This is a genomic window from Streptomyces sp. NPDC004609, assembly GCF_042873655.1.
Classification (GTDB): domain Bacteria; phylum Actinomycetota; class Actinomycetes; order Streptomycetales; family Streptomycetaceae; genus Streptomyces.
This window is the reverse complement of the sequence record NZ_JBIALS010000028.1, coordinates 1-57,017: the sequence shown is the minus strand read 5'-3', so window position 1 is coordinate 57,017 and position 57,017 is coordinate 1. Positions and strand designations below refer to the sequence as shown.

The window sequence follows — 57,017 nt, the reverse complement described above, 5'->3', positions numbered from 1 at the left end:
ACGAGGAGCGGGCCCGGGACGATCTGGCGCGGGCGGCGGTGATGGCGCTGTCGTACGTGGCACAGAGTGCCCGTGGCCAGGGCCTGCCGATGGTGCCGCAGCGGGAGATCGACAAGGCGCACTCCGTGGTCGAACGGTTCATGATCCGCTGGCGAGGTGAGCCGGACCCCCGGCATGTGAAGGCCGTCGACGCGTACTGGACCTCCGCCGCCGAGCACGGGATGAACGCGTCCACGTTCACCGCCCGGGTCATCGCCTCCACCGGCGCGGACGTCGCCGCGGCGCTGTCGGGCGCGGTCGGCGCGATGTCGGGTCCGCTGCACGGCGGCGCCCCCTCCCGCGTCCTCGGCATGATCGAGGAGATCGAGCGCACCGGCGACGCGACCGCCTATGTCAAGCAGGCTCTCGACAAGGGCGAGCGCCTGATGGGCTTCGGCCACCGTGTCTACCGCGCCGAGGACCCGCGGGCACGGGTGCTGCGCCGTACGGCCAGGGAGCTGGACGCGCCGCGCTACGAGGTCGCCGAGGCGCTGGAGAAGGCCGCCCTGGAGGAGCTCCACAACCGCCGCCCGGACCGGGTGCTGGCGACGAACGTGGAGTTCTGGGCGGCCATCGTCCTGGACTTCGCGGAGGTCCCGGCCCATATGTTCACCTCGATGTTCACCTGTGCCCGCACGGCCGGCTGGTCGGCCCACATCCTGGAGCAGAAGCGCACGGGCCGCCTGGTGCGCCCCTCGGCGCGCTATGTGGGACCGGGGACCCGGGACCCCCGCGAGGTCCCGGGGTACGACGACATCGCGCCCTGAGCGTCCGGCGGGCCCGGGGTGTCCGGCGGGCCCGGTGTGCCCGGTGTGCCCGGTGTGCCGACCCTGGCCGCCGGTTCAGGGGCCGGGGCCGCCGGTGGCGTGGCGCCGGGGCGGGTCGCCGGGGCCCGGTGGGACCGCGGCGCCGGGTCCCGGACCCGGGGCGCGCCCCTTGCCGACCTGGGTCCGTACCGCGCCGATGCTCGCCGCGATGACCAGCGCGATCGCCAGCGCGTCGGTCGCGGAGAGCGCCTGGCTCAGGAGGAGGAACCCGGCCATCGCGGCGACCGCGGGCTCCAGGCTCATCAGCACCGCGAACGTCGGCGCGGCCAGCCGCCGCAGGGCCAGCAGTTCCAGGGTGTACGGGAGGACGGACGACATCACCGCGACGGCGAGCCCGAGCCCGACGACCGACGGCTCGACGAGCGTGGCCCCGGACTCGGCAAGCCCCAACGGCAGGGTCAGTACCGCGCCGACCGCGAGGGCCAGGGCCAGTCCGTCGGCCTTGGGGAAGCGCCGCCCGGTGCGGGCGCTGAAGACGATGTACGCGGCCCACATCACCCCCGCCGCCACGGCGAACAGCGCGCCCACCGGATCGAGCCCGCCGGCTCCGCCGCCGCTGAGCAGTCCGCTCAGCAGGACCACACCGCCGAGCGCGAGGGCGGCCCAGACGAGATTCACCAGCCGCCGGGACACGATCACGGAGAGGGTGAGCGGGCCCAGGACTTCCAGGGTCACGGCCGCGCCGAGGGGAATCCGCTCGGCGGCCTGGTAGAAGAGCATGTTCATCGCGGCCATGACCGTGCCGAAGACGAGGACGGTGCCCCAGTCGGCCCGTGAGTAGCCGCGGATCCTCGGACGGCAGACGACGAGCATCACGGCCGCCGCCAGGACGAGCCGCAGGGTGACGACGCCCATCGCCCCGGCGCGCGGCATGAGCAGGACGGCGACGGCCGCCCCGAACTGCACGGACAGCACCCCGCCGACGACAAGCCCCACCGGCCCGAGGGCGGCCCGCGCGGCCTTCCCGCCCCGCCCGGTGCCGCCGCCCGCGCCGACGGCCGCAGCACCGGCCGGGTCACCCGCGCCGCCTCCGGCCGCGGGGGCACCCGCGCCGAGCGCGGCGGCGGCCTCGGGCTCCGCCGTGACGAACGGGTGGCCGGCCTCGCCCACGACCGGGTTACGGACCTCGTCCACCCTGTTCCTCCCGTTCCGATCGAGCGCCCGGCCGCACACGGATCCGGGCATACGCGGCACACTGCCGGCCCCGCCCACGCTAGTGCGCGGGCGCAGTGGCGTGAAATGCCTATTGCGCTGTCGTTATGCTCCACACGCATGAGCATCGACCTGCGCCATCTGCGGGCCTTCCTCGCCATCGCGGAGGAATCCAGCGTGACCAGGGCGGCGGCGCGGCTGCATCTGACCCAGCCCGCGCTCTCCCGCTCCCTCGCGGCGCTGGAGAAGCACCTGGGTGTCCGCTTGATGGACCGCTCCACTCACCATCTCACCCTCACCGCCGAGGGCCGGATCTTCCGGGAGAAGGCGGCGGCGGCCGTGGCCGCGTTCGACGACGCGGTGGACACGGTGGGGCCGCGGGGCCGGCCGCTGCGGCTCGGGCACGCCTGGGCCGCCCTCGGGCCGTACACGACACCGCTGCTGCGCCGCTGGGAGCGCGAGCACCCGGACACCCCGCTGGAACTGCTCCGTATCGACGACCGCACGGCCGGTCTCGTACGGGGCAGGGTGGACGCCGCGGTGCTGCGCGGGTCCGTCGACGAGCCCGGGCTGGTGACCGTACCGCTGTTCACGGAGCCCCGGGTCGCGGCGGTGACGTCGGACGGACCGCTCGCCGCGCTGCCCCGGCTGACGCTGGCGGATCTGGCGTCGGGGCCGGTCCTGGTGAACCCCGTCTCCGGGATCACCACCCTCGATCTGTGGCCCCCGGACGCCCGCCCGGCCGCCACGGTCACCGTCACCAACACGGACGACTGGCTGGCGGCGATCGCCGCGGGCCGGGGCGCGGGGGTCTCGGCGGCCTCGACGGCGAAGCTGCACCCGCACCCGGGGGTGACCTTCCGCCCGCTGCCGGACGCGCCCCCGGTCCCGGTCCTGCTGGCCCACCGGGCGGGCCCGGCCCACCCGGCGCTGCCGTACCTGGTCGCCCTGGCCCGCGAACTGACCCGCCCCCCGGACTAGGAACTGCCCACCGGACCAGGACTGCCCGCAGCCCCCGCCCCCGGCCTCACCCGGCTACCCCGCAGCCCCCGCTTCCCGCGCTCCCCCAGCTACCCCGCCCCCGGCCTCACCCGGCTACCCCGCAGCCCCCGCATCCCCCTCTCCCCCAGCTACCCCGCCGCCCCGACACCCGGCTACCCCGCAGCCCCCGCCTCAGGTTCCGTCCCCAGCGCCTCCGCCAGGACCTCCGCCAGATGACGGGCCCGCCGACCCGCCAGCTGGGCCGTCTGCGTACGGCAGGAGAAGCCGTCGGCCAGGATCTCCACCGACGGTCCCGCGTTCCGCAGCGCCGGCAGCAACCGGTCCTCGGCGCAGGCCACCGAGACGCCGTAGTGGCCCGCCTCGAAGCCGAAGTTGCCCGCCAGCCCGCAGCAGCCATCGCTCAGATCGCCGCGCAGGCCCGCCCGTTCACGCAGCCTGCGGTCCGCCGCGTCGCCGAGGACCGCGTGCTGGTGACAGTGCGTCTGTCCCGCCACCTCGCGGTCGGCGCGCGGCGGGGTCCAGTCGGGGGCGTACTCCTCCAGTGTCTCGGCGAAGGTACGGACGGACGAGGCGAGCCGGGCCGCGCGGGGATCGCCGGTCAGCAGCTCCGGCAGGTCCGTCCGCAGGGCCGCCGCGCAGCTCGGCTCCAGCACCACCACCGGAACGCCCGGCTCCAGCAGCGGTTCCACGGTGTCGAGGGTGCGGCGCATCACCGCGCGCGCCCGGTCGAGCTGCCCGGTGGTGACATAGGTGAGCCCGCAGCAGACACGGCCCTCGGGCAGCACGGCCCCGAGGCCCGCCGCCTCCATCACCCGGACCGCCGCCCGCCCCACCTGCGGGGACAGATACTCGGTGAAGGTGTCCGGCCACAGCACCACCCTGCGCCCGCCGCCTCCCGGCCGTCCCCGCGCCCAGCGCCGGAAGGTGACCGGCGCGAGCACGGGCAGGGCGCGCTCCGGCGCGATCCCGGCCGCCCGTTTGGCGAGGGCGGCCAGCGGGCGCACCCGGGCGAGCGCGTTCAGCAGGGGCGCGAAGGGTGCCGCCGCCCGCAGCCACCCGGGCAGCCGGCCCATGGTGTAGTGGGACGCCGGGCGCCGCCGCCCCGCGTAGTGGTGGTGCAGGAACTCCGCCTTGTACGTGGCCATGTCGACGCCCACCGGGCAGTCGCTGCGGCACCCCTTGCAGGACAGGCACAGATCGAGCGCGTCCCGCACCTCGGGCGAGCGCCAGCCGTCCCGTACGACCTCCCCGGCGAGCATCTCGTGCAGCAGGCGCGCCCGGCCGCGGGTGGAGTGGGCCTCCTCGCCCGTCGCGCGGAACGACGGGCACATCACGCCGGGACCGGGCGCCGTGTCACGGCACTTGGCGACCCCGACGCAGCGGCGGACCGCGCCCGCGAAGTCGCCGCCGTCCTTCGGATAGCCGAAGACGACGTCGACGGGTTCGCGCGGCAGCACGGCGAACCGCAGCCCCTCGTCCAGCCGCGCGGGCCGTACCAGCATCCCCGGGTTCAGTCCGCCCGCCGGGTCCCACAGGTCCTTGAACCGGCCGAAGAGGTCGACGAGTGGGGCGCCGTACATCCTCGGCAGCAGTTCGGCGCGCGCCTGTCCGTCGCCGTGCTCGCCCGACAGCGAGCCGCCGTGGGCGACCACCAGGTCGGCCACCTCGGCGGAGAACCTCCGGTAGGCCCGTACGCCCGGTTCGCTCAGCAGGTCGAAGTCGATACGGACGTGGATGCAGCCGTCGCCGAAGTGCCCGTACGGCGTCCCGCGCAGCCCGTGGCCGGTGAGCAGGGCGCGGAAGTCGCGCAGATACGCGCCGAGCCGGGCGGGCGGCACCGCGCAGTCCTCCCAGCCGGGCCACGCCTCGGCGCCGTCGGGGGTACGGGTGGCGGTGCCCGCCGCGTCCTCGCGTACGCGCCACAGCGCCCGCATCCCGGCGGCGTCGGACACCACCGTGCCGTCCAGGGCGCCGGCCGCCCGCACGATCGCGCTCGCGCGGGAGCGGGCCTCGGCGGGGGCGCCGCCGCCCGTCTCGACGAAGAGCCAGGCCCGGCCGCGCGGCAGGCCCCGGGCGTCGGGCACCAGGTCGTCGGCCATGCCCTCGACGGTCAGCGGCCGGTGGGCGAGCAGCCCGGCCGCCGCGTCGGCGGCGGCGGTCTCGTCGGGGTAGCCGAGGACGGCGAGCGCCCTCGCCCGGGGCGCCTCGACCAGCCGTACGGCCGCCTCGGTGAGCACGGCGAGGGTGCCCTCGCTGCCGCAGAAGGCGCGGGCGAGGTCGGTGCCGTTTTCGGGGAGCAGCGCGTCCAGGGCGTATCCGGAGATACGGCGGGGCAGTCCGCCGGGGTATCCGGTCCGCAGGAGGGCGAGGTTGCCTCCGACGAGTTCGCGCAGCCCGGCGGGAGCGCGGCCGGGGGCGAGGGACCGGCCGAGGCGGAGCGGGGTGCCCCCGTAGGTGAGGACCGATAGTTCTCGGACATTGTCGGCGGTGGTGCCCCAGGCGACGGAGTGCGCTCCGCAGGAGTTGTTGCCGATCATCCCGCCGAGGGTGCAGCGGGCGTGGGTGGAGGGATCGGGGCCGAAGGTGAGGCCGTGGGGCCGGACGGTGTCCCTGAGGGTGTCCAGGACGACCCCGGGCTGTACGACGGCCGTACGGGTCCCGGCGTCCACGTCCACCACGGCGTTCATATGGCGGGTGAAATCCAGCACGACGCCGGTGCCGGTGGCCTGCCCGGCGATCGACGTACCGCCGCCGCGCGCGACCACGGGCACCCCGTGGACCCGGCAGACCTCCAGTGCGGCGGCCACGTCGTCCGCGTCGCGCGGTGCGACGACGCCGACGGGGACCCGGCGGTAGTTGGAGGCGTCCATGGTCGTCAGGGCGCGGGCGGTGGCCGAGAAGTCGACCTCGCCCCGGACGTGGGCGGCGAGTTCCCGCTCCAGCGGGCCGGCGCCACCCCGTACCGGCGGATCACTCGGGTCACGGGGCACACTCCCACCTTGTGAGTCGCGTGTGCCACTTCCGTCCCACCGAGGGGAGCGTGGTTCAGCCATGTGTTCCAGGATGCCCGCGTCGCCCTCGTCACACCGGGAGGAAACCTTCCCCCTGGGACCATTAGGGCCCTTGGGCCCTTGGCAAAGCCCGGGGTAACAGCCCAAAGTGATCGCCAACTCTCCTATAGTGACGACCACTTGATCAGGAACACGCGGCTCCAGTTCTGCCCCCGCCACCCCTCGGAAGGCAACACTCGATGACCGGCACCGCCCAGGCCCGATGACTCGCGGAACGCGGGCGGACAGCCCCGCCGAGCGCCGTCGTACGCTCCCCGGGACGGCACTGCCCCAGAAGGCCGAGAACGCTCTGAAGATCGTCGTCGTCGGCGGCTTCGGAGTGGGCAAGACGACCATGGTCCGCTCCGTGAGCGAGATCCGTCCGCTGCACACGGAGGAGGTGATGAGCCGCGCCGGGCGCACCCTCGACGACACCAGCCGGGTCACCGCCAAGACCGCCACCACCGTCGCGTTCGACTTCGGCCGGATCACCATCGACACCCGGAGCATCCTGTATCTGTTCGGCGCGCCCGGCCAGGAGCGCTTCTGGTTCCTGTGGGACCGCCTGCTGGCGGGCACCATCGGCGCGGTCGTCCTCGTCGACACCCGCCGGCTCACGGACGCCTGGTACGCGCTGGACCGCCTGGAGCACCACGGAATGCCGTACATCGTCGCCGTCAACGACTTCGGCGGTCCCCTCCACAGCGACGAGCACATCCGTGAGGCACTCGCGCTCGACCCCGATGTGCCGCTGGTGGAGTTCGACGCGCGGGACCACTCGTCGAGCAAGTTCGTGCTGATCGCGCTGGTCGAGCATCTGCACGCCCTGTCGCTGCACCAGAAAGGCTGAACCTCGCCGGTCACCGTCTCAGCCGACGGACCGCGTGTCCGGGGCCGCGGCCGACCGGATACGCTCCGAGGCGTGGCTGAGATCCGGATTCCCGCTGACATCAAGCCCGCCGACGGCCGTTTCGGCGCGGGCCCCTCCAAGGTGCGTACGGAGGCGCTCGACGCGCTGGCCGCCACCGGCACCTCCCTCCTCGGCACCTCCCACCGCCAGGCCCCGGTCAAGAACCTGGTCGGCGCGGTGCGCGAGGGCGTGCGCGACCTCTTCGGGCTCCCCGACGGCTACGAGGTGATCCTCGGCAACGGCGGTTCCACCGCCTTCTGGGACATCGCGACCCACGGTCTGATCGAGAACAAGTCGCAGCACCTGACCTTCGGCGAGTTCTCCTCCAAGTTCGCGAAGGCCGCCAAGCTCGCGCCCTGGCTGGCCGAGCCGACCGTCATCTCCGCCGACCCGGGCTCGCACCCGGACCCCGTGGCGGAGGCGGGCGCCGACGTCTACGCCTTCACCCACAACGAGACCTCCACCGGTGTCGCCGCCCCCATCGCCCGGGTCTCCGGTGCCGACGAGGGCGCGCTGGTCCTGGTGGACGCGACCTCCGGCGCGGGCGGCCTGCCCGTCGACATCGCCGAGACGGACGTCTACTACTTCGCCCCGCAGAAGTGCTTCGCCTCCGACGGCGGCCTGTGGGTGGGTGTCTTCTCCCCCGCCGCGCTGGAGCGCGCCGCCCGGGTGCACGGCTCGGGCCGTCACGTCCCGGAGTTCTTCAGCCTGCCAACCGCGATCGACAACTCGCTGAAGAACCAGACGTACAACACGCCCTCGCTCACCACCCTCTTCCTGCTGAACGAGCAGCTGACCTGGCTGAACGGCCAGGGCGGCCTCGACTGGGCGGTCCGCCGCACGGCGACCTCCGCGCGGGGCCTGTACGGCTGGGCCGAGGCGTCCAAGTACGCGACCCCGTTCGTCGTCGACCCGGCCAAGCGGTCGCAGGTCATCGGCACGATCGACTTCGCCGACGAGATCGACGCCGCCGCGGTGGCGAAGGTGCTGCGCGCCAACGGCATCGTCGACACCGAGCCGTACCGCAAGCTGGGCCGCAACCAGCTGCGGGTGGCGATGTTCCCGGCGATCGACCCGTCGGACGTCGAGGCGCTGACGAAGTGCGTCGACTATGTGATCGAGAACCTGTGACCGCGTAAGCGGCATTTCGAGGGCCCTGGCGGGATCAAACCGCCGGGGCCCTCACTCGTCTGTGTGAACGCTGCGGTACGGGACGCGGAGGGGCCAGTGTGCTTCCGATGATGCGCTCGACACCAGCAGCCTTCAGGAGGCCACTATGCCTGCCGCAGTCGAGCACCCGCGTGAAGGCGAGCCGCAGTCGCTGATCGACGAGGCGAACATCCTCAGGGAGCGGCTTCCCCGCAACCGCATCGAGATCATCGGCGGCGTCATCACGGCGGCACAGCCCGCAGACGGTGCCCACGCCAGGGCACTCACCAAGCTCATGCGCCCGTTCATGACGGCGGGCCTCGACGGCGCGGAGGCCGACGTCCTCCAAGGAATCGGACTGTGGTTGCCCAGCGGCCCCCAGGACTACGCGATCCCCGACCTCGCCGTCGTCGATGCCGACTGCGAAGAACACCTCATCGAGAACAATTGCTACGACCCGGCCGTCTTCCGTCTGGTCCTGGAGGTCACCTCCAGCAACTACCAGGCGGACCTCCGCCACAAGGTCGCCGCCTACGCGCAGGCCCGGATCCCGGTGTACGTCATCATCGACCGCAAGCACCAGCGGCTCCATGTGCTCACCGACCCGGCTGAAGGCGACTACGCGAACCACCGAGTCCACGCCCCTGGTGAACACGTCACGCTCCCCGAATCGATCGGAGCCGAGGTCAAACTCGGCGTGGAGGCGATTCTTCAGGCGGCCGGCCAAAAGAGCTGATCCCGGTGGTCCGGCCGGGACCGCCGCCAAGGGCCTGAGGTTCAGGAACCTCAGGCCCTTCCGCTGTGAGGCGGCGCTGACGCGTCGGCTGAGCTTCTGGAACCGACTCGTTTTCCGGCCCATGGATCGGGTTGTTGCCGGTGTGAGGTGGGCTCCCGGCCTGTACGGCACTACCCAGGTTGACTCGTTCCCCCCGCCTTCCGGCGCTGAGCTTGCGGTGCCTGGGGAAGATCGTTACCCGACAACGCGAATATCGGTGCTGCCGCATGGACGACCAAGGCTTGCCCCCGTAGCTTCGACTCCAGCGGCCCAACCAGGGCCGGGCGCAAGGGGGTTTCAGCATGGCGCGCGAGGAACTGACCCGACTTACCGGCAACGGCAACGGCAACGGGGAGTGCGGAAAGGACGACTGCCCGAATGTCTACCGCACCCCCAACGGCTCGTTCATCGTCCAGGGCAACGTTTCCGAGGCGTTCATGCCACCCGGAGGCGAAGGGCTCGTGGAAATCCCTGAAAGCGTACTGAGGGAGGCCGTACGTGCTCTTGGCTGGTGAGGACTGGGCAGCACGATTCGAGGGATTCCAGCGCGAAGCATGGCGCCTTGAGTCCCTACCGCAGTACCTCATGCCACAGGAGGAAGAGGAATTCGCGGCGTTCAACGCAGGGGCGCGTATCGACCCCTACGCCGTCTCGAACGAGTACACCGACCGGCTGCGCCGACAGGCCGCGGAAGGGCGCTCGCAGGGGCGCGTACACATCGTGACTCGACCGCTGTCGGCCTACCTGCGATTCGAGTTCTCCCAGTATTACGCACCTCATGCGCTGGCGGGTGAGAAGATCCGGATTCTGGACGTGACCAACCGAATGAACCCTCTGGAAGGAGTTCAGGACTTCTGGATCTTCGACCACGCGGAAGTAGTACTGATGAACTATCACCCTGATGGACGACAGATCAATCGCGAGGTCCATGGTGGGGACGTGGCCCGGTTCATCGCGTACCAGCGAATCGCGGTAGCCGAGTCGGTGCCCTTCGAGGAGTACGTGAAGGGCCTTGACGTTTGAGCCCGAGAAGCTGGGTCAGTCCAGATCTGACCTAGCAGAAGTACTGAGAGGTCAGCGCAAGCGAGCTGGGAAAACGCAGACCTGGCTCGCTCGCCGCTGCACCATGTCGCAAACCAAGGTCAGCAACATCGAGAGCGGCAAACTCACGCCATCACTGGTCGATGTCGAATTGATTCTGGAAGCCCTCGGGGCAGACGAAGCCATATCGACCGAAATTCTATCACTGGCAAGAACGGCCAATACGGAATGGCAGGATCACTGGTCCTCTCGCCGCAGAGGATTGGACAAAAAACAGAATGAGCTGGCTAGACTGGAAGCCGCCTCGAAAGAGTTCCGATTTTTCCTCCTGTCGATGATCACGGGACTACTCGCCACGCCTGAGTACGTGCGTGCCAGCATCGCCGACGTGCCCGGTGATCAGTCGAAGACCATTGCGAAGAAATTGGAACGGCAGCAGGTCCTTCACGAACCTTCGAAGTCGTTCACGTTCATCCTTACTGAGCAAGCGGTCAGGTGGCCACTGCTGCCCCCTGTAGAAATGTCCATGCAGTTGGATCGGCTCACATCAGTCTCCCGCATTCCGAATGTGCGCCTTGGCATTGTCCCCTTGGGCGGATACATTCCGGAGAGGCCGCTGAACACATTTACGGTGTACGACCGGAGACTGGCCACCGTGGAAACGGCTACAGGGGCATTGATCTTGCGGGACCATAGAGACGTAACGGCTTATCTCAATGACTTTGAAACCTACGAGCGATATACCATCTTCGGGAACGACTGTCGGGAACTCTTGGAAGGCTGGTCTCTGTTCTTTTCCCGACAACGCTAACATTCCTGACACAGAGCGGAGCCCGTCTCTACTGTGAATCCCAGCCCAAGGCGAAGGGATACAGATGAGTGGAATAGGCAACCAGTAGCCACGATTCGCAGCCCCTGCGGTTCCGAAAAGGAGAGCAATGCATCAGGTAGTCGCTACTCCACAGGATGAAAAGTTCGCAATCGTTCGGCAGGGGGAACGAAAGGCTCTACACATTCCACGCGCCTACTACAACGAGGTGGCGAGCGCGGTAACAGAGAGAAGCCCAGTACCGGGGTGGCTCATTGACGCCGCCGAAGCCGCCTGGGGCCTCCGATTGTCCGGGCAGCCCAGCGACACCGCAATTTTGGTGCGACCACTCACCACACTCAACTTCAGCCGGGCAACCTACGAGATCAACCAGGGTTGCAACTTCGGTTGTGAGCACTGCTTCCTACCGGACCGAAAATTCATGGGGCTATCTGGCGAAGAGAAAGGGCACCTTCTCACCCTGCTCCGTGATGCCGGGGTTCTCTGGCTTCAGTTCACTGGTGGAGAACCGACAATTGATCCTGACTTCCACGCCGCGTACCGCACGGCCTACGACATGGGGATGTTGCTGGAAATACTTACCAACGGGTCAAGGCTCCACCATCCGGCTGTGATCAATCTCCTCACCTCCTTGCCGCCTCATAAAATCACAGTTTCCCTGTACGGTGCTACAGCCGAGAGTTTTGACGCACTCACCCAGCGCGCCGGCTCATTCAAAGCCGTGATGAAGGGAATCACAGCAGCCAAGGAAGCCGGTATTCCCTTGGAGATCACGCTCATCATCACGAAGTACAGCGCCCATGAAGTGGAGGCTATGCGCGAACTAGCCGACCGGTACGGAGTGTCCCGTAAGGAATACGGAACCATCTCCCCCACCTACAAAGGGGGGAACGAGCCACTCGCCACCCAGGCGGAAGACTGGGTTAACCGTTCATCTGTCTTTGCCGGGTGCCCTGCCGGTCACCGCTTCTTTCACGTTGACCCGCACGGGTGGGCGACCATGTGCAAGATCGGCCGTGAAAATCCCGTCAATCTCATGTCCGAAGGACTGAGCGGCCTTGCACGTCTGCCCGGAATCGCAGACTCCCAGATGCTTCGCTCCGGTGGATGCGCCGGCTGCAGGCTGTCGAAGACCTGTCGTGTCTGCCGACCGCTTGCGAAGGTGTACCAGGAGGCGAAGGCACCACTCCGCACCTACTGTCAGCACGGGATGAAGGAGGCAACGAAGTGACTGCTGTTGCGGTAGAGATCATTCCCCGGAGCGCCGTGGGGAACTGGCAGCCAGCCACGGGGCAGGAACAACCCCATGCGTGCGCCGCTGAGCCGGTAGGCGTCCAGATCGTGGACGTGGAAGTACTGGCGTCCGCGTCGGACCGCGGCTGTGGTGACGACAACCCCTACCAGTAGTCGGCCCACCAACTGGTAGTACCCCGCGCGGGTCTCATGGTGCTCACGCGCCACGGGGCCCGCGCTGCTCGTGGTGTGGAAGTGTGTGGAGTCGTGGCAACCAACCGAATCGCCTTCGAAGAACTCCCCTCGACGGTGCTCGCTCAAGTCGAAGCGCGCACCGGACCACTCCGGAAGATCGAACCGGCGAAGGCGGGGTTCAACAGTGAGGTCGCTGCCCGCGTCTTCACAGAAACCGGGAGCATCTATGTGAAGGGGCTCCGCACCGATCACCCCCGGGTCTGGACCCAACGGCGAGAGGCTGAGGTGAACCCGTTCCTTCGCGGAGTCGCCCCGGCTCTCCGATGGCGGATCGAAGTCGAGGAGTGGGATCTTCTGGGCTTCCAAGCCATCGACGGGCACCACGCGGACTACTCGCCCGATTCGTCTGACCTGCCGAAGGTCGCCGACCTTCTCGTCCGCCTGGGCGAAGTCGCGTGCCCGGCCATCGAGCTTCGACGGGCGGACCAGCGCCTTGAACGCTACGCGGCGAAACCGGCAGACCTGTCCCACTTCGCCGGGGACTCCTTGCTTCACACGGACCTGAACAACGCCAACGTCCTCGTGGAGGAGACAGCACTCCTTGTGGACTGGGCGTGGGCGACACGCGGCGCCGCCTGGCTGGACCCCGGCTACTGGGTGATCTGGCTCATGGCGGCCGGAGGTCACACCGCCGAATCGGCAGAGCGCTGGGCGGGAGAGGTGCCGTCATGGCGGAGCGCGCCCTCCGAAGGTGTGAACGCATTCGCCGTGGCCAACGCCAACCTGTGGAAAGAAATCGGCGGTGCCGACCCGGACCCGTGGACCGCTCGCATGGTCACTGCCTCAGCCCGCTGGGCCGCCCACCGAACGGGACCCTGAACACCATTGCGCCCCGCCCCGGACACCTGCGCCGCGGGTCCGATGACGAGCTGCGGAACAGCAGCCCTTGCCACTGGTAGCGGCCGACTGTCGAGAGACTGCCATCGGGACACTTCCAGTCTGTGGATCGGGTGGTTGCCGACGTGAGGTGGCCCCCGCGCCCTGCCCGAACACGCCTGAACGTAGCCTCCTGGACCGCGCATGGCGATGCCCTGGGTGAGGCAGAGGCCCCGCCCGCTCCGAAGGATTGGGGTCGGCGGAGCTGTCTGTTGTTGTGTCTGTTCGCTGAGCGAGGCCGAGACACTCCCTCGCATCTCGGTACCGTCAGCGCACCCACGACACCCGACAACCTCCTGGGAACCATGAACCCGCATCCCGCACAGCCCGTCATCGACACCCACGTCATCCTCCGCGACGGCGACAGGCTCCTCCTCTCCCGGCGCGGCGGACCCTACGGCTACGGACGCTGGCACATGCCCTCCGGCAAGCTCGACCAGGGCGAGCCACTGAGCGTCGGCGCTGCGCGCGAACTGCTCGAAGAGACCGGCGTCTCCGTCGAGCCGGACCATCTGCGCATGGTGCACGTCGTACATCACCGCCAGAGCGCCACCGTCGAACGGATCGGCTTCTTCTTCGAGGCCACCGAATGGAGCGGGGAACCCGTCAACCGCGAGCCGTCGAAGTGCCTCGGACTGGAATGGTTCAGCGTCCATGAGCTGCCCGAGGACATCATCGAGTACCCGAAACTCGGGCTCCTCGGCTATCTGAAGGACTCCCGTGCCCTGACCGAACACGCCTGGATTTAGCTCGCGGACCACGCATGGCGATGCCTGGGTGACGTAAGAAGCCCCGCCGCTCCGAAGAAGCTGGAGTCGGCGGGGCGCTCTGTCGTTGTGCCGGATTGCCGAGCGAACTGGTCCCGGAGGATCAGACAGCGCCGAACTCACCCGCCTTGACCCCTGCCACGAAGGACACGAAGGCGGGGGTGGGCACGGCAAGGGAGGGGCCGCTCGGGTTCTTGGAGTCACGCACCGGGACTACGCCGTGGGCAGCGGCGTATCGGGGTGCCCATTCGACACACGTGCCGCCGTTGTTGCTATAGGAGGACTTGACCCAGTGGAGAGCGGGGGTTGCGGTGGTCACGGGGTGCCCTTTCCGATCTGTTCGCTCGTCGAGCGAGCGGGCCGGGGACAGCGTTCCTACCTGTAGCTGATGGTAGGCGGTATGCATGGCCCCGCCGAGTCGCTTTCCAGCCTGTGGCTCAGGCAGCTGCCGTTGCGGGGCGGGCTCTCGGGCCGGTAGCGCAATTGGCCTGGGTGGCAAGGAGAAGCCCCGCCACTCCGAAGAAGCTGGAGTCGACGGGGCTCTCTATAGGTGTGCCGGTTTCCCGAGCGAACTGATCCTGAAGGATCAGACAGCGCCCAACTCACCGGACTTGACCCCCGCTATGAACGACTCGAACGCGGGGGTCGGTACGGCGAGGACGGGACCGTCCGAGGTCTTGGAGTCACGAACGGGGACCATGCCGAGGGTGGCGGCGAAGTTGGCGGCAACCTCCACGCAAGCGCCGCCGTTGTCGCTGTAGGAGGACTTGAACCAACGCGGGGACGGAGAATCGGTCGTCACGGGGTGCCCTTTCGTAACTGGTTGATCAAGTCGACAGACGCGGCTTGGGAGAGTGCGTGCGCCTGTAGTTGATGGTAGGCCCCCAGTATGGGCAGCACGAAGGTGCTGTCCCGTTCCAGATGGCCCCGATGGGCCGACTCGGCGTAGGACATGAGTGATCGGTCGGACATGGTCAGGATGTAGAGCGGCAGGTTGAACGGGCGGCGCTCCCCCATGCCGAAGTCCGCGACCTGAAGCACGGTGTTCGGCAGCTCGGCGAACTCGACCAACCGCTGCAACTGTGCGTCCATGACGGCAGGTTCACCAATGGGTCTGCGGATGCAGCTCTCATCCAGTACGGCCAGGATCATGGGCGGGTGCGTGCGCCGGAGTGCGGCTTGTCTCTCGGCGACGACCGCGACCCTCTCGTGCGCCTGGTCTCCGGTGATCGTCCCCCATTTGACGGCGCTGTCTGCCAGCACGGAGGCGTACTCCGGCGTCTGGAGCAGACCGGGCACAATGCCCACTTCGTACAACCGGACTTCGGCTGCCCGGCCTTCGTTCACCACGTACTCGGGGAATCCCTCCAGCAACGAACCGCGCCGGATCTCGCGCCACGCCTGTTCGAAGGTGTCGGCTGTCCCTGTGAGGTCGAAGGCGGCGTCTGCACTACGCGAGAACCGCACAGTTGGGGGTTTGCGACCAGTTTCAACGGCTGAAATGTGCGTGCTGGAATACCCGATCCGCTCGGCAAGCTGATCTTGCGTCCAACCGAGCGCTTCCCGTGAGCTGCGTAGACGCGCCCCAAAAGCTGCTTCCGGGCTCTCCTCGGGGTTTAACTCCTTGCGGTTAACCAACGGATGCCCAACCTTTCCTTCGGCTCTGACATGTTGAAGGACTCTCGACTCTAGGCCACTCTGAGCCACCTTGGTAGCGAAACGGCTACGGAGAGGGGTCGCCGTGCCTGATGACGAACTGGCTGTCGGGTCTGTTGTGTACGACACCGTGACCGGGGTCCTGGGAGTGGTCATGGAGGTCTACGGGACGCGTTGCGCGCTGCGTCCGCCGCGGGGAGGGCGGGAGTGGGACGCGTTTCGGGAGGAGGTCCGGCCCGCCACGGTCGCCGACACTCTCTCGCCGGCCGTCGCCGAGCGGAACGCCAACAGCGGCCGGTGGGGAGCTGTCACATGAGGACGACCCGCCTGTTCCGGCATCTGGTGTGGACGCTGACGCATGTGGAGTCCGAGGGCGTCCGCGCGCACATCGAGTGCGTCTCCGGAACCCCGCCGTGCGGAGCGGAGCCCGAGCCCGACGACACCGGGCAGGGGCTCACCGTGGGCGACGGCGAGGCGTGGGCCGAGTACCACTTCCGCCGTACCGGCCACCGCCGTTACGCACGGACCGTCTGCGACACCGTGCAGTGGGACCCGCCCGCCGAGACCGACCCGCGCACCCTTCCCGGTGTGACCACATGACCCGGCCACCCGTCCCGGCCGGGTCCCCGCCGTGCAGCACCTACCGGGCCGAGGTCACCGCCGAAGGCATCGTCGGCGGCACCGGACAGCGCGCCCGGATGATCCTCGGCTCCTTCGCCAGCCCCTATCCGGGCCGGGTCCTCCGCTGGATGCGGGACCAGGCGTTACGGCTCGCGGACGGTCTCGACCCGGACCCCGCCACCAGCCCCATCCACCCCCGCGCGCTCACCCCGGTCCCGTACCCCCTCACCGGCCTGTTCGGCGACGCACCCGCGCACCTCCGCGCCTGGGCCCTGAAAGACGGACTCCGTAACCAGGCACGCCGGCAACTCGCCGCAGGCACACCCCTCTTGATCGTCACCACCGATCACACCGGCTGGTACGCGCTCACCGCCTGGCCGGTCCCCAACCCCGCCCCCTGCCCTTGTCGGATCACGCTTCCCCAAGCGATCACCGGCAGGGGGCGGACCCAACACACGTCCTGCTGCTAGCCGAGGGACTGCGGCCGGACGGGCGGCGGCGGAGTCGGGACTCGAACCTCCGCCCTCGGTGCGGACCCGGTCCACCGGACTCCCGGAAAACCGCCTGAGATTGGACCACCCCTGTGTGACGGCAGGGGGCAACCCCCGATCCCGCCCCATCCGGGCCGGATCAATCGAGAGAACAGGGAAAGGTCATGACCGCTTTAGCCGAACGGCCGATCGTCGGCATCCAGACGTTGGAACTGGAGATCACGGGAAAGTGCCAACTCACCTGTACACACTGCCTGTCGGAGTCCAGCCCGCAGGCATCGCACGGCACGATGACTCCAGCCGACTGGCGACGTGTCATCACGGATGCCGCCGCGCTGGGCATTCCCCGTGTGCAGCTCATCGGCGGGGAGCCGACCGTTCACCCCCAATGGCGCGACCTCACCGACCACGCGCTTTCGACGGGACTGGAAGTACAGGTCTACTCCAACCTGTTCCATGTGGCGAGCGCCTGGTGGGCGACGTTCGAGCGGGACGGCGTGACGTTGGCGACCAGCTACTACAGCGATGACCCGGCCGAGCACGACAAGATCACAGGCAGGGACGGGTCGTACCTCCGCACCCGCGCCAACATCGAAGAAGCCTTGCGTCGCGGCATCGCGCTGTACGTCGGAATCGTGGACATCCTGCCGGACCAACGCGTCGCCGAAGCCGGCGCCGAACTGGCCTTCCTGGGCGTGACGCATATCAACACGGACCGGGTGCGCGCCGTGGGCCGGGCGATGCCGCCGGGGCATTCACCGACGCTGGACGAGATGTGCGGCAGATGCACCCGTGGACGTGCCGCCGTCCTCCCGAACGGGGATCTCGCCGGGTGCGTACTCTCGCGCGATTTCCCAGCGGGGAACGTCCTGAAGGACCGACTCCGCGATCTGCTCGGCGGGAAAGCCTGGGCCGACCTGTCCGCGAGCATCCCGCCATCCCGTAGCGCGTGCACTCCGCACGACTCTTCGGACTGCGACCCCGCCAACACGGAAGCCTGCCTGCCGAAGTTCCCCAAGATCGGAGCGTGACCATGGAATGGGAACGACACGCGGAACGGCTCGCCGACCAGGTGACGGACCCCGACTCCCGGTGGCTCGCGCCGGTGGCGGGTGTGCCCCGTCATCACATGGTGCCTCGGTGGTGGGAACGGAGCGCCGGGAACGGATGGACCCTGAGGGACGGTGCCTCCGACCCCGAAGCGTGGCTGAACGCCGCCTACTCCGACCGGTCGCTGATCACCCGAGTCGGCGCCCTGCATGCCGACCACGCCGAGCCCGATGACCGGCCCGAGGGAAACCCCACATCGTCGGCGACCCTGCCCAGCCTGGTCGTCTCGATGCTGCGACACGGCCGGCTCGGGGCGGGGCTGGACGTGCTCGACCTCGGGACCGGGGCCGGGGGGCTCACCGCGTACGCCAGTGCGCGGCTCGGGGCGCAGCACGTCACGAGCTTGGACGTGGACCCGTATCTGACCGGCGCGGCAGCCGAACGGCTCGCGCGGCTCGGACTGACTCCGCGCTTTCTCGTACGGGACGCCACCCAGGAGGTCCCGGGGTCGTACGACCGGATCGTCGCCACGGTCGGGATGCCGCCGGGGCCGGGGCTCCGGCCGCTGCTCGGCGCGCTCCGCGAGGGCGGACGGCTCGTCACCACACTGGCCCGGACCTCCATGATTCTCACCGGGTGGATGCAGGCGAGTGGTGATGTGGTCGGGAGGATCGAAAAAGACCGGGCCGGGTTCATGCTCACCCGGTCCGGCGACGACTACCCGCCCGCGCTCGCCGAACTGTTCGCGCTCGCACGGGAGTCGGACGGGGACGAGCCCGGCACCGGCCGCTATCCGGTGGTGGACGTGTCGGCCGCGTGGGAAGTCCGTTCCATGCTGGAAGTCACGACACCGGGCGTCGAACTCGACTACGGGACCAGTGGGCGCACACGCACGGCGTATCTGGTCCATCCGGACGGGTCTTGGGCACGCGCGACCGGAGAGTGGGCCGACCCGCCCACCGTCCACCAGGGCGGCCCGCAGCGCCTGTGGGACACGGTGGACCGCATCCGGACCTGGATGCTCGCCGAGGGCGGACTGCCGCTGTACGGCGCACAGGCACGCGTCTCACCGGACGGGGTCGTTCATCTGGCCCGTGGCCGGTGGGAAGCCGCCATGGGCGGCATGTGAGAGCCCCGAAGAGACAACGAGAACGCCCCGAGGGACCGGGCCTAATCGGTTCCTCGGGGCTCGCCGAACCAGCTTCGAAGGAGCTGACCGACGTATGCGTGATCGTATCGCCCGCGCCCTCATATGGGTGCTCGCACAACTGCCCCTGACCCGCCGGGCCCGGCCCGGACGGCACTCCGCCGAGCACTTCGCCGAGCACCTGGCCCGGCAGACCGCACCCGCACCCGCGCCCTTGTCCCTGGTCATCTGCGCGCCCCGTACTCCGGTACCCGTACACGTCCTCACCCGGACCGTGCCCGTCCCCAAGCCGCCCCGTGTTCCGCCCTACCTCCGGGGGTGGATCACCGCACAGGAAGCCGAGTGGGAGCAGCAGCGGCACCAACAGCGCCGGGTGTCCGCCGTGGCGGCGACCATGGGGTACGACGTGCCCTTCCCCTTCGACGGGTCCGACGTGGCCAGGGTGGGGATGTCCGCATGACACCCGACGCACTCACCGCAGAACCGTCCCCGGGGTTCCGTGCACCGTGCTGCGTCTGTGGAGAGTGGAGCCGGGCGGCGCTCCCCGTCCGCTACGCCCCGCGCACCAGCGGCGCCCCCGTAACCCTCCACGCCTGTCCCCCGCATGCCGAAGGGTTGACGCCCGCCATCGAGCCCGGAGAGCTGGGGCAGGACGCGTACGCCGCAGGGAGCGGGAAGGGGAGCTGGTCATCGGCAGACCCCCGGGGCGCTCCGGGCAGAGCCCGGTGACCCGGGGTTCTCAGGGGTCCCCGGGAATCACCGAGGGCCCGAGGTTCGGAGAACCTCGGGCCCCTCGCCGTGGGGCAGCTCACCGGCTCAGCTTCTGGAAGCGGCGGACCGCCAGAGGGAGGAAGATCGCCGTCACGATCAGGGGCCAGACCACCGCCATCAGGATCGCGTTCTCCTGGATCCAGCTGCCGTCGCTCGCGACCGGGTTCCCGAAGAGTTCACGGGTCGCGGAAGCCGTCGACGAGATCGGGTTCCAGGACGCGACCGCACCCAGCCAGTCCGGCATCGTGGACGGCGGCACGAAGATGCTGGAGATCATCGTGAGCGGGAAGACCACCGCGTACAGCCCGCCCGCCGCCTCCGGGTTCGGGACCATGAGGCCCACCCAGACGCCGACCCAGATCAGGCTGAACCGGAGCAGGAGCAGCAGGGCGAAGGCACTGACCGTGGCCAGGAAACCGCCGTCCACGCGCCAGCCGGTGACGAACGCGGTCGCCGCGAGGATCGTGAGTTCCGCCACCGCGACGATCAGATCGGTCACGCCCCGGCCCGAGACCACCGCGGAGGGCGCCATCGGCATCGAGCGGAAGCGGTCGATCACGCCCTTCGTGGAGTCGTAGACCACGGTGATCGCCGTGTTCATGAAGCCGAAGGCCATCGTCATCACGAACATGCCCGGCATCAGGAAGTCGCGGTAGTTGCCGCCACCCGGCGGCTTCATCGCGCCGCCGAACACATACGCGTACAGCAGCACCGAGATGATCGGGAAGCCCAGCTGCCAGACGATGTTGACCGGCTGGCGCTGGTAGTGGGTCAGGCCCCGGCGGACGACGTTCCACGAGTCCATGACCGCCCAGTAGGCGCGGCGCTCCCCGCCCGTGCCCTCCGGGGACAGATCGACCCGGTCCGGGGCCGGGCCGCCGGCCTTCCGGGCGTCCACAGCGATATCGCTCATGCCGCGCTCTCCTCCTCGGTGTCCGTACGATGTCCGGTCAGGCGGAGGAAGACGTCGTCCAGGCTCGGCCTGCGCAGCCCGATGTCCTCCACCGCGACCCCCTGGTCCCGCAGGGCGCGGGCCACATCCGTGAGCGCGGCCACGCGATCCGTCACGGCCGCGTGGACCCGCCGCTCGGCCCGGTCCAGCTCGGGCACGGTCTCGGCGACACGGGCGACCGCGTTCCACGCCGCGTCCAGTCCGTCGTCGCCGGAGACCTGGACCTCGATACGGTCGCCGCCGACGGTGTTCTTCAGCCCGTCGGGCGTGTCGTCGGCGATCGCCCGGCCGTTGTCGATGACGGTGATGCGGGAGGCGAGCTTGTCGGCCTCCTCCAGGTACTGCGTGGTCAGCAGGACGGTGGTACCGCCCGCCACCAGCTCCCGCACCGCGTCCCACACCTCGCCGCGCCCGCGTGGGTCGAGACCGGTCGTCGGCTCGTCGAGGAAGAGCACATCGGGCGCGAGGATCATCGACGAGGCCAGGTCCAGGCGCCGGCGCATCCCGCCGCTGTAGCCGTCGACGCCCTTGTCGGCCGCTTCCACCAGGTCGAACTGCTCCAGCAGCTCGGTGGCGCGCCGTGCTGCCCGCCGTCCGCCGAGGTGGAAGAGACGGCCGAACATCTCCAGGTTCTGCCGTCCGGTCATGACCTCGTCGACAGCCGCGTACTGCCCGGTGAGTCCGATACGGCCGCGGACCCGGCGGGGGTCGCGGGCCACGTCGAACCCGGCGACCAGAGCATGCCCCGAGTCGTACCTGAGCAGGGTGGAGAGGACCCGCACGGCGGTGGTCTTGCCCGCGCCGTTGGGTCCGAGCAGACCGTGCACGGTGCCCCGGCGCACCGTGAGGTCGAAACCGTCGAGGGCGCGCTTCTCGCCGTACCGCTTCTCCAGCGCCTCGGCCCGCACGGCGTATTCGTTCACGATTCCTCCTGGGTGGGGTGTTCCCGCGCCGCTTTTAACTGAGTACGGTGTACCCATAGGAGAGTACACCGTACTCAGTTCTTGTCCAGTGAGTTCGGCACACGGAGATCACGAGGAATCCACGAGGAAATAAAGTGAGATACATGACGACCGAAACCAGCGGCAGCGGCGATGTCTCCCGCAGCCTGGAGCTCCTGTGGGGCACCGGCGAGCGCCCGAGCCGCGGGCCCAAGCCCGGCCTGACCCTCGACCGGATCGTGGCGGCGGCCGTCGAGGTCGCCGACGCGGAGGGCCTGGGCGCGGTCTCGATGCGGCGCCTGTCCACGGAGCTGGGTACCGGCACGATGAGCCTGTACCGCTACGTCCCCGGGAAGGCCGAGCTGCTCGATCTGATGCTGGACCGGGTCAGCGACCCCGGCCCCTGGGACCCGCCGTCACCCGGCGAGACGGTCGACTGGCGCGAGGCGGTGGACTCCCTCGCGCGCGGCTATCTGGAGCTGTACCGCGCCCACTCCTGGCTGCTGAAGGTCAACCAGACGAGAACCGTGCTGGGCCCCAGCACCCTGCGGAGCCTGGAGGCCGCGCTCACCGGCCTCCAGGACATGGGGCTGCGCGACGCCGAACTGCTCTCGGTGATCATCGCGACGCAGAGCTTCGTCTCGGGCATCGCCCGGATGGAGGCGGACTCGGCCGAGGCCATCGAGGAGACCGGGCTGGGTCACGAGGAGTTCTGGAAGGTCCAGGAGCCGTTCCTGGTCAAGGCCATGGACAGCGGGGAGTACCCGGTGATGGCGCAGTTGGACGACGACACCTTCAGCGAGGACTTCGACCACTTCGAGTTCGGCCTGCAACGGCTGAAGGACGGCCTGGAGGTCCTGGTCACGGCCCGCCGGACCGCCGCTCCGGGTGACCGGGGTGGTCCGGGTGACCGGGACGGCGGTACGGGTGACGGGCCGCGCTCCGGATGAGGTCGGACCGCGCTCAGGGTGAGGCCGGGCCGCGCCCCGGGTGACGCTGTCAGTCGCCCGGAACGGAGCCCGCGGCGGGCGGGGTGAGGCCGCGTCTCGGCGCTCGTGCCGGCGCCCTCCCGGATCTCCGGCCGGGTCCCGTCCCCGGTCTCGGTCACGGTGACACTGTCCGCCCGTGGCACCCTGGCGACGGGCAGCCTGGCGTGCGGATAGCGCCACTCGTCCCGCGCGGTGAACCCGGCGGCCACCGGACGTGGTGCCGATGCCGGTGCGGTGGCGGGCCCCGCCCGGTGCGGTGCCACTTGCCGCCGGTGCGGTCCCGGCAGCCCGGTGCGGTGGCGGGTCCCCGTACGGCGCCGTCACCCCCGCCGCAGCAGCCGCTTCACCCCGAGGACCAGCGCGATCGCGCCCACCAGCACGATGACCCCATAGGTGAAGCTGCTCCTCTCGCCGGTCTCCCCCGACGCCCCCGATGACGGGTTCCCGCCCTGGGAGGGCGATGTGCCGCCCCCGCCGCCGTTCTCGACGGAAACCCGCCGGACCTCGGAGCCCTCGCCCTCCGACCCGAACATCAGGGCCTTGCCGTCGGCGGTGTAGGTGACCGCCTCCGACTGCCCCTGCACGGGGGCCTTCACCCGGTAGTCGCCACCGAGACGGCCGTTCACCCATTGGTAGCCGCGCGCCGAGAAGTAGGAGCGCAGCACCAGCCGGGTCCCGTCGGGCGAGAACGCCCCGTCCGTCACCCACGGCACGTCACCGATCCGGCGGAACGTGTTCGTCGCGGTGGAGCTGAGCCGCGCCGGGCCCTCGTACAGCCCGCCGTTCTCCTCGTTCTTCGACGCGATGTAGACCCGGCCGGTTTTCGGGTGCACCATCAGCGCCTCGGCGTTGCGCGGCCCGTCCGCGTACTTCACCGTGTACTGGGTCGCCTGGACGCTCATGTCCCTGAGCACCTTCGGCTCGGGGAAGGTGTAGATCCAGACGTGGTTCCAGGTGCCGTCCTTGTTGTCGCCGATGTCACCGACGTAGACCTTGCCGTCGGGCCCGATCGAGATCGCCTCCATGTCCCTCGGCGTTCCCACCCCTTGCAGGGTCACGGTCGCGACGGTCTCCCCCGTCTTCGAGTCGACCGCGAACACCCGTGGTTCGTCCTGGTCGTTGTGCGTCCAGTAGATCCCCGGGTGCGTCCGGCTGGCCGCGAGCCCGCTGGACTCCGTGATCCTCGGGTCCTCGATGGTGAAGTCGGAGTCGGGCCCGGACGCGGCGGCGGGCCCCGCGGCGAGCAGCAGGAGGAGGGCGGCGGCACCGGTGACATACGGAAGCGAACGCATGGCCCAAGCCTGCCACTCCGGCCGGGGCCCGGCCGAACCCCACGACCGGCCGGGGCCCGACGCGCGGCCTTGTTTTTGTGGTTCGTTCTCCCCCGGAGTCCGTCCGGGGGGGACCCCCACCGGGCGCCTTTGGTGGGTGGTGGCGGTCGATCGTGCTCGACCGGGTAGGCCGTGGGACCGCACTCCGGACAGTGACCGACGCGCGCCTTTGTTTTGTGGCTCCCTCGCCTCCGGGGGCCTTTAGTGTGTGTCGACGGTCGATCGTGCTCGACCGGGTAGGCCGTGGGACCGTGGGCCGGACGGTGACCGACGCGCGCCTTTGTTTTGTGGCTCGTTCGCCTCCGGGGGCCTTTAGTGTGTGTCGACGGTCGATCGTGCTCGACCGCTCGTTCCTCGCGGCCTCCGCGCGTTCTCCCTTTCGACACCCACGGCCCCCTTCGGCTCACTCACCAGGCACAAGGCGTGAGGGGGACGGCGGAGGCAGCCACAACCCGGGTGGGAAGGGCGGAGGCGGCCGGAACCGGTGGGGACAGGCAGGCTCGACAGGTACGGCGCCCTTCGGCTCACTCACCAAGCACAAGGGGTGAACGAAAAGGGGCGGAGGTGGCCGGAAGCGGGGTGGGGCGGGCGGGCTCGCTCGCCAAGCACACGGCGTGAGGGGGCGGCGGAGGCGGCCGGAACCGGGGTGGCAAGGGCGGGGCGACAGTCACGGCGGCCGTCGGCTCACCCACCAGGCACAAGGGGCACAGAAGGTCAGGGGGAACACCGTTCGCAGGGTTCCGGGCCCCTCACCTCCCCCGCCCCGCCCGGCCCGGCCCCGCCCGGCCCGGCCCCGCTCGCCCGGCCCGGCGGACCGGGCGAGCGGTATCCGCGGGCCGGGCTCGGGCCACCAGGGCCGAACCGGCGGCGGCGCCTTGCGGGCCCGCGGCGAAGGCGCTCCGGGAGGTCCGCCATGATGGCCTCCATGCGTTTCCTGTTCGTCGGCGACAGCCAGACAGTCGGCCGCGCCGGCGACTACACCTGGCGCTACCGCATGTGGCAGCACCTGTGCTCGTCCTTCCCCGTCCCCTGCGAGATCGTCGGGCCCCGCAGCGGGCTGTACGACGCCGGGGCGGACGCCGCCGTCTCCACCGACTACGCGGATCCCGGATTCCCCGCCGCCGCGCGCCGGCATCTCGCGGGGTGGGGCGAGGGATGGCTGCACATGGCGCCGGTGATCCGGGAGACGGTCGCGGTCCACCGGCCCGATGTGCTGCTGGTGGCGCTGGGACTGATAGATCTCGGGTTCTACACGGACAGCGCCCGGACCGCCGGGAACGCGCGCCGGTTCATCGCCGGGGCGCGGGCCGGTGCGCCGGGGGTGCGGATGGTGCTGCTGCCGGTCGTGCCGAACGTCCGGGCGCGCACGGACGCGGCGTTCGCCGCGGAGTGCGACCGCTTCAACGAACTCCTCGCGAAGGCCGTCGCCGATCTCGACGAGCCGTCGTCGCCGATCCTGCTGGCGTCGCCCCCGGAGTCGTACGACCTCGACACGGACACCTACGACGGCACCCACCCCGGGCCGTCGGGTGAGCACAAGCTGGCGGCGGCGTTCGCGACGGCGATGCGTCAGGCGTGGGGGCTGGGCGGGCCGTACGAGGTGGTCCGCAGCTGAATATCCGCGGGCACGGATGCGGTGGGGGGGCGGGCACGGATGCGGTGGGGGGAGCGGGCGTACGGCGGCCCGAGCCCCCGGCGTCCTGAGTACCGCAGCTCATGCGGCCCGGCACCCACCGCGGTTCAGTGGTGTACATGACCGAGGACACCGCACCGGACACCCGTGACACAGGCGCCTGGTTCCCGCCGCTCGTGTCGACGCTGATCACCCTGCCGCTGGCCTATGTCGCCCTGATCGGCGTCGCGTTCTCGCCCATGTCCTGCAACACGTGCACCGGTGCCGAGCACGACCGGCTCTGGACCGCCATGCGGCTCTTCCTCGGCGGGCTGCTGGTCCCGCTGGGCCTGCTGATCGCGAGCTGGGTCCTGCCCTGGCGGGAGAGGAACATCGTCCGGCGGCGGACCATGTCGCTACTGGCGCCCACGGCCGTGGGGGTCCTCTATGTGCTGTTCGCGATGGCCGCGGCGCCTGTGACCGGCTGAACCAACTGGCCGGCCGCGCCGCCGCCTTCGGGGTCTCGACGGGCGGGAGGCCGGGTGCCCGGTTCGCGCCGGAGCGCCCCGGGCGGCGGATCCGGCGGCTGGTGTCGGCCCGGGGGCCGGAGGCTGCCGGGAGCCGTGCTCGCGCCGAGCGCGGGGCGCCCGCTCGCGGACGGGCCGACCCCGTACCGGCCTCGCCGTTGTCGGCGGCTTCTCCCGCTCGTACATGGTGCGCGCCGACGGCGGGCGTAGGAGCGGAACGTCGAACTGCGCTACCGCGCCACCCCGGCGGTGAGTACCCGTGCCGGGCCGCGGCGTCCGCGCCGAGGCGTCACATGGCGTACCACCGGCCGGTCGTGGCTCGATCCGCCGCCGCCGCGGCTTCCGGTGCCGCCGGTGACCGGGCAGGAGGGCCGGGCACCGGTCGGCATGTCGTACGCGACACCCGAAAGCCGCTCCGAGCTCGGTGTTCTCCCCGCTCCTGGCAGGCGCGCCGCCCCGGCGGTCCCCGGCTCGCGGCCGGTGGAGCCGGTGGGGGCGGGCCGCCGTCCGCGGCCGGCGGTGCGGTGGCGGTTCGGGCGGGAGGCGCTCTCCTTCCAGGTGGCCGATCCACCTATGCCCCGGAACTCTGGCGATCATGACATCGTCGCCCCCACACTCGTCGCGACCGTACGAACGGCACGGACCAGGCCGTACAGATCGTCGTACGGGTTGTGTACGGGGTGTCGTACGGGGGTCCCGGCCGAGGCCGGGCGGGAAACGGGGACGGGGGCGACAGCGGCATGTCCAACGGGCGCGATCCGTGGGTCCGGCAGCGCTGGGGCGGCCCCGATCCGCCCGAGATGGGTCCCTTCGGCGCCGCGATCGCGATCATCTGCGTCGTCGTCCTGATCTTCAAGATCGCGAGCCACTTCGCCGGGCGCTGACGCCCGTGAGGCCCGGACAACGGGTGGGCGGGACACCCGGGCCGTGCTGCGGGTGGGCCGGGGCTCCCGTAAACCGGACACCGACGGCCGGGCTCCCGGTGGTCGAACACCGACCGCCGGGCCACGGCCCGCCCGGCTCCGGGCTCCCGGCCCCCGACCGCCGGCACCGGTCGCCACCCGTCCCGGGGGTTCCTCGCCGTTCCCACTGCGCGCGGGCGCGTCTGCCGCAAGACTGGGCTTCTGCGCCCGCGGGGAGCGGGCCGGGAGGGGGAACGGTGAAACTGGGACTGGCGGAGAGCATCGCGGCACTGCGCGGTGAGCTGACCGAGGCCGTCGCGGCGGCCGACGACGCCGGCATCCGGTTCGAGGTCGGTGAGATCGAGCTGGAGTTCCACGTCGGTGTGACCCGGCAGACGGGCGGCCGGGCCGGACTGCGGTTCTGGGTGGTGGAGATGGGCGGCGAGGGCTCGTACGCGCGGGAGCAGGTGCAGCGGATCACGCTCACGCTCCTGCCGCCCCGCGACGGGCGCGGAGACACCGTCAAGGTCCGCCAGGAGAGCGCCCGCAAGCCCTGACCGGCGGCGGAGGAGGCTGGGGGGGCGTCGAGTGAACTACGCGGGGCGCGCCGTCGAGGTGCTGCGCAGACGCGGGCGGGCGAGCGGGTCGCGGTGCGGCACGTGGACGGTCGGCTCGGGATATCTGGTGGGCGGGCGGTACGTCCTGACGGCCGCGCACAATGTGACCACGGGTTCCGCCGTGGACGAGGTGGTGCTCGTCCGCTGTCTCGACCGTCGCGAGTACCCGGCCGGGGTGCTGGCCGCGGGCCCGCCGGAAGGTCCCGATCTCGCCGTGCTCGCCGTCGTGGACGGACAGTTCCCGGAGGCCGTGCCGACGGTGGCCTTCGCGCGCGTGGACCGCGAGGGCGCCGTACCGCTGACGGACTGCTGGGCGATCGGCTACCCGGGCTTCAACGCGCATCCCGCCGAGTCCCCGGACCTGCCCCCGCTGCGGGACAGCGTCCAGGTGGACGGGGTGGTGCCGCCGGGCTCCCATCTGCGCCGCGGACTCCTCCAGCTGCTGACCGCGGCGGCCCCGTCCGCGCTGTCCGGGACAGCCTCCCAGTGGCAGGGCATGTCGGGGGCGGTCGTCTTCGCACGGGACCCGGCGCGCGGCCCGCTGGCCGTGGGCGTGGTCTCCGAGCACCACCGCCCGGAGGGGGACTCGTCGCTGACCGTCGTCCCGGTGACCGCTCTCGGCGCGCTGGACGGCGGGCCGGGCAGCGGCTGGTGGCGGCGGCTCGGCCTCGGCGCCTGGGTCACCCTGCCCCCGCCCGCCGCGCGCGTCCCGACCGGGCCGCTCGAACTCGGCAGGCCCAGTGCCCACTTCACCGACCGCGAACGGGAGGCCGCCGACGTCACCGCGATGCTCACCCGCGATCTGGCCGACACCGTGCCGGTGGTGGTGCTGTACGGGATGGGCGGGGTGGGCAAGACGGCGCTCGCCCGCCAGGTCGGCCACCGGCTCGGCACGGTGTTCCCGTACGCCCGCGTGCTGGTAGAGCTCGGCGGCGGCCCGGTGCCCGAGGTGTCCACGGACGGCGCGGTCGTCCAGCTCCTCGGCCGCCTCGGTGTCCGGCCCGACGCCATGCCGCGCGAACCGGAGGAGCGGCTGCGCGAGCTGCGGCGCAGACTGCGGCAGGGGCCCTGCCTGGTCGTCATCGACAACGCCTCCGGCCCCCGCCAGGTGGAGGCGCTGCTGCCCGACGCGCCGGGCAGCGCGGCGATCGTGACGAGCCGTTCGGCGCTGACGGCGATCGAGGGGGCCGACCGGGTCCCGCTCGATCCGCTGCCGGACGAGGAGGGGGTCCGTCTGTTCGAGCGGATCGTGGGCATCCGGACCCTGCCCGGCGACCGGGAGGCCGGCCGGACGATCGTGACGCTGGTGGGCGGGCTTCCGCTGGCCATCCGGGTCACGGCGGCGGCCGCCGCCTCCCCGGCGATGCGGCGTCGACCGCTGGCCGTCCTGGCTGAGAGGCTGGCGGACGACAGACAGCGGCTGCTCGGCATGCGGAGCGGGGACATCGGTTTGCGCAGCAGTTTCGATCTGAGCTACCGGCTCCTGCGGGAGGAGACCCGGGGGCTGTTCCGCTGCCTCGGGCTGCTGCCCGGGATCGACTTCGTCCCCGAGGTCGCCGCCCTCGCCGCCGGACTGCCCGTCGGCGAGGTGGAGCGGCTGCTCACCGAACTCGCCGAGCGCCAGCTCGTCGAGGTGGGGGGCGAGGCGGTCGCCCGCTACCAGCTCCACGACACGGTACGGATCTACGCCAGGGAGCGCGCCGAGCGGGAGGACCCGGCGCCGGGCCGCAGGGACGCGTTCCGCCGGGCCCTCCAGTGGTACGAGACCTCCCTCGCGGCCCTGATGTCCCGGCCGGGCGCGCAGGAGCGTCCGCCCGCCGACGCGCTCGCCTGGTACGCCGACGAGCACCTCAATGTGCAGGCCGGACTGCGTTCCGCCCGAGACCTCGGCGAATGGGACCTGGTGGCGGGGATCGCCGGGCCCCTGTACGGACTGCTCTCGTACCGGGGGCGCTGGGAGGATCTGGAGGCCACCAAGGCGTGGGCCGTCGAGGCCGCGCGTGAGCTGGACGACGAGTCCGCCGAACTGGGTTCCCTCATCCATCTCGCCGAGGCCCGCCGGCTGACCGGCCGTACCGAGGGCATCCCCGGGCTGTACGAACGCGCCCTGGAGATCACCCGTTCGCTCGGGGACGACGGCCGCCGGGGCTGGGTCCTCACGCACTACGGGGATCTCGAATGCCGGCTCGGCCGCCCGGAGGAGGGCCTGCGGCGGTACGCGGAGGCCGCCGCGATCTACGACGCGCAGGACGACGACGAAGCCCGGATCTGGCTCTCCGCCCATGTCTCCGACGCCCAGCTCCAGTCGGGCCGCCCGGAGGAGGCCGCCCGTACCCAGGAGGCCGCGCTGCGGCTGAGCCGGGAGCGGGACGACCCCGCCGAAGTGGCCTGGTGCGCCTGGCATCTGGCGCTCTGCTACGACGCCGCCGGACGTTACGAGGACGCCGAGGGCGCCCTGGCGGAGGCCATCGCCTTCCACCGGGCGGAGCACGACCGGGGCGGCCTGGCGACGGTGCTCACCGCGCTGGCCCGGGTCCACACCCACGCGGGCCGGCCGGACCCGGCGCGGACGGCGCTGCGGGAGGCGCTGGAACTGGTGCGGAGCATCGACGCGCCCGGGAGGGTGGCGGAGATCCAGGCGGAGCTGACGGCTCTGGAGGAGAGCTGAGAGCTGAGGGGCGGCCCGGCGAACGGTTCCGCCCGCTCGACGGGTTCACGGCGCGGGCCGCCCGGAGGCCGGTGCGGCGACGGGAGGGAACGCTCGCTCCCCTCCCGTCGTACGCCTCACAGCCCCACGGCCGCCGCCGGCACTCGGTCACAGCGGCCGCCGGCATCACAGCGGCACCCGGTCACAGCGGCACCCGGTCACGGCGGCGGCGCGTAGGTCACCTCGTCCAGCCGGTAGTACTCGGCGACGCACTGCGCGGGCCACACCTTCCGCCCGTTCGCGCCGAACGGCTCCAGCATCCGGCCGACCTTCGTCGGTGTGTACGGCAGGACCTTCTCGCCCCGGGCGGCGCCTTCGCGGAGGAAGGCGTCCTGACGGTCCCACTTCTGGGCGCGTACCCGCATGTCCTGCTCCAGTTCGAGCAGCGGGACGGTGAGCCCGACGACGGCGGCGGCACACAGGGCGGCGGCGCCCACGGCGGCCAGCCGGACGACGGCCGCCCCGCCCGGCCACCCGGCGCCCGGCCGCGTACCACTGGGGCTCGCCGCGACCGGACTCCCGCCGGTCGCGCCCGTCCCGCCGGTCGCGCACCGCCGCAGCCGCAGCCATCGGCCGAGGAAGGCTCCCGCGGCCACCAGCAGCAGCACATACATCAGCAGATAGTCGTTCCAGGTGCGTTCCGTGGTCACGACCGCGTCGCCGAAGACGGGGTAGGTGATGACCGTGCACAGATAGCCGGAGACGAGGAACGCGACCGCGCCCAGCGACAGGAGCACCGGCGGGTGCGCGGGACGCAGCACGCGGCCGCGGTCCGCCGCTCCCCGCGCCAGGAGCCCGAGCAGCACACCCGCGGCCACGGCACCGGCGTACTGCCAGGTGGTCAGGACCGTCTCCAGGATGCGCCCGTAGGCGCGCAGCGAACCCGTCAGGGACTCGGGGGCGAGCATGGACACGCTCTCGGCGTCGTAGCGGACCCGGCGGTTGCGCGAACCGGGGGACGTCACCAGCAGGATCGTGCCGACGCCGATACCGGCCATGCCCGCGAGGGACCAGATCCGCGCGAAGCGGCGCACCCGCTCGGCGAAGATCACCCGCGCGCAGAGCACCGTGCCGCCGAGCACCACGAGGGCGACGACCGACGTCTCCTCGGAGAGCGTGCCCATGAAGACGCCGGCGACGGCGACGGTCGCCAGCGCCGCGACACGGCCCCGCCGGCCCCGCGCCCGCATCAGCGGAATCGCGGCGGCGGCGGCGAGCACCGGCGCGAGGGTGTGGGAGACCGAGGCGGCGGGCCAGTAGAACGTCTTGTACGTGTTGGGCGTGGCGAACAGGAACACCGCGGCGATCACCGACGCGACGAGCAGCGGCACACCGCGCGGGACCCGCTGCCCTGCCCGGCGCAGCAGGGCCGCGGTCACCGCCCACAGCAGCGCCAGCATCAGCACACCGCTGACCGGGCCGTACCACTGGTGGCCGCCCACGGGGAACTCGGCGTAGGCGCCGACGAGGAGGCCGTTGGCGAGCCGGCCGTTGTCGGTGAGGTAGAAGGTGCCGACGAGGCCCCAGATGCCGTCCTCCCTGACCTGCGGCAGGAAGCACCACTCGTCCGCGCTGGGCCGCACGTGCCGGCCCGCCCAGGCGGCCCCGGCGAGCAGCCCGAGCGGCAGGAGGGCGAGGGCGAACGGCCAGAGGGAGAGCGGGGGGCCGGACCACCGGCCCCGCGGGCCCGGCGCGTTCCCGGCGGGACCGGGTTCGGCGCCGCCGGGCGGGCGGGTGGGGGTGTTCGACATGTCGAGGCTCATGTCACCGCCGCCCTTCGTGCGGGCCGGTCACGGCGGAGAGCACGGACAGGTCGGAAGCGGCGGGCGCGGCGGACTGGTCGGTCTCCCGGATCACATAGTGGGGCCTGTGCTTCGACTCGTGGTAGATGCGTCCCACGTACTCCCCGATCACCCCGAGCGTCGCGATCTGGATGCCGCCGAGGCCGACCATGGCGGTGATCAGGGTGGCGTAACCGGGGGTGTCGACGCCGTTCGCGAGGACGTTCGCGATGATCCAGAAGGCGTACGCGAGTGCCGACAGCACCAGCCACAGTCCGGTGTGGATCGCGAGGCGCAGGGGGCGGCTGTTGAAGGAGAGCAGCCCGTCGATGCCGTAGTTGAGGAGCCGGCGCCCGCCCCACTTGGACTGGCCGGCCGCGCGCCGCACGTTCTCGTAACTGAAGCTGACGGTGTCGAACCCGATCCAGGAGAACAGGCCCTTGGAGAACCGGTTGCTCTCCGGCAGGGTGAGCAGCGCGTCGACCGCGCGCCGGGACAGCAGCCGGAAGTCTCCCGCGCCGTCGACGACTTCGACGTCCATGAAGCGGCGCACCAGCCGGTAGTACGCCTGGCTGAGCGCGGTGCGCACCATGCCCTCGCCGGTGCGGTCGCGCTGTGCGACGACCTGGTCGTATCCATGGCGGTGCAGTTCCAGCATCCGGGGGATCAGCGCCGGCGGGTGCTGGAGGTCGGCGTCCATGAGTACGACCGCGTCGCCGCGGGACATGCGCAGCCCCGCGAGCATCGCGGACTCCTTGCCGAAGTTGCGGCTGAAGGAGGTGTAGCGCGCGCGGAGGTCGCCGTCGGAGAGCTTCTTCAGAAGGTCGCGGGTGCCGTCGCCGCTGCCGTCGTCGACGTAGCAGATCTCGAAACTCTCACCGGTCGGATCGAGCGCCGCGAGCAGTTCGCTGTGGAAGGTCTCGATCACCTCGCTCTCGTTGAAGCACGGCACGACGACGGAGATCTGTGGCATCGCTGCTTCCTGGCTGCGTATGAAGGTCGTGTGATGGTGACTGCGTCCCGGCACACCGTCGCACGCCGGGGAGAGCAGGCCCCCCGTGACGCGACCGGGACCAGGGTCAGAGGTCCGGGCATGTGCGTCAACCACCACGGCCCTGTGCGCGCCGCGGAGTAAAGAGGATGCCACTTTGTCACTCTTCTGTTCGACAGGGGCTCCAAAAGGCCCCGTCCACCGGCTTTTTGCGCGCCCTTCCCTCCTGTGCGGGACCGGTCCGAGGGGGAGTGCGGCCGGAGGCGTCACCGAGCGTGTGAAGAGGCGGGGGCCTGATGAACGGCGTTGTCCCCCACGGCAGTTCACCCGTGGCGGGCATCGTCCCGGCGCGGCGGCGCGGGTCCGCCCGAATGGCGGAAACCGAACCGTCCGTGGACGGCCGCCCGCAGCCGGGCCGTCACTCCGGACGGCGCGCGCGGCTGACGCCGGGGCACACCCTTGCTTCGAGCGCCCCTCCAAGGCGTTGGCCGGACCTTCATGGAGTACACGCAGCTCGGACGCACCGGACTCAAGGTCAGCCGACTCGTCCTCGGGACGATGAACTTCGCGCCTCACACCGACGAGGCCGACAGCCGGCCCAGCCGGCAGTCAGCGGGTCCGGCAGTCACACGGTCATGGGCGCCGCGCTCGGGGCGGCCGTCACCCGCTTCCCGGTCACCACCGAGTCCTTCCCCCTGTCGGGCGGGCACGGTGATGCCCCCTCGAACGAGAAGTGGCCGCCGCCCGGGACGAAGGGACGACGGCCACCACACGTAACGGCTGCCCTCTCACCAGGCGAAGGCCTCCGGGGACGGTCCCGGCCCCGGGAAGATCTCGTCCAGGGCCGTCAGCAGCTCGTCGCCCAGCTCCAGCTCCAGGGCGCGCAGGGCGCTCTCCAGCTGCTCGGCCGTACGGGGCCCGACGATCGGGCCGGTCACCCCGGGCCGGGTCAGCAGCCATGCCAGCGCCGTCTCACCGGGCTCCAGGCCGTGCTTGTCCACGAGGTCCTCGTACGCCTGGACCTGCGCCCGTACGGAGGTGCTGGCCAGCGCGTTCGCCGACCGCCCCGAGGCACGGCGGCCGCCCTCGGCCTCCTTCTTGATCACACCTCCCAGCAGGCCCCCGTTCAGCGGGGACCACGGGATCACCCCGAGCCCGTACTCCTGGGCCGCCGGGACGATCTCCATCTCCGCGCGCCGCTCGGCGAGATTGTAGAGACACTGCTCGCTGACCAGCCCGACCATGCCCCGCCGGGCGGCGGTCTCGTTCGCCTGGGCGATCTTGTAGCCGGGGAAGTTGGACGAGCCCGCGTAGAGGATCTTCCCCTGCTGGATGAGCACGTCCACGGCCTGCCAGATCTCCTCGAAGGGAGTCCGGCGGTCGATGTGGTGGAACTGGTAGAGGTCGATGTGGTCGGTCCGGAGCCGCTGGAGGCTGGCCTCGACGGCCCGGCGGATGTTCAGGGCGGACAGCCGGTCGTGGTTGGGCCAGGGCTGCCCGTCCCCGGCCATGTTCCCGTACACCTTGGTGGCCAGGACCACCTTGTCGCGGCGGCCGCCGCCCCGGGCGAACCAGGTTCCGATGATCTCCTCGGTACGGCCCTTGTTCTCACCCCACCCGTACACATTGGCCGTATCGAAGAAATTCAGTCCCGCGTCCAGCGCGGCGTCCATGATGGCGTGGCTGTCGGCTTCGTCGGTCTGCGGTCCGAAGTTCATGGTCCCGAGGACCAGCCTGCCGACCTTGAGTCCCGTGCGTCCGAGCTGCGTGTACTTCATGAGACCTCAGCCAACGCCTTCGAGCCTGCTCAAGGCAAGGGTCCCGCCCGGTGCTTCACCCTGGCCGCGCCCGCGCCCTACCACTGCCCCCGCGGGAGCCGCCGGCGCTCCGGGCGGGGGCGGCACCCGGCGGGCCGCGGTGCTCCGGGCGGGGCGGTCGGCGGGGCCGCGGTGCTCCGGCCCTCCGGCCCGGCACCTCCGTCGTCCGCCGTAGCCGTGCGCCGTGGCCTGTGCGCCGTGCCTTGGTGCGCCGCGGTGCGGTGCACGGCCGGGGACACGGCGGCCGGGGCGGCTACTGACCGGCCACGGCCGCCACGGCGATGATCGCGAACATCAGCACAAGCACACCGGCCATGATCCGGTTCCTGGTCTTGGTCTTCACACAACGAGGTTATGCCATGCCTCTCCGATCATCCGACCGCCCGGCCCGGTACCACCGGTCGTGACGATCCGGCGGATGAGCCCGGAACGGAATGCGGGGCGGGCTCCGTTCTCCGTGGCCGGAGACCGTACGCCCGCCCCGCATGGTTGATGCGCGCGCGTCAGCCCGCGAGGCTGAATTCGCCGCCGCCCGCGATCAGCGAGACGCTGCTGAGGCTGTTCACCGGGGTGGCGAGGGTGCTCCGGTTGGTGGCCGTGCCGTCGCCGAGCTGGCCGTTGTTGTTGTAGCCGACCGTGCTCACCTTGCCGTCCCGGTCGAGGACCAGGGTGTGGTAGCCGCCGGCGGAGATGGCGCGGATGTTGGTCGCGCCGTCCAGGGTGATGGCGGTGGTGCGGTTGGTGGTGGTGCCGTCGCCGAGCTGGCCCTGCGCGTTGTAGCCCCAGTTCTTCACGGTGCCGTCCGAGAGACGGGCGACGCTGTGGTAGACGCCGGCGCTGATCTCCCGGGCGGTGGCGATGTTGTCGGCCTTGACCGCGGTGAGGCGCTGGGTGACGGTGTTGTCGCCGAGCTGGCCTTCGGAGTTACGGCCCCAGGACCAGACCGTGCCGTCGGCCAGGCGGGCGAGGCTGTGGGCATAGCCACCCGAGACGCTGCGGACGCTGGCGAGGCCCGTCGCGGTGACCGGGGTGGTGCGGGTGGTCACGGTGCCGTCGCCGAGCTGACCGTTGCCGTTGGATCCCCAGGTCTTGACGGTGCCGTCGGAGAGCACGGCGATGCTGTGGAAGGCTCCGGCGGCGATGGCCTCCACATTGGTCAGGCCGGCGACGGTGACCGGGGTGGTGCGGGTGGCGGTGGTGTTGTCGCCGAGCTGACCCGAGGTGTTGAGCCCCCAGGCACGTACCGTGCCGTCGGCGAGCAGCGCGAGGCTGTGCTGCTGACCTGCGGCGACGGCGACCACGCCGCGGAGCCCTGTGACGGTGGACGCCTGCTCCTGGGCCGAGGTGCTCCCGATGCCGAGCTGGCCCTCGGCGTTGCGGCCCCAGCTCTCCACCGTCCCGTTGGAGAGCAGCGAGAGGCTGTGGTAGTACCCGGCGGCCAGGCTGTCGATGTCGCTGCCCGTAGCCCCGGGAATGGTCACGGGCTTGTACTTCGCGGTGGTGAGGGTACCGCCGAGCTGGTAGTTGTCGTTGGCGCCCCAGCCCTTGATCCGGCCCTCTTGGGCCGTGGCGGTGGCGGCGGGCATCGCCCAGGCGGCGAAAGCCGTCACAGCCGCGAGCAGACCCGAGACGACGGCGGCACCACGCCGCCGTCGGAGGGGAAGAGAATACATATCGGTCCTTTGAATGATCATGTGGGACAGCTGGTCAGAGAGGTCTGACCTGTCGCGCACGGAGAATCGGACCTGCTCAGCTCTATCGCTCCCGGCTCCGAATCACGGTGCGCACAGCCGCCCCGCCCGGCACCTTCACCCGACCGGCCCCGGACCGGCGGATCGCGCCGGACGCCGTCGCCGGCCACCCCCGAGGCCGTCCGGAACGGTGGCCGGGCGCTTAACCAGGCCGTCCGGCGGAACCCGCGCCCAGGGCCCACGTTCCGACGGTCTCGTACCGGGGCTCTTGCCTTTCGAGCCCGCCGACCGGCAGATGGCTGCGGACGAGCGCCAGCTCGGCCACCTCCCAGGGCATGCCGTCGAAGCCGCTCAGCGCCTCGGCGTAGGGGCGCAGGGCGGTGTCCGTGCGATTGCGTGCGACCGTGAGATGCGGGGTGTGGCGCCGGCGCTCCTCCATCGGGATCCCGGTCCGCCGCGCGGCCGCGTCCGCCCGTTCCGCGAGCAGCCTCATCTCCTCGACCCCACCCTCCGCCCCGGCCCACAGCGCCCGGTTCCCGAAGTGCCCGCTCCCGTGGATCCCCAACGGGAACGGCCCACTCCGCCGCGCTGCCCTCCCGAGCCGCTCCGCCAGCTCGGGCAGCAGCTTCTCGTCGACCTCCCCCATGAACGCGAGCGTGAAGTGCCACCCGCCCCGCCCGGTCCAGCGCAGCCGGTCCGCGCCCTCCATCTCCCTCACCCGGTCCACGGCGACCCCGAGTTCGGCGATGGCGTCGGCGGGCGGCAGTACGGCGGCGAAGATTCTCATACGGCCGAGTCTGTCGCACGTGGCGGCTCAGGGGCAGGCGGTGTTTCGTCGTCGGGGGTGGGGCCCGGGGTGAGGAGGGGGGCGCAGTGGGGACATGCGTAGTGAAGCGAGCGTCCGGCCCAGCGAAGGGGTACGGGGGCGAGGGTGGGGCGACCGCAGTGGGCGCAGTCGGCGGTGAGGAGATCGGGTACGGGGACGGTGAGCCCGTCGACGGTCATCCGGGCGCTCCCGGAAGCCCGGCCATGTCCGGGCCCTGGGCCATGTGGACGAGTACCCGGCGGGGCCGGGGTCGTATGGTCCGGAGTCGCAGGGTGTCATCGAGGGTTGCGTAGGGGCGTACGAGGTGGGTGTCCTCGCCGCGCAACGGGGTGTGGCGTTCGATGACGTGTCGGGGGTCGGGGGTCGTCCAGGACCGGATCCACGGATCCGCCGGTGCCGAGGCGGTCCCGGCGGCGGTGCGGTGGTGTCCATGGGCCGGTAACACCCGCCCCAGCACCCACATCAGGACTCGGTTGATGAGCGTACGCATGGGTGATCTGCTCCGGTTTCGACTGTTGAAGGGGGGTGGCCCCGGCCTGCCTGGGGGTGACAGACCAGGGCCCGGAACGCCCGCGACGAGTCGGCGGGATCGCGGGCGGGGTCTGTCAGCCGTCCGGCTCCTCCCCGCGTCTCGGGGGAACCTCATCCCGGGGCCAGACGACGTCGGCGTACTCGTGGTGGTGATCGCCCTCGTGTCCGGAACCGAGGGTGCAATTCCGCGCGGGCGCGTCCGGCTTGGGCACCCAGCACAGGTCCAGCCCCAGCCCCTGCCGCTCGGGCGACGGCGGCGCGTAGACAGGCCCGGACGGACGGGCGACCGTGTCACCCACGGCATCCGGGGCCGTCGGGTCCGCCGATCGGCTCCCGGCCGGGACGACGCGCAGATACTCCGTCGTGATCTCCCGGAACCCTGAATGCCCGGTCGCCCGCGCGTGCGCGATCGCCCACGCGTCCGGGCCGAGACCTTCCGTACACGCCTCGGACTGCCCGTCCCCCGAGGTGCACTCGATCTCCCGCATGGGCGCGGAGACCCCTGGGGAGCGGTCCGGGCCGATCGCCCGGTCCGTGGACGTGTCCAGCGACGCCGTCACGCCGCCTTCGCCATGCACCGAGCACAGGAGCACGGCGGGAACGCCGAAAACTGTGCCGGCTCATCGGGCGGCAAGAAGACGTGCGCCCTGGCAGGCGTACGGACCAACGTCTGCCGGTTGACCCGGTAGACGGTGATGGTCAGCCCTTCACTCGGGCTGCCTTGATCTGTCGTCACGGTTGGCTCCTGAACTGCCGCAGGTGCGGCCCCAAGCAGGTCCCGCAAAAGGTCCCTGCCAGTGCCGTCGCATCAGGAGAGTCACGCTATGAATCCAAACAGTGACAGTACAGCGGCGGACTGTCCCAGATTGCGGATCAGGTAGGACGCTGCGCCCTACCCCATCAGGCCCAGTCGGTCGGCCAGTCCCACCACGGCCGTATCGCGGCGGGGTGCGCGCTCGCGCAGTTCGGCGACCAGACGGCGGGACGTGGAGTGATAGCGCATCCACTCGGGAGCGTCGGCCTCGGCCCTCAGCAAGGCGTTCTCTGCTCCAAGGTCATCGCCGAGATCGCCGTACGCCAGGGCACGGTCGACATGGAAGCGGGCCCGCCATGTCGGCGGCAGCGACGCGAGATCGGGAACGGTACGAGCCGCCCGGATCGCCTCGTCGCTCTTCTCCATCTCCACGAGGAAGTTGACACCCGCAATGCCCGCGTTCGTGGGCCCGAACGGAATGGCGTGGATCAGACGGTCCTCGCCCATGCTCGCGGCGGCCCCTTTGGCCAGCCGGAGCAGATCGGTCACCGTGCCGTGCTTCTCCTGCCGAACGGCGGCCGTGGCTGCTCGCAGCAGCAGAATCCCCCACAAGGCGAGATCCTCGGGCCGCGACCGGAACCCCGGCTCGATCCGGGCGGCGTGGTCGAGCGCGATGCGCTCGGCGTCGTCCAGCCGCCCCTGACTGGTGAACACCCACGACAGCGTCGACACGGCCAACGTCTCCAGGTTCGGATCGTCGCACAGCCGAATCGCCGCCAGAGAGCGCTCCATCGCGGTGAACGCCGCGTCCTCCTTGCCGAGGGCGGTCAGTGTGGTCGCCGCGACCTGGTAGGCCACCGCGAGAACGGAGTTCGCGGCTGCGGCGTCACCATCCGTATGGGCGTGCGCCGCCGCGCGGGCGTCACGGATGAGCTGAGGCAGCAGCATGCCGATCTCGCCCATGCGGCCCTCGCGCCGGATGGCCTCCGTCGACCTCAGGGCGGCACGCAGTTCCTCGATGCCGGGCGGGTCCTCCGGATCCGTTTCTCCGCCGAGCAGATCGGCCACGGGAGAAACGGCCTGCCGGAGTGCCAGGACGGAGGGCAGCCCGTCCTCCGCGGGCTCGGACGCTTCGAAGGTACTGGGCTGCCCCACCAGATAGCTGGGCTCGGTGTCCAGTGCACGGGCCAGGGCGTTGATGCTGGACAGCCGCGCCGTCTTCCGCCGCCCCTGTTCCAGCTTCCGTACTACGTCGACGGAGAGGTTCGCGCGCTCGGCCAGGTACTCCTGGGTCATTCCGCGACGCAGACGCAACTCCGCGAGCCGATCGCCCATGCCCGATTCGATAGCCACAGCCACCCCCGCCGGAAGGTCCGGGTTCCACGGTACGCGAGGCGAGTTGGCGCAACGCCGCACCCGACTCCTCGTCCGCCACGGTAGGCACACCCGCAGCACTCGACGCACACCGGCCTCGGAGCGAGGGTCCCATCCAGCGGACGGGAGTGCCCTCGGGTGAGGCGGCGGCCTTGCGCCCATGCGGCCAGGGTGGCATCGCATGCCTTGTTCCAGCAGGTGTGCCTCTGGTCAGCGGAGATTCCACACGCCAAGCAGGACAACTTGCCCGGTCCGATGACTTTGCTGGGTCAGTAAAGTCGCCGATCCAGGCAAGTTTTCCTGGATGCCGAGCTTGCCTGAGTCGGGCAACCCGGCCTCTCAAGCAACTCTCCTCATCCGGAACGGTCCGCGCGCACGCCGCGTCACCTCACGCCGCCGTCGCCAGCCGCTCCCTGTGCTCCTTCGGGACGAGTTCCACATGCTTGCGGCCCGGCCGCAGGTCCACCTTCAGCCGCAGGCCGCCCGAGCGGGCGAGCATCGCGCCGACGGCGAGGGCCGCCAGGAGGGAGACCGCGCCGCCCGCCGCGAAGCCGAGCCGGGGGCCGTACGCGTCGGTGATCCAGCCGACGAGGGGCGCGCCGACGGGCGTGCCGCCGACGAAGACCATCATGTAGAGGCTCATGACCCGGCCCCGGACGGCCGGATCCGTCGCCATCTGGATGCTGGAGTTGGCGATGACGTTGACGGTGAGGCCGAACATGCCGATCGGGGCCATCAGGGCCGCGAACATCCAGAACTCGGGGGCGAACGCGGCGACGATCTCCAGGCCGCCGAAGAGGACCGCCGCGCCGACCATCAGCCTCAGCCGGGAGGCGCCGCGCCGGGCGGCGAGGAGCGCGCCCGCGAGGGAGCCGATGGCGATCAGGGTGTTGAGCAGGCCGTAGGTACTGGCCCCGGAGCGGTAGACCTCGTGGACGAACGCCGAGAGCCAGATCGGGAAGTTGAAGCCGAACGTGCCGACGAATCCGACGAGGACGATCGGCCAGATCAGTTCGGGGTGGGACGAGACGTATCTCAGCCCCTCGCGGAGCTGCCCCTTCGCGCGGGGTGTGCGAACGGACTTGTGCAGCTCGCCCGGCCGCATCAGCAGCAGGGAGACGATGGGCGCGAGGAAGGACAGACCGTTGAAGAGGAAGGCGTAGCCGCTGCCGACGGCGGTGATCAGGACACCGGCGACGGCGGGGCCGACGAGCCGCGCGGACTGGAAGTTCGCGGAGTTCAGGCTGACCGCGTTGGCGAGCTGGTCGGGGCCGACCATCTCGGAGACGAAGGTCTGGCGGGCGGGGTTGTCGACGACGGTGACGAGCCCGAGCAGGAAGGCGGTGAGGTAGACGTGCCAGACCTCGACGCTGCCGGTCAGGGTGAGGGCGGCCAGCGCGAGACCGGTCAGGCCCATCGCGCTCTGGGTGGCCAGCAGCAGGGGCCGCTTGGGCAGCCGGTCGGCGAGGACACCGCCGTACAGTCCGAAGAGCAGCATCGGCAGGAACTGCAGGGCGACGGTGATGCCGACGGCGGACGCGGATCCCGTCATGGTGAGGACCAGCCAGTCCTGGGCGATGCGCTGCATCCAGGTGCCGGTGTTGGAGACGGCCTGGCCGGTGGCGAAGAGCCGGTAGTTACGGATCTTCAGTGAGCTGAACATGCTGGTCGGTGCGGGTGCCCCGGATGCCGGAACGGCTGTGGGGTCGGGTGCGGGTGCGGAGTCTGCTCCGGGTCCCGTACGCAAAACGGTTCGCCTCCTCAGGCTGGTCTACAGGTGTGCGAGCTTCTCCAGGACCGGGGCGGCGGCGCGGAGCTTGGCCCATTCGTCCTCGTCGAGACCCTCGGCGAGCGTGGACAGCCAGGCGTTCCGCTTGCGGCGGCTCTCTTCGAGCATCGCCTCGGCCTGCTCGGTCTGGCTGACGACCTTCTGCCGGCGGTCGTCGGGGTGCGGCTCCAGCCGGACCAGCCCCTTGGCCTCCAGCAGTGCGACGATCCGGGTCATGGACGGCGGCTGGACATGCTCCTTGCGTGCCAGCTCGCCGGGGGTGGCCGAGCCACAGCGGGCGAGGGTGCCGAGCACCGACATCTCGGTGGGGCTCAGCGACTCGTCGACACGCTGGTGCTTCAGCCTGCGGCCCAGCCGCATCACGGCCGAGCGCAGAGCGTTCACTGCGGCTTGATCGGCGTCGGCGTCGGCGCGGGCGCCGGCGACATCGCCGCCGGAGGACTGGTCAGACATGTTTGTTAGAGTAACTCATTACCCTACCTAAAGACCAGCCGGTTACGGCGCCAAACCCCTCGTCACCCGTATGAGTGATACATGCGCGGAAAGTGACGCACCGGACATGGCCGTAACGCGACCCTGACGGCATGGCATCGACCGTGCTCAGCCTCCGAATAGACGGTGAGCTGCTCGACCGTCTCAGACAACACGCCGCCAAACGCGGAATGAGCGTCCAGGACTACGTGGTTCGAACGCTCATTCGCGACGACTTCGACGAACGCTTCAAGGCGGCGGTCGACGAGACGGAGAAGTTCTACGGGCTGACCCAGCGTCGCCACCCCTGCGCCCCCGCACCGGCCGCCCTCATGCGCCCGCCGGGCGACCGGCCCGCGCCCAGAGCGGCCGAGGGGACAGGGACGAGTCCAGGCGCCGCGGGATTCCGGGACGCCCACAAAAGGGCTTAAATGGAGAATCGGGCCATTTACCACCATCACCCCTATATGCGCGAAGCCCGAACGATTCGCCCACCCATGCGATACGGCGAGCGATCACACGGGAATGTCTGCCGAGCCGGCCACCCGGAACGCCGACACGGAGCTCATCCGTGACCGAAAAGCCGGAGAAGTCCCCCTGTTGGCCCGCTCCGGCACGCCGTAGCATACGTCCCGGCGCCGCCGCCGACACGTTAAGGGTCTCCAGATGCCCGGGGCGACGCTGTCCCGGCACTTCGAGGAACTCTGGGCCCAGAGCGCTGCCACCGTCGTCGTGGGCGAGTGAGGCCGGACGGGCCCGGACCACCGCTGCCCCCGGCGGGCGGGCCCGGGGCGGCGGTGGTCCGGGGTGACCGGGCGGGGGCGTGGGGCCTACTGGGTCAGGCCCAGTGCGGGCATCGCGTAGTAGAAGACGAAGACCGCCGACACCACGTACATGGCGACCGGTACCTCACGGCCGCGGCCCGCCGCGAGGCGCAGGACCGAGAAGGCGATGAAGCCGATGCCGATGCCGTTGGTGATCGAGTAGGTGAACGGCATCATCACCATCGCCAGGAACGCCGGCACCGAGACCGTGAAGTCGCTCCAGTCGATGTCCTTGACGGAACCGGCCAGGATCAGGAAGCCGACCGCCAGCAGGGCGGGCGTGGCCGCCTGGGACGGGACCATCGTGGCGAGCGGGGTGAGGAACAGCGCGACCGAGAAGAGGGCTCCGGTGACCACCGAGGCCAGACCCGTACGGGCACCCTCGCCGACTCCCGCGGTGGACTCCACGAAGCAGGTCGTCGCCGACGACGAGGTCGCACCGCCCGAGGCGACGGCGATGCCGTCCACGAACAGCACCTTGTTGATGCCGGGCAGATTGCCGTCCTTGTCCAGCAGCTTCGCCTCGTCGCCGACGCCGAGGATCGTGCCCATCGCGTCGAAGAAGCAGGACAGCAGCACGGTGAAGACGAACAGCACACCGGTCAGATAGCCGACCTTCTCGAAGCCGCCGAACAGACTGACCTCGCCCACCAGGCCGAAGTCGGGGGGCGAGACGGGGCTGCCGGGCCACTCAGGGGTGGTCAGACCCCAGCTCGGGACGTGCGCCACCGCGTTGATGACCATCGCGACGACGGTCATCGCGACGATGGAGATCAGGATCGCGCCCGGCACCTTGCGGATGATCAGTACGAGGGTGAGCAGCGCGCCGAGGACGAAGACGAGGACCGGCCAGCCGATCAGATGGCCGCCCTGGCCCAGTGTGAGCGGTACGGCGGTCTGCGCGGCGTCCGGGATACGGGAGACGAAGCCCGAGTCGACCAGGCCGATCAGCATGATGAACAGACCGATACCGATCGCGATGCCCTTGCGCAGACTGCGCGGCACGGCGTTCATCACCCGCTCGCGCAGCCCGGTGGCGACCAGCAGCATCACGACGATGCCCGCGAGGACGACCATGCCCATCGCGTCCGGCCAGGACATCCGGGGCGCGAGCTGGAGCGCGACGACCGTGTTCACACCGAGGCCCGCCGCCAGGGCGATCGGGACATTGCCGATGACACCCATCAGAAGGGTGGAGAAGGCGGCCGTCAGCACGGTGGCGGTGACCAGTTCACCGCTGTCGAGCTGGTGCCCGTACATGTCCTTGGCGCTGCCGAGGATGATCGGGTTCAGCACGATGATGTAGGCCATCGCGAAGAACGTCGCGAATCCGCCACGGATCTCCCGGGCGACCGTGGAGCCTCGCGCCGAGATCCGGAAGTAGCGGTCGAGGCCGCCGAGAGGGCCCTTCGGCTGGTGATCCGAGGTGGCAACGGGTGCCGAGGGGGTCATGCGGTCCTCATCAAGGGTTGAGCCTTTGGAGCTTCATACGAATAATTCAGGACATGAGCAAACCGCTTCAGTATGAAGATATGAGAGGCCCTACGCCATCTCCGCGCGTAGACCTCTGGGCCAAGGGGGTGCGATGACCTGCACCTACACTGATCGCATGGCGAAGTGGACCCCCAAGCACGAGGCGCCCGAGCCCCTGGAGGGGCCCGTCGTCGCCACCATCACCGGCGGCACCGTCGTCTGGTTCGTCCTCTTCCTCGTGCAGATCCCCTTCTACGGCTGGTTCGACGAGCGTGGCCTGATGTGGTGGGTGTGGACCTGTCTGGCGGGCGGGGGGCTCGGGCTCATCGGCATCTACTACGTACGGAAGCGCGACGCGGCGATCAAGCGCGCGGCGCGGGAGGCCCCGGAACCCCTCACCGGGAGCGGGCACGACCGGACCCCGTGACGCCCCGGGAGCGAGAACGCCGACCCGGGACGGCCGACCCGGTCGAGCGAACCGGCGGCACCGACCCCGTGACGCCCCGGGAGCGAGAACGCCGGCCCGGGACGAGCGGCCCGTACCACCGGGCCCCGCACCGGACCCCGACAAGCCGCGCCCCCTCCGTACCGCCTTGGGACGATTCGCGTCCTACCCCGGTCTGATCTTGTGCCGCCCCGGTGGGTGAAGTCGTCCGCCCGGCCGTACCGTACGAACCATGACGCAGTGGGCGAGGATTGACACGGACGGCCCCGAGCCCGGCGGCCCCTCCATCGACGCGGGCGCCGAACTCGACCCCGTACACCCGGTGAAGCCACCGGAACCGGCCGGGCGCCCCGACGGGCTGACCTCCGCCGAGGTGGCGGAACGGATCGCGCGGGGGGAGGTCAACGACGTACCCGTGCGCTCCTCGCGCTCGACCGCCGACATCGTCCGGGCCAATGTCTTCACCCGTTTCAACGCCATCATCGGCGTCCTGTGGGTGATCATGCTCTTCGTCGCGCCCATCCAGGACAGCCTCTTCGGCTTCGTCATCATCGCCAACACCGGCATCGGCATCATCCAGGAGCTGCGCGCCAAGAAGACCCTCGACGGACTCGCGGTCATCGGCGAGGCCAAACCGACCGTCCGGCGCGACGGCAGGGCCGCCGAGATCTCCACCTCCGAGATCGTCCTCGGCGACCTCGTGGAACTCGGCCCCGGGGACAAGGTCGTCGTCGACGGGGTCGTCGCCGAGGCCGACAGCCTGGAGATCGACGAGTCCCTGCTCACCGGCGAGGCCGACCCCGTCGTCAAACAGCCCGGCGACCAGGTGATGTCGGGCAGCTTCGTGGTCGCGGGCGGCGGCGCGTTCACCGCGACCAAGGTCGGACGCGAGGCGTACGCCGCACAGCTCGCCGAGGAGGCGTCCCGCTTCACGCTCGTCCACTCCGAGCTGCGCAGCGGTATCAGCACCATCCTCAAGTACGTGACCTGGATGATGGTCCCCACCGCGACCGGGCTGATCATCAGCCAGCTCGTCGTCAAGGACAACAACTTCAAGGACTCGGTCGCCCGGACCGTCGGCGGGATCGTGCCGATGATCCCCGAGGGCCTGGTGCTGCTGACCTCGGTCGCCTTCGCGATCGGCGTCATCCGGCTCGGCCGCAAGCAGTGCCTCGTACAGGAGCTGCCCGCCATCGAGGGCCTCGCCCGGGTCGACGTCGTCTGCCTGGACAAGACGGGCACGCTCACCGAGGGCGGCATGGACGTCACCGAGGTGCGGTCCCTCAACGGCGCGGACGACGGTTACGTACGCAAGGTGCTGGGCGCGATCGGCACGTCCGACCCCCGCCCCAACGCCTCCCTCCAGGCCATCATCGACGCCTACCCCGACGGGGAGGGCTGGCGGTGCACCGACGCGCTGCCCTTCTCCTCCGCCCGCAAGTACAGCGGCGCCCGCTTCGACGAGGGGGACTCCGGGACCTCCACCTGGCTGCTGGGCGCGCCCGACGTCCTGCTGCCCGCCGACGACCCGGCACTCACCGAGATCGAGCACCTCAACGAGCAGGGCCTGCGGGTCCTCCTCCTCGCCCGCGCCTCCGGCACCCTGGAGACTCCCGGGGACACCGAGGCGACCGCCCTGGTCGTCCTGGAGCAGCGGCTGCGGCCCGACGCCTCCGAGACCCTGGCCTACTTCGCCGACCAGGACGTCGCCGCGAAGGTCATCTCCGGCGACAACGCGGTGTCCGTCGGCGCGGTCGCGGGCAAGCTCGGCCTGCCGGGCGCCGAGAACACGGTCGACGCGCGCACCCTGCCCGCCGAGCGGGAGGATATGGCGCAGGCACTGGACGAGGGCGCGGTCTTCGGCCGGGTCACCCCGCAGCAGAAGCGGGACATGGTCGGCGCCCTCCAGTCACGCGGCCACACGGTCGCGATGACGGGCGACGGCGTCAACGACGTTCTCGCCCTCAAGGACGCCGACATCGGCGTGTCCATGGGCTCGGGCTCCGAGGCGACCCGGGCCGTCGCCCAGATCGTGCTGCTCAACAACAGCTTCTCCACGCTGCCGTCGGTGGTGGCGGAGGGCCGCCGGGTCATCGGCAACATCACCCGCGTCGCCACGCTCTTCCTCACGAAGACGGTGTACTCGGTGCTGCTGGCGATCCTGGTGGTGTGCAGCCAGGTCGAGTACCCGTTCCTGCCCCGGCATCTGACGCTGCTGTCGACGCTCACGATCGGCGTCCCCGCGTTCTTCCTGGCGCTCGCCCCCAACAAGGAGCGGGCCAAGCCGCACTTCGTCCGCCGGGTGATGCGCTACGCGATCCCGGGCGGCATCATCGCGGCGGCGGCCACCTTCTGTACGTACCTCCTGGCCCGCTCCCACTACAGCGGCCCCGGCTCGCTGGAGGCCGAGACCAGCGCGGCCACGCTGACGCTGTTCCTCGTCTCCATGTGGGTCCTCGCGATCATCGCCCGCCCCTACACCTGGTGGCGCATCGGTCTGGTGGCGGCGATGGGCACGGGGTTCCTGATCGTCCTGGTCGTGCCGTGGCTCCAGGACTTCTTCGCGCTGAAGCTGGTCGGCACGACGATGCCGTGGACGGCGGTGGCGATCGCGGCGGCGGGAGCGGCGCTGCTGGAACTGGTGTGGCGCTGGGTGGACCGGCGCTTCCCCGCCTGACATCCCGTTCCCCGGTCCTCAGCCCCGGGGAACGGGGACCCGGGCCCGGCCGAGGGAACCCGGTCGGCCCGGGAGGCCCCGCACGACAAATCCCGGGCCCCGGACGCGGCCGAGGGAGCGAGCAGCCCGGGCGAACCAGCCCGTCCGGCGGTTGAGGACGGAGGTTGAGGACGGTGGGTGAGGTGGCGCACGGCCGCGGGACGGGCGTGCCGGGCCGGCCCGCCCGCGCGGCCATGCGTGGTCAGGGGGACAGCGGGTCGAACCAGCGGTCCCGGGCCAGCTCGTCCGTGCGGGACGGGTCCTCCAGAAGGGCCGCCACCTCGAAGCGGCGCGGCCACTGCCCGGCCGCCCAGGCCAGGCCCGCCGCGACGCCCTCCACCGTGGAGGCGTGGACGACCCCGTCGGGGGTGCGGCGCCACGCGAGTTCGGCGCCGCCCACGACCAGCTCGTCGTGCTCGACGTACGACTCGGGGGTCCCGGCCCCGAGGAGGACCCGGACGGACTCGGGCACCCGGTGCTCCTCGCCCTCCGAGGTGACCTCCGCGGTCAGGGCCCGGCTCAGGCGGCGCACCTGGAGCAGCTCGGCGAGATCCGCGGCGCGTTCCGGGCTCACGGGGAGCAGCGGAAGGCCCCCGGTGAGCGGGATCAGATCGGGGGCGTCCGCCACCAGCGCCTCGGACGCGTCGACGACGCGCACCTCGCCGTCCACGACCGCCCGCAGCTCGTCGGGCAGGGTCACCTGATCCGGGTCGAGTTCGGCGAGCGCCGTGTAGAGGCCGTGGAGCTGCGCGGTCCGCACCGGGCGGTCCGGGTCGGCGAGGCGGCCCAGCAGTTCGGCCCCGCCGCCGGGCTCGTCGAGGAGGGCCGCGGCCGAGGTCCGTACCCCGAGGGCCCGCAGGACCGCTTCGTCGCCGAAGCCGGTCGCGTCCACGGACTCGTACAGCCCGTCCAGCAGCGGATCGCCGCCCGCGGCCCGCAGCCCGGCGGGGCGCCGGCCGTCCAGCACCGGGTGATCGCGCAGCCACCACGCCGTGTACGGCCGTACCGTCTCGGCGGTGCCGTCCGGCAGCAGGATCCGCACGGGCTGGGTGAGCGCGTCCCGCAGCGGCTGCCGCGCGAGGAGCGCGAGCGCCTGCGGCCAGCAGGCGTCGTCGACGAGATCCAGATCGCGTACGGCGACGATCTCGGTCGCGACCGGCGGTACGGGCGTCTCGGGGAGCCGGTCGAGGACGTCCTCGCACCACACGTCGACCGCGTCGAGCAGCCCGGGGTCGTCGGGCTCGGCGAAGTCGCCGTCGCGCGGTTCCAGCTCGTCGGGGTCGAGGACGACGTCCGTGGCGCGTACGAGGGTGAAGTCGGCGAGGACCCCGCACGCGGCGAGCGGCTGCTCGCCCCAGCGGGCGGCCAGGTCGCCGTCGCAGAACGCCAGCTCGTCCTCGCGCATGACCAGGGCGAAGGGGCTTCCGGGCAGGACGAGTTCGCCCGCCGGGGTCGTCTCGCCGTCCTCGTCGGGCAGGGCGAGCGCGCCCAGCCAGGGCTCGTCGCCGGGTTCGAGCTCGGCGTCCCGGACGAGACCGAGAACGATGTCGGCGAGTTCACCGGCGTCGAGCGCGGTCTCGTCCTCGTCCCAGATCTCGCCGGCGTCGAGCGATCCGGCGACGGCCTCCCGGACCTGCGGGGTGGTCAGCACGGCCCGGGGGGTCGCGGGCAGGGCGCCCAGCTTCTCCAGCAGGGGGTGCGCGGCGTCCGGGTGGACGACCTTGAGTCCGAGGCGGGTCAGATGGGGCGAGGTGTCGGGAAGCGGGAGGAGGGTCTGGCGGGGGCCGATGGCCGTACGGTCGTCGGCCAGCGGCACGGGGAGGCCGGAGAGACGGTCCGGGTCGATGCCGGCGAGGCTGTCGTAGAGGCGCCACCACCAGGACGGGTCGCGTTCCAGTCCCGCGAGGCGGTCGACCGCCTCGGTCAGCGGAACGCGGGCGACCCCGAGCGTCCGCAGTTCGGCACGGCGCTCCAGCCCGGCGGGCAGCAGGCTCGGCAGCACCTCGGCGAGCACCCGGACGGTGTCGTGGCCCGCGCCCTCCAGGACCTCGGCCTCGATCGGGCGCAGAGCGTGGGCCGGCTCGTGGTCCGGGAGGCCGGTGTCCTCGCGGTCCGGGAGGCCGGTGTCCTCGCCGTCCGCGGTGCGGGGGGCGGCGGGCGCCAGGAACGCGGTCCGGGGCAGCAGCCGGAGGATCTCCGCGCGCAGGGCGCCGTCCAGCTCGCCCTTGCCGAGGGGGCCGGGCACCAGGTCGATCGTGCCGGTGGACACGGGCCGCCAGTCGCCGAGGAGTTCGGCGTACGCCTGTGCCGCCCGCCGGACCAGGAAGTCGGTCAGCGGACCGGGGGCGGGGTGGCGGCGGGTGGTGTCCAGCGGCAGGGACGCGATCAGCAGCGCGGGGACGCCGAGGGGTTCGTCGGTGGGTGTCGGCGCGTGGACGACGGGCGCGGTACGGGGGCGGGCGGGCGCGCCGTCCTCGTCCACGGGCACGGCCCAGGTGACCGCCCAGTAGGGCCGCAGCCGCTCCTCGATCGGGCGGTCCGCCAGCAGACCCGGGTCGAGGGAACCGCTGTGGCCGACGGTCCGCCAGCGGCGGTCGCCGTGGGCGCTGTCCCGGATGTGGACGTACGGGCCCTGGGCGGAGCGCTCCAGTGTCCGTACGCCCTCGGGGGTCTCGACGACGATCTCGGAGAGGCCGGGGAGGGTGAGGAGCAGGGCGTCGTCGACGGAGGTGAGGAGGCGTTCGACGAGGTCGACGGCCGCGCCGTCGCGGAGCGGGAGGACGACGACGGTGTCGTATCCCTCGGGTGCGGTGCCCTCGGCGGGCAGCGGCAGGCGCAGCAGCGGTACGTGGCCGTCCCGGCGGCGCAGCTCGTCGCCGAGGCCGGGGCTGTCCGCGGCGGCGTCCACGGCCAGATCGCGGGCCTCGGCGAGGGACCAGCGGACGCCTCCGTGGCGGCCGACGAGGGCGGGTTCGTCGCTGACGGCGAGCACGGCGGCGAACCCGACGCCGAAGCGGCCGACGCTGCTGTCCGGGGAGTCCCTCTTCGCGGAGGCGCGCAGGGTGCTGAGGGACTCGGCACCGGCGGCGTCGAGGGGGGCGCCGGTGTTCGCGGCGGCGAGGGTGTTCTCCCGCAGGGTGAGCCGGAGGCGGCCGGGGACACCGGCGCGGGCGGCGGCGTCGGCGGCGTTCTGGGCCAGCTCGACGATGAGGCGGTCGCGGTAGCCGCCGAGTACGAGGTCCTCCTCGGCGTTGGCGTCCTCGCGGAAGCGGGCGGGGCTGGCCGCCCACGCGTCGAGCACCCCACGCCGCAACCGGGCGGTCCCGAACGGGTCCGCCTCTCCGGTGGTCCTGACGCTCACGGTGTCGCTCCACTCTCTGCGGTGTGCTGTGCCTTGTGCGGGTGAAGGTATCGCGGGGGCGGGGGTTTCGGCCGTCGCCCTGGTCCTCGCGCTCTGTCCTCAGGCGCCGGACGGGCTCCGTACGATGCGGGTCGCGGCGGTCCCGTGAACCGTCCTGACCTCATCCTCCGTCCTCAAACGCCGGACGGGCTGGTTTGGTCCCCGCTCCCCAGACCGTGGGCGACCCCGGGCACCCCTTTTCGTCCTCAATCGCCGGACGGGCTGGAGGGCTCGCCCTCACACGCCGAAGCGGGCGGGGTCCGCCCGGGCCCCGGAAACCGGACCGACCCGGGCTCGCCCACCGTCCTCGAACACCGGACGGGCTGGAAGGCTCGCCCTCACACGCTGAAGCGGGCGGGGTCCGCCCCGGCCCCGGAAACCGGACCGACCCGGGCCCGCCCACCGTCCTCGAACACCGGACGGGCTGGAGGGCTCGCCCTCACACGCCGGGCGAGGCTCAGGGGGCCGGCCCCGTGCGCCGGGCGGGGGCAGGTTGCTCGGTTCCGGGGTGGGGGCGCCCAGAAGACAGCCCCGCCGGCGATTGAGGCGCGGGGGTCCGGGGGCGGAGTCCCCGGGGGTGGCTAGGGCGTGTATCGAAAGTAGCGCCATCCGCCCGGAGGGCGGGGCCTGCGGCGTCCGGTGCGTGCAATCGCAAGGCGGAGGGTCGCCCTCGTACTGGACGTACTTGGGTGATTCCGACAACGCAGCGAGTGTGCGTGCTGGGCGTCGCAGGCCAGGCGGGACTTTCGATACACGCCCTAGGAGTGGCCGAGGTCGTCGTCCGGCGCGGGTTCCGAGGGGACGGCGACGGAACCCTCGTCCCGCTTGGGGTGAAGCGGGAACACATCCGCGCCCACCGAGTCCAGCACCGGCGGGGCAGGCTGCGGCGTCCTCGGCATGACCGCCGCCTCGGAGTGGCCCCCGCACCCGTACGACAGGGAGACCACACGCCCGTCCGCGGGCGAGAACTCGTTCGCGCAGATCCCGAACGCCTGCCGCAGGGACCCCGCGATCGGCACCAGGAACCCGCAGGTCGCACAGGACGCGGGCGCGGCCTGCGCCATGGGTGTCTTCGCGCCGAAGGACTCGTCCCAGCGGTCGGCGGCGGTATGGAGCCCGTAGCGGGACAGGATCCGCGCCCGGCGCATGCCGAGTTCCTCGGCGAGGGACGCGATCCGGCCACGGCCGTTCATGACCGTGTCCGCGGGCCGCCGGTCGGTCAGCTCCGCGTCCTCCGCCTCGACGCGTTCGGCGAGGTCGTGGGAGGTCTCGGCGACCACGGAGTTCGGCGGGGGCGCGTCCTCGCCGAAGTAGCCGGGCTCCAGGCGAAGGTCGTCGGCCTCCGTCGGCAGCAGATCGCCGGGGCCCATGTCGCCGGGCCGCAGCCGTTCGCTCCAGGGCACCCACTCGGGCGCGAGGAGGGCGTCCTGGCCGGGCAGCAGGACGGTTTCGTCAAGGGTCACGATCTTGGCGCGGGAGGCCCGCGCGACCGTCACGGCCCACCGCCAGCCGCGGTAGCCGGGCTCCTTGCACTCGAAGAAGTGCGTGACGACGCGGTCTCCCTCCGAGACGAGGGACACATGCTCGCCGACCACCCCCGGGGCCGCGGCCTCCTCGGCCGCCGCCCGGGCGAGGTCTACCGCCTCGGCGCACAGACGGTCAGGGGTACGGCTTCGCGTCGTCGCAGCACTCACAGGTCTCGCTTCTCTCCTACGCCGTCTCACGGGTGCGCCCGCCGTTGCGTGAGATACGGGCAGCAGGCGGAGCGGACCGGGGGGCCGCATCGACGTCCACGCCCGGACCAATCCGTCCCGGGCACACCTATACGTCATCCATTCTGCGGGATGCCGAAGAGGCGCGCGGCCGGGAACATCGCCGGTGGCGCGCTACGCACGCTACCTCTTCCTCAGCGCCCCGCCCACCTGCGCGCCCCAACGAGGAGCTAACAACCCCGCATCGTCCCTCGCCGCGACGGGGCTTGGGGCACTATGGCGAGGTGGCAGGAGTCAGTTCCTCCGACGGGCCCGGGTCGCTCGGCAGAGCGGGCCGGCGGATCGCGCGTGCCCTGCATCTGCCGTTCACGGGCACGGCGCGCGGTATCCGGAAGGCGACCCACGCGCACGGCGCGGGTGAGTCGGGGCTCGGAAGGCTGATCGAGCTGCACGCCGTGAACGGCGCGGGGGATGTCATGATCACCGTGGCGCTGGCGTCCACGGTGTTCTTCTCCGTACCGACGGACGAGGCCCGGGGACGGGTCACGCTCTACCTCGCGATCACGCTGGCGCCGTTCGCGCTGCTGGCACCGGTGATCGGGCCGCTTCTGGACCGGCTTCCGCACGGCCGCCGCGCGGCGATGGCGGGGGCGATGCTCACCCGGGCGGTGCTCGCGCTGACGATGTCCGGGGCGGTGGTGACGGGGTCGCTGGAGCTGTATCCGGCGGCGCTCGGGGTGCTGGTCGCGTCCAAGGCGTACGGGGTGGTGCGCAGCGCCGTCGTGCCCCGGCTGCTGCCACCGAAGTTCTCGCTGGTGAAGGCGAACTCCCGGGTGACGCTCGCGGGCCTGCTGGCGACGGGGATCGCGGCGCCGATCGGGGCGGGGCTGCACAGGATCGGGCCGGAGTGGACGCTGTACGGGGCGTGCGCGCTGTTTCTCCTCGGTACGTACTGGGCCCTGCGGCTGCCGCACAAGGTGGACTCGGCCAAGGGCGAGCGCACGGCGCACATCCTCACCCACGGGGCGAGGCGGCCGAGTCTGCGGACGGTCGGGCCGTCGGTGCTGCACGGCCTCCAGGCGAACGCGGCGTTCCGCGGCCTGTCCGGGTTTCTGATCTTCTTCCTGGCGTTCCTGCTGCGGGAGCATCCGCTGGCGGGGCAGAGCGCGGCGGTGTCGCTGGGGATAGCGGGGGTCGCGGCGGGCACGGGCAACGCGCTCGGCACGGCGGTGGGCGCGTGGCTGAAGGCCCGCGGGCCCGAGACGATCATCGCGACGGTGCTGGGCTTGGTGCTGACGGCGGCGGTGCTCGCGGCGGTGTTCTTCGGCGCCGGGATGGTGGCGGTGCTCGCCGCGACGGCGGGGCTGTGCCAGGCGCTGGCGAAGCTGTCCCTGGACGCGCTGATCCAGCGCGATGTGCCGGAGGAGGTGCGTACGTCCGCCTTCGCGCGCTCGGAGACGCTGCTCCAGATGGCCTGGGTGGTCGGCGGTGCGATCGGCATCGTGATCCCGCTGAACGGTGTCCTCGGCATGTCCGTGGCGGCGGGGATCGTGGGCGCGGGGGCGGCGGCGTCGGTCCGTGGCCTCCTGCGCGGCGCGCGTGCGGGGAGCCGTGCGAGGCCCCGGGTGGCCTAGGGCGTGTATCGAAAGTCCCGCCTGGCCTGCGACGCCCAGCACGCACACTCGCTGCGTTGTCGGAATCACCCAAGTACGTCCAGTACGAGGGCGACCCTCCGCCTTGCGATTGCACGCACCGGACGCCGCAGGCCCCGCCCTCCGGGCGGACGGCGCTACTTTCGATACACGCCCTAAGGGCTGTCCCGCTCTTTTGTCCTCGAACGCCGGACGGGCTCGAACGGCTCGGGGCACCCGGCATGAGGGGCGCGTGTGCCGGGAGCCGCGCGCGGGGTCGGGGGAACACGGCCCGGAGCCGCGCGCACACGCCCGGGGACGGACCCCCGCGTGGACAGGGCCGGGCAGACCTATAGCCTTCCGCCTATGACCGTTGCGTTCTTCTCCGGCAAGCGCCGCCGGGCCGCTGCCACCATCGGTGCCGTCTCCGCCGGGCTCCTCGTCCTCTCCGCCTGCGAAAAGCCGACGCCGCTCGCGACCGTGACGGTCGGGACGAACTCCGTCAGCTCCGAGGCCGCCTGCTACAACGACGGCAAGGCGATCAAGGAGGCGGACCAGCAGGACTGCCTGAACAAGCGCGGCAAGACCATCAAGGTCTCCGCCGACGACCGGGTCCGCTTCGGTGTCGACCCGGAGATCGCGGACAACGGCTGGACCCTGTTCATCGACGGCCAGCAGGCCGAGCAGGAGCCGTTCAAGAAGACGTACCGGACCGTCCCCGCCAGCGCCTTCTTCGCCTCGCAGACCGGCAAGGCGTCCACCAAGGCGTACATCAGCATCGTCGAGGCGAAGAACAACAAGATCACCGGCGTCTGGCAGTTCACACTGGAGAAGACCTCCTGACCCGGTCCGGCAGCGGAGGAGGAGCGGTGCGCGTCCTGGTGGTGACCGCGGTGGCGGCGGAGGCGGACTCCGTCGCCGCGGGTCTCGCCGCGGCCCGCGCGCCCGGCCCCGCCGCCGGACCCGTCACGGCTCCCGCGCCCAGCGCCGACGACCCCGCTGCCGGGAACGCCTCGCCGCCCCCGCTGCCCTATCGCCTCACCCGTCATCACTCCCCCGCCGTCGACATCCTCGTCGCGGGGGTCGGGCCGGCCGCGGCGGCCGCCGGGACCGCCGCCGCGCTGGCCCGTGCCCCGTACGGGCTCGTCGTCTCCGCCGGAATCGGCGGGGGCTTCGGCTCGCGCGCGCCCGTCGGCTCGCTCGTGGTCGCCGAGGTGATCGTCGCCGCCGATCTGGGGGCCGACACGCCCGAGGGTTACGTTCCCGTCGACGAACTCGGCTTCGGCCGGACGCGCCACCTTCCGCCCGCCGCCCTCGCCTCGCGTGCCGCCGGGGCGACGGGCGCGCTGCTCGCGCCCGTCCTCACGGTCTCGACGGTCACCGGCTCGGCCGCGCGTGCGGCGGAGCTGGCGGAGCGTCACCCGGGCGCCGGAGCCGAGGCGATGGAGGGCTTCGGGGTCGCGGAGGCGGCGGTCGCGCACGGTGTGCCCGTGCTGGAGATCCGGGCGGTCTCCAACCCCGTGGGCCCGCGCGACAGGGCGGCCTGGCGGATCAAGGACGCCCTGGAGGCGCTGGCCCACGCCTTCCAGCAGCTCGGCCCGCTCTTCGAGGAGGAGTCGCCGTGACCCGCCGGACCGCGTACGACATCGCGTACTCACCCTGCCCGAACGACACCTTCGTGTTCGACGCGTGGGCGCACGGCCGGGTGCCGGGCGCACCCCCCATCGAGGTCACGTTCGCGGACATCGACATCACCAACGGCATGGCCGAGCGCGGCGAGGGCGACATCCTGAAGGTGTCGTACGCGGTGCTGCCGTGGGTCCTCGACGAGTACGCCCTGCTGCCCTGCGGGGGCGCGCTCGGCCGTGGCTGCGGTCCGCTCGTGCTGTCCCGCGAGGAGGGCATCGACCTGGCCGGGAGAACGGTCGCGGTGCCGGGCGAGCGCTCGACGGCGTATCTGCTGTTCCGGCTGTGGGCCGCGGACCGGGTCCCCGGCGGGGTCGGCGAGGTGGTGGTGATGCCGTTCCACGAGATCATGCCCGCCGTACGGGACGGGAAGGTCGACGCGGGACTCGTCATCCACGAGGCGCGGTTCACGTATCAGGACTACGGGCTGCACTGTCTCGCCGACATGGGCGAGCACTGGGAGTCCACGACGGGGCTCCCGATCCCGCTCGGCGCGATCATCGCGAAGCGCTCGCTGGGCGAGGAGACGCTGGGGCTGCTGGCGGAGTCGATCCGGGTGTCCGTACGGATGGCCTGGGACGATCCGGAGGCATCACGCCCGTATGTCCGGGAACACGCCCAGGAGATGGATCCGGCCGTCGCCGACCGGCATATCGGCCTGTACGTCAATGAGTTCACCGCCGACCTCGGGGCCGACGGTTACGCGGCGGTGCGCGGCCTGCTCACGCGCGCCGCGGCCGAAGGGCTCGTACCGCCCCTCGGCCGGGATGCGCTGGCGTTCCTGAGCCGGGGCTAGGGCGTGTATCGAAAGTCCCGCCTGGCCTGCGACGCCCAGCACGCACACTCGCTGCGTTGTCGGAATCACCCAAGTACGTCCAGTACGAGG

At 71.3% G+C, this 57,017-nt stretch carries 52 protein-coding genes and 1 pseudogene (1 of these 53 running past the window's edge); 32 read left to right on the top strand and 21 right to left on the bottom strand.

All coding sequences use genetic code 11. The features are described 5' to 3' along the window. Nucleotides 1-806: the 3' portion of a citrate synthase 2 gene (locus tag ACFYT4_RS25385; RefSeq protein ID WP_389273338.1), read on the top strand. The gene continues 295 nt to the left of window position 1, outside the view; 806 of the gene's 1,101 nt are visible here — the last part of the coding sequence; the start codon falls outside the window, past its left edge; its stop codon occupies nt 804-806. 75 nt (nt 807-881) lie between these two features. Here ACFYT4_RS25385 and ACFYT4_RS25380 read toward each other — a convergent pair whose 3' ends face one another. Then, nucleotides 882-2,000, bottom strand: a complete 1,119-nt coding sequence (locus ACFYT4_RS25380) for a DMT family transporter (RefSeq protein ID WP_389273335.1) — start codon at nt 1,998-2,000, stop codon at nt 882-884. Nucleotides 2,001-2,138: 138 nt separating this feature from the next. Here ACFYT4_RS25380 and ACFYT4_RS25375 point away from each other — a divergent pair, with 138 nt between their 5' ends. Then, nucleotides 2,139-2,999, top strand: coding sequence for a LysR family transcriptional regulator (locus tag ACFYT4_RS25375; protein WP_389273332.1), 861 nt, complete (start codon nt 2,139-2,141; stop codon nt 2,997-2,999). Between the two features lie 173 nt (nt 3,000-3,172). Here ACFYT4_RS25375 and ACFYT4_RS25370 read toward each other — a convergent pair whose 3' ends face one another. Beyond that, nucleotides 3,173-6,073, bottom strand: coding sequence for an FAD-binding and (Fe-S)-binding domain-containing protein (locus ACFYT4_RS25370; protein ID WP_389273329.1), 2,901 nt, complete (start codon nt 6,071-6,073; stop codon nt 3,173-3,175). A 220-nt stretch (nt 6,074-6,293) separates the two neighbouring features. Here ACFYT4_RS25370 and ACFYT4_RS25365 point away from each other — a divergent pair, with 220 nt between their 5' ends. The 10 genes from ACFYT4_RS25365 (at nt 6,294) to ACFYT4_RS25320 (ending at nt 13,887) form a co-directional block, all read left to right on the top strand. Next, entirely contained in the window at nt 6,294-6,920 is a 627-nt protein-coding gene (locus ACFYT4_RS25365) for an ATP/GTP-binding protein (protein ID WP_389273326.1), read from the top strand. A 72-nt stretch (nt 6,921-6,992) separates the two neighbouring features. Continuing rightward, entirely contained in the window at nt 6,993-8,111 is a 1,119-nt protein-coding gene (gene serC, locus ACFYT4_RS25360) for a phosphoserine transaminase (RefSeq protein ID WP_389273323.1), read from the top strand. A 145-nt stretch (nt 8,112-8,256) separates the two neighbouring features. Next, on the top strand, nt 8,257-8,865 hold the full coding sequence (locus ACFYT4_RS25355; RefSeq protein WP_389273320.1) for a Uma2 family endonuclease: 609 nt from the start codon (nt 8,257-8,259) through the stop codon (nt 8,863-8,865). 341 nt (nt 8,866-9,206) lie between these two features. After that, nucleotides 9,207-9,419, top strand: a complete 213-nt coding sequence (locus tag ACFYT4_RS25350) for a hypothetical protein (RefSeq protein ID WP_389273317.1) — start codon at nt 9,207-9,209, stop codon at nt 9,417-9,419. Beyond that, nucleotides 9,403-9,927: a DUF6879 family protein gene (locus ACFYT4_RS25345; RefSeq protein WP_389273314.1), complete on the top strand. Its 525-nt coding sequence runs from the start codon at nt 9,403-9,405 to the stop codon at nt 9,925-9,927. Before ACFYT4_RS25350 ends, ACFYT4_RS25345 begins: the two co-directional genes overlap by 17 nt. Then, nucleotides 9,917-10,756, top strand: a complete 840-nt coding sequence (locus ACFYT4_RS25340; protein WP_389273311.1) for a helix-turn-helix domain-containing protein — start codon at nt 9,917-9,919, stop codon at nt 10,754-10,756. Before ACFYT4_RS25345 ends, ACFYT4_RS25340 begins: the two co-directional genes overlap by 11 nt. Nucleotides 10,757-10,883: 127 nt before the next feature. Further along, nucleotides 10,884-12,005 (top strand): radical SAM protein, encoded by a 1,122-nt coding sequence (locus tag ACFYT4_RS25335; protein WP_389273308.1) that lies wholly within the window; start codon nt 10,884-10,886, stop codon nt 12,003-12,005. Then, on the top strand, nt 12,002-12,181 hold the full coding sequence (locus ACFYT4_RS25330; RefSeq protein ID WP_389273305.1) for a hypothetical protein: 180 nt from the start codon (nt 12,002-12,004) through the stop codon (nt 12,179-12,181). Before ACFYT4_RS25335 ends, ACFYT4_RS25330 begins: the two co-directional genes overlap by 4 nt. 93 nt (nt 12,182-12,274) lie before the next feature. Further along, the gene (locus ACFYT4_RS25325; protein WP_389273302.1) at nt 12,275-13,081 is read left to right on the top strand and encodes an aminoglycoside phosphotransferase; all 807 of its coding nucleotides are present in this window, start codon (nt 12,275-12,277) and stop codon (nt 13,079-13,081) included. 362 nt (nt 13,082-13,443) lie between these two features. Then, a complete protein-coding gene (locus ACFYT4_RS25320) occupies nt 13,444-13,887 on the top strand; it encodes an NUDIX domain-containing protein (protein ID WP_389273300.1) in 444 nt (147 codons plus the stop codon). Between the two features lie 121 nt (nt 13,888-14,008). Here ACFYT4_RS25320 and ACFYT4_RS25315 read toward each other — a convergent pair whose 3' ends face one another. From ACFYT4_RS25315 to ACFYT4_RS25305, 3 genes are all read right to left on the bottom strand, one after another. Then, on the bottom strand, nt 14,009-14,224 hold the full coding sequence (locus ACFYT4_RS25315) for a DUF397 domain-containing protein (protein WP_389273297.1): 216 nt from the start codon (nt 14,222-14,224) through the stop codon (nt 14,009-14,011). Between the two features lie 267 nt (nt 14,225-14,491). After that, nucleotides 14,492-14,707 (bottom strand): DUF397 domain-containing protein, encoded by a 216-nt coding sequence (locus ACFYT4_RS25310; RefSeq protein WP_389273294.1) that lies wholly within the window; start codon nt 14,705-14,707, stop codon nt 14,492-14,494. After that, nucleotides 14,704-15,543, bottom strand: coding sequence for a helix-turn-helix domain-containing protein (locus ACFYT4_RS25305; protein WP_389273291.1), 840 nt, complete (start codon nt 15,541-15,543; stop codon nt 14,704-14,706). The genes ACFYT4_RS25310 and ACFYT4_RS25305 overlap by 4 nt, the downstream gene beginning before the upstream one ends. A 103-nt stretch (nt 15,544-15,646) precedes the next feature. Here ACFYT4_RS25305 and ACFYT4_RS25300 point away from each other — a divergent pair, with 103 nt between their 5' ends. From ACFYT4_RS25300 to ACFYT4_RS25275, 6 genes are all read left to right on the top strand, one after another. Further along, complete coding sequence (locus ACFYT4_RS25300; protein WP_389273288.1) at nt 15,647-15,877, top strand: hypothetical protein; 231 nt, start codon at nt 15,647-15,649, stop codon at nt 15,875-15,877. Then, the gene (locus ACFYT4_RS25295) at nt 15,874-16,161 is read left to right on the top strand and encodes a hypothetical protein (protein ID WP_389273285.1); all 288 of its coding nucleotides are present in this window, start codon (nt 15,874-15,876) and stop codon (nt 16,159-16,161) included. Before ACFYT4_RS25300 ends, ACFYT4_RS25295 begins: the two co-directional genes overlap by 4 nt. After that, complete coding sequence (locus ACFYT4_RS25290) at nt 16,158-16,652, top strand: hypothetical protein (protein ID WP_389273282.1); 495 nt, start codon at nt 16,158-16,160, stop codon at nt 16,650-16,652. The genes ACFYT4_RS25295 and ACFYT4_RS25290 overlap by 4 nt, the downstream gene beginning before the upstream one ends. Before the next feature lie 185 nt (nt 16,653-16,837). Then, complete coding sequence (locus ACFYT4_RS25285) at nt 16,838-17,704, top strand: radical SAM/SPASM domain-containing protein (RefSeq protein ID WP_389273279.1); 867 nt, start codon at nt 16,838-16,840, stop codon at nt 17,702-17,704. Between the two features lie 2 nt (nt 17,705-17,706). Then, nucleotides 17,707-18,852 (top strand): methyltransferase domain-containing protein, encoded by a 1,146-nt coding sequence (locus ACFYT4_RS25280; protein ID WP_389273482.1) that lies wholly within the window; start codon nt 17,707-17,709, stop codon nt 18,850-18,852. Nucleotides 18,853-18,946: 94 nt separating this feature from the next. Continuing rightward, entirely contained in the window at nt 18,947-19,330 is a 384-nt protein-coding gene (locus ACFYT4_RS25275) for a hypothetical protein (RefSeq protein WP_389273276.1), read from the top strand. 348 nt (nt 19,331-19,678) lie between these two features. Here ACFYT4_RS25275 and ACFYT4_RS25270 read toward each other — a convergent pair whose 3' ends face one another. Together ACFYT4_RS25270 and ACFYT4_RS25265 are read right to left on the bottom strand one after the other, a co-directional pair. Beyond that, entirely contained in the window at nt 19,679-20,554 is an 876-nt protein-coding gene (locus tag ACFYT4_RS25270) for an ABC transporter permease (RefSeq protein ID WP_389273273.1), read from the bottom strand. Next, nucleotides 20,551-21,585: an ATP-binding cassette domain-containing protein gene (locus ACFYT4_RS25265; protein WP_389273270.1), complete on the bottom strand. Its 1,035-nt coding sequence runs from the start codon at nt 21,583-21,585 to the stop codon at nt 20,551-20,553. The genes ACFYT4_RS25270 and ACFYT4_RS25265 overlap by 4 nt, the downstream gene beginning before the upstream one ends. A gap of 74 nt (nt 21,586-21,659) precedes the next feature. Here ACFYT4_RS25265 and ACFYT4_RS25260 point away from each other — a divergent pair, with 74 nt between their 5' ends. Further along, on the top strand, nt 21,660-22,484 hold the full coding sequence (locus tag ACFYT4_RS25260; RefSeq protein WP_389273267.1) for a TetR/AcrR family transcriptional regulator C-terminal domain-containing protein: 825 nt from the start codon (nt 21,660-21,662) through the stop codon (nt 22,482-22,484). A gap of 359 nt (nt 22,485-22,843) precedes the next feature. Here ACFYT4_RS25260 and ACFYT4_RS25255 read toward each other — a convergent pair whose 3' ends face one another. Then, nucleotides 22,844-23,815, bottom strand: a complete 972-nt coding sequence (locus tag ACFYT4_RS25255; protein ID WP_389273264.1) for a WD40 repeat domain-containing protein — start codon at nt 23,813-23,815, stop codon at nt 22,844-22,846. A gap of 964 nt (nt 23,816-24,779) precedes the next feature. On the opposite strand from ACFYT4_RS25255, the gene ACFYT4_RS25250 reads away from it, so the two are divergent. From ACFYT4_RS25250 to ACFYT4_RS25230, 5 genes are all read left to right on the top strand, one after another. Further along, the gene (locus ACFYT4_RS25250) at nt 24,780-25,469 is read left to right on the top strand and encodes a GDSL-type esterase/lipase family protein (protein WP_389273261.1); all 690 of its coding nucleotides are present in this window, start codon (nt 24,780-24,782) and stop codon (nt 25,467-25,469) included. A 137-nt stretch (nt 25,470-25,606) separates the two neighbouring features. Continuing rightward, nucleotides 25,607-25,954 carry a hypothetical protein gene (locus tag ACFYT4_RS25245; protein ID WP_389273258.1) on the top strand — a complete coding sequence of 116 codons (348 nt, stop codon included), beginning with the start codon at nt 25,607-25,609 and terminating at the stop codon, nt 25,952-25,954. 779 nt (nt 25,955-26,733) lie between these two features. Further along, entirely contained in the window at nt 26,734-26,877 is a 144-nt protein-coding gene (locus tag ACFYT4_RS25240; protein ID WP_389273255.1) for a hypothetical protein, read from the top strand. Nucleotides 26,878-27,152: 275 nt separating this feature from the next. After that, nucleotides 27,153-27,452: a trypco2 family protein gene (locus tag ACFYT4_RS25235; RefSeq protein WP_389273252.1), complete on the top strand. Its 300-nt coding sequence runs from the start codon at nt 27,153-27,155 to the stop codon at nt 27,450-27,452. Between the two features lie 31 nt (nt 27,453-27,483). Then, nucleotides 27,484-30,180: a tetratricopeptide repeat protein gene (locus ACFYT4_RS25230; protein ID WP_389273249.1), complete on the top strand. Its 2,697-nt coding sequence runs from the start codon at nt 27,484-27,486 to the stop codon at nt 30,178-30,180. A 197-nt stretch (nt 30,181-30,377) separates the two neighbouring features. On the opposite strand, the gene ACFYT4_RS25225 is transcribed toward ACFYT4_RS25230, so the two are convergent. Together ACFYT4_RS25225 and ACFYT4_RS25220 are read right to left on the bottom strand one after the other, a co-directional pair. After that, a complete protein-coding gene (locus ACFYT4_RS25225; protein WP_389273246.1) occupies nt 30,378-31,982 on the bottom strand; it encodes a DUF6056 family protein in 1,605 nt (534 codons plus the stop codon). A gap of 1 nt (nt 31,983) precedes the next feature. Continuing rightward, complete coding sequence (locus ACFYT4_RS25220; RefSeq protein ID WP_389273243.1) at nt 31,984-32,973, bottom strand: glycosyltransferase family 2 protein; 990 nt, start codon at nt 32,971-32,973, stop codon at nt 31,984-31,986. A 516-nt stretch (nt 32,974-33,489) separates the two neighbouring features. Here ACFYT4_RS25220 and ACFYT4_RS25215 point away from each other — a divergent pair. Then, nucleotides 33,490-33,606, top strand: a pseudogene (locus ACFYT4_RS25215) (aldo/keto reductase); the annotation flags it as partial. A gap of 173 nt (nt 33,607-33,779) precedes the next feature. On the opposite strand, the gene ACFYT4_RS25210 reads toward ACFYT4_RS25215, so the two are convergent. From ACFYT4_RS25210 to ACFYT4_RS25175, 8 genes are all read right to left on the bottom strand, one after another. Beyond that, nucleotides 33,780-34,769, bottom strand: coding sequence for an aldo/keto reductase (locus ACFYT4_RS25210; RefSeq protein WP_389273240.1), 990 nt, complete (start codon nt 34,767-34,769; stop codon nt 33,780-33,782). Nucleotides 34,770-35,311: 542 nt separating this feature from the next. After that, on the bottom strand, nt 35,312-36,481 hold the full coding sequence (locus ACFYT4_RS25205) for an RCC1 domain-containing protein (protein ID WP_389273237.1): 1,170 nt from the start codon (nt 36,479-36,481) through the stop codon (nt 35,312-35,314). Between the two features lie 220 nt (nt 36,482-36,701). After that, the gene (gene thpR, locus ACFYT4_RS25200) at nt 36,702-37,286 is read right to left on the bottom strand and encodes an RNA 2',3'-cyclic phosphodiesterase (protein ID WP_389273234.1); all 585 of its coding nucleotides are present in this window, start codon (nt 37,284-37,286) and stop codon (nt 36,702-36,704) included. 214 nt (nt 37,287-37,500) lie between these two features. After that, entirely contained in the window at nt 37,501-37,815 is a 315-nt protein-coding gene (locus tag ACFYT4_RS25195) for a hypothetical protein (protein ID WP_389273231.1), read from the bottom strand. Nucleotides 37,816-37,930: 115 nt separating this feature from the next. Then, nucleotides 37,931-38,416 carry a hypothetical protein gene (locus ACFYT4_RS25190; protein ID WP_389273228.1) on the bottom strand — a complete coding sequence of 162 codons (486 nt, stop codon included), beginning with the start codon at nt 38,414-38,416 and terminating at the stop codon, nt 37,931-37,933. 332 nt (nt 38,417-38,748) lie between these two features. Then, nucleotides 38,749-39,945, bottom strand: a complete 1,197-nt coding sequence (locus tag ACFYT4_RS25185; RefSeq protein WP_389273225.1) for a helix-turn-helix domain-containing protein — start codon at nt 39,943-39,945, stop codon at nt 38,749-38,751. 427 nt (nt 39,946-40,372) lie between these two features. Continuing rightward, on the bottom strand, nt 40,373-41,731 hold the full coding sequence (locus tag ACFYT4_RS25180) for an MFS transporter (protein ID WP_389273222.1): 1,359 nt from the start codon (nt 41,729-41,731) through the stop codon (nt 40,373-40,375). Between the two features lie 24 nt (nt 41,732-41,755). Continuing rightward, complete coding sequence (locus ACFYT4_RS25175) at nt 41,756-42,226, bottom strand: MarR family winged helix-turn-helix transcriptional regulator (protein WP_389273219.1); 471 nt, start codon at nt 42,224-42,226, stop codon at nt 41,756-41,758. A gap of 143 nt (nt 42,227-42,369) precedes the next feature. Between ACFYT4_RS25175 and ACFYT4_RS25170 the strand changes: the two genes are divergently transcribed. Next, the gene (locus ACFYT4_RS25170) at nt 42,370-42,675 is read left to right on the top strand and encodes a hypothetical protein (RefSeq protein ID WP_389273480.1); all 306 of its coding nucleotides are present in this window, start codon (nt 42,370-42,372) and stop codon (nt 42,673-42,675) included. A 399-nt stretch (nt 42,676-43,074) separates the two neighbouring features. On the opposite strand, the gene ACFYT4_RS25165 is transcribed toward ACFYT4_RS25170, so the two are convergent. Beyond that, a complete protein-coding gene (locus ACFYT4_RS25165; RefSeq protein WP_389273217.1) occupies nt 43,075-44,520 on the bottom strand; it encodes an NCS2 family permease in 1,446 nt (481 codons plus the stop codon). 157 nt (nt 44,521-44,677) lie between these two features. On the opposite strand from ACFYT4_RS25165, the gene ACFYT4_RS25160 reads away from it, so the two are divergent. Both ACFYT4_RS25160 and ACFYT4_RS25155 read left to right on the top strand, forming a co-directional pair. Beyond that, a complete protein-coding gene (locus ACFYT4_RS25160) occupies nt 44,678-44,968 on the top strand; it encodes a DUF2530 domain-containing protein (RefSeq protein WP_389273214.1) in 291 nt (96 codons plus the stop codon). 250 nt (nt 44,969-45,218) lie between these two features. Continuing rightward, a complete protein-coding gene (locus ACFYT4_RS25155; RefSeq protein ID WP_389273211.1) occupies nt 45,219-47,663 on the top strand; it encodes an HAD-IC family P-type ATPase in 2,445 nt (814 codons plus the stop codon). A gap of 241 nt (nt 47,664-47,904) precedes the next feature. Here ACFYT4_RS25155 and ACFYT4_RS25150 read toward each other — a convergent pair whose 3' ends face one another. Then, the gene (locus ACFYT4_RS25150; protein ID WP_389273208.1) at nt 47,905-51,063 is read right to left on the bottom strand and encodes a sacsin N-terminal ATP-binding-like domain-containing protein; all 3,159 of its coding nucleotides are present in this window, start codon (nt 51,061-51,063) and stop codon (nt 47,905-47,907) included. Between the two features lie 797 nt (nt 51,064-51,860). Further along, nucleotides 51,861-52,796 (bottom strand): DUF3027 domain-containing protein, encoded by a 936-nt coding sequence (locus ACFYT4_RS25145; protein WP_389273205.1) that lies wholly within the window; start codon nt 52,794-52,796, stop codon nt 51,861-51,863. A 302-nt stretch (nt 52,797-53,098) separates the two neighbouring features. Here ACFYT4_RS25145 and ACFYT4_RS25140 point away from each other — a divergent pair, with 302 nt between their 5' ends. The 4 genes from ACFYT4_RS25140 (at nt 53,099) to ACFYT4_RS25125 (ending at nt 56,927) form a co-directional block, all read left to right on the top strand. After that, complete coding sequence (locus tag ACFYT4_RS25140; RefSeq protein ID WP_389273202.1) at nt 53,099-54,448, top strand: MFS transporter; 1,350 nt, start codon at nt 53,099-53,101, stop codon at nt 54,446-54,448. A 363-nt stretch (nt 54,449-54,811) separates the two neighbouring features. Beyond that, entirely contained in the window at nt 54,812-55,288 is a 477-nt protein-coding gene (locus ACFYT4_RS25135) for a DUF2771 domain-containing protein (RefSeq protein ID WP_389273199.1), read from the top strand. Nucleotides 55,289-55,314: 26 nt separating this feature from the next. After that, nucleotides 55,315-56,070, top strand: coding sequence for a futalosine hydrolase (locus ACFYT4_RS25130; protein ID WP_389273196.1), 756 nt, complete (start codon nt 55,315-55,317; stop codon nt 56,068-56,070). Continuing rightward, complete coding sequence (locus tag ACFYT4_RS25125) at nt 56,067-56,927, top strand: 1,4-dihydroxy-6-naphthoate synthase (protein ID WP_389273194.1); 861 nt, start codon at nt 56,067-56,069, stop codon at nt 56,925-56,927. The genes ACFYT4_RS25130 and ACFYT4_RS25125 overlap by 4 nt, the downstream gene beginning before the upstream one ends. Nucleotides 56,928-57,017: the final 90 nt, after the last annotated feature.

Coding starts and splice junctions, on each gene's coding strand:
- ACFYT4_RS25375 (WP_389273332.1), top strand. CDS start 2,139: ATGAGCATCGACCTGCGCCATCTGCGGGCCTTCCTCGCCATCGCGGAG.
- ACFYT4_RS25370 (WP_389273329.1), bottom strand. CDS start 6,073: ATGGCTGAACCACGCTCCCCTCGGTGGGACGGAAGTGGCACACGCGAC.
- ACFYT4_RS25365 (WP_389273326.1), top strand. CDS start 6,294: ATGACTCGCGGAACGCGGGCGGACAGCCCCGCCGAGCGCCGTCGTACG.
- ACFYT4_RS25355 (WP_389273320.1), top strand. CDS start 8,257: ATGCCTGCCGCAGTCGAGCACCCGCGTGAAGGCGAGCCGCAGTCGCTG.
- ACFYT4_RS25350 (WP_389273317.1), top strand. CDS start 9,207: ATGGCGCGCGAGGAACTGACCCGACTTACCGGCAACGGCAACGGCAAC.
- ACFYT4_RS25335 (WP_389273308.1), top strand. CDS start 10,884: ATGCATCAGGTAGTCGCTACTCCACAGGATGAAAAGTTCGCAATCGTT.
- ACFYT4_RS25320 (WP_389273300.1), top strand. CDS start 13,444: ATGAACCCGCATCCCGCACAGCCCGTCATCGACACCCACGTCATCCTC.
- ACFYT4_RS25295 (WP_389273285.1), top strand. CDS start 15,874: ATGAGGACGACCCGCCTGTTCCGGCATCTGGTGTGGACGCTGACGCAT.
- ACFYT4_RS25290 (WP_389273282.1), top strand. CDS start 16,158: ATGACCCGGCCACCCGTCCCGGCCGGGTCCCCGCCGTGCAGCACCTAC.
- ACFYT4_RS25285 (WP_389273279.1), top strand. CDS start 16,838: ATGACCGCTTTAGCCGAACGGCCGATCGTCGGCATCCAGACGTTGGAA.
- ACFYT4_RS25280 (WP_389273482.1), top strand. CDS start 17,707: ATGGAATGGGAACGACACGCGGAACGGCTCGCCGACCAGGTGACGGAC.
- ACFYT4_RS25275 (WP_389273276.1), top strand. CDS start 18,947: ATGCGTGATCGTATCGCCCGCGCCCTCATATGGGTGCTCGCACAACTG.
- ACFYT4_RS25270 (WP_389273273.1), bottom strand. CDS start 20,554: ATGAGCGATATCGCTGTGGACGCCCGGAAGGCCGGCGGCCCGGCCCCG.
- ACFYT4_RS25260 (WP_389273267.1), top strand. CDS start 21,660: ATGACGACCGAAACCAGCGGCAGCGGCGATGTCTCCCGCAGCCTGGAG.
- ACFYT4_RS25255 (WP_389273264.1), bottom strand. CDS start 23,815: ATGCGTTCGCTTCCGTATGTCACCGGTGCCGCCGCCCTCCTCCTGCTG.
- ACFYT4_RS25250 (WP_389273261.1), top strand. CDS start 24,780: ATGCGTTTCCTGTTCGTCGGCGACAGCCAGACAGTCGGCCGCGCCGGC.
- ACFYT4_RS25245 (WP_389273258.1), top strand. CDS start 25,607: ATGACCGAGGACACCGCACCGGACACCCGTGACACAGGCGCCTGGTTC.
- ACFYT4_RS25240 (WP_389273255.1), top strand. CDS start 26,734: ATGTCCAACGGGCGCGATCCGTGGGTCCGGCAGCGCTGGGGCGGCCCC.
- ACFYT4_RS25225 (WP_389273246.1), bottom strand. CDS start 31,982: ATGAGCCTCGACATGTCGAACACCCCCACCCGCCCGCCCGGCGGCGCC.
- ACFYT4_RS25220 (WP_389273243.1), bottom strand. CDS start 32,973: ATGCCACAGATCTCCGTCGTCGTGCCGTGCTTCAACGAGAGCGAGGTG.
- ACFYT4_RS25210 (WP_389273240.1), bottom strand. CDS start 34,769: ATGAAGTACACGCAGCTCGGACGCACGGGACTCAAGGTCGGCAGGCTG.
- ACFYT4_RS25205 (WP_389273237.1), bottom strand. CDS start 36,481: ATGTATTCTCTTCCCCTCCGACGGCGGCGTGGTGCCGCCGTCGTCTCG.
- thpR (WP_389273234.1), bottom strand. CDS start 37,286: ATGAGAATCTTCGCCGCCGTACTGCCGCCCGCCGACGCCATCGCCGAA.
- ACFYT4_RS25195 (WP_389273231.1), bottom strand. CDS start 37,815: ATGCGTACGCTCATCAACCGAGTCCTGATGTGGGTGCTGGGGCGGGTG.
- ACFYT4_RS25185 (WP_389273225.1), bottom strand. CDS start 39,945: ATGGGCGATCGGCTCGCGGAGTTGCGTCTGCGTCGCGGAATGACCCAG.
- ACFYT4_RS25175 (WP_389273219.1), bottom strand. CDS start 42,226: ATGTCTGACCAGTCCTCCGGCGGCGATGTCGCCGGCGCCCGCGCCGAC.
- ACFYT4_RS25165 (WP_389273217.1), bottom strand. CDS start 44,520: ATGACCCCCTCGGCACCCGTTGCCACCTCGGATCACCAGCCGAAGGGC.
- ACFYT4_RS25160 (WP_389273214.1), top strand. CDS start 44,678: ATGGCGAAGTGGACCCCCAAGCACGAGGCGCCCGAGCCCCTGGAGGGG.
- ACFYT4_RS25155 (WP_389273211.1), top strand. CDS start 45,219: ATGACGCAGTGGGCGAGGATTGACACGGACGGCCCCGAGCCCGGCGGC.
- ACFYT4_RS25135 (WP_389273199.1), top strand. CDS start 54,812: ATGACCGTTGCGTTCTTCTCCGGCAAGCGCCGCCGGGCCGCTGCCACC.